Below are 56,587 nucleotides of genomic sequence, written 5' to 3' on the forward strand. Positions count from 1 at the left end.
AGTAATTGTAAGCTGCCGTGAGGCAGTTTCACATGGTTTTAATTAAAAGTATGAATTATTCAGGTAATACTTCTGGCCTTTCAAAGTAAAAAAGTGTTGATAAAGACATCGTTGGTCTCTATCAACGCTAATTATCTTTTAATTATGGGTATAAACGGTTTAATAAGCGTGGGAATGGACTCGCCTCACGGACATGTTCAATTCCTGAAATCCATGTTACTGCACGTTCTAGACCTAATCCAAAGCCAGAATGTGGTACGCTTCCGTATTTACGTAAGTCTAAGTACCATTCGTATTCTTTTTCATCTAAACCGAACTCACGAATTTTTTCTAATACGTATTCGTAATCTGTTGCACGTTCAGATCCGCCAATAATTTCTCCGTATCCTTCAGGTGCAATCATATCCGCACAAATCACAACGTCTTCACGTGTTGGGTGTGGTTTCATATAGAAAGGTTTGATTGCTTTTGGATAGTTTAAGATGAAGACTGGTTGATCAAATGAGTTGGCAATAAATGTTTCATGTGGTGAACCAAAGTCTTCACCCCATGTGATATCATCAAAGCCATTATCATTTAGTAATTTCACAGCGTCATCGTAAGAAATTCTTGGGAACGGTAATTTTGTATATTTCTCAAGAACACTACGGTCACGTCCTAGAACATCTAGCGCATAGTCGCAATTATCTAAAACAGATTGTACTAAGAATGCTACATATTCTTCTTGAACGACTAAACTTTCTTCTTGAGTAGTAAAAGCCATCTCAGGTTCCATCATCCAAAATTCAATTAAGTGACGGCGTGTTTTTGACTTTTCAGCCCGGAAAGTTGGTCCGAATGAGAATACTTTTCCAAAAGCCATTGCTGCGGCTTCTAAATATAATTGACCTGATTGTGATAAGTACGCTTTTTGGTCAAAGTAATCTGTTTCGAATAAATCAGTTGTTCCTTCAGGAGCAGAACCAGTTAAAATCGGTGGATCAATTTTAACGAAATGGCGCTCATTAAAGAATTGGTAAGTTGCACGAATAATCTCGTTACGAATTTGCATGATTGCATGTTGTCTTGAAGAACGTAACCATAAATGGCGGTGGTCCATCAAGAATTCTGTTCCATGCTCTTTTGGTGTAATTGGATACTCATTACTTTCTCCAACAACTTCAATATTTTCAATCCCGATTTCATAGCCAAATTTCGAACGGCTATCTTCACGAATTTCACCTGTAATTAATACCGCTGTTTCTTGGTGTAGATTTTTTGCTGTTTGGAAAATTTCTTCTCCAACTTCATTTTTCACAACAATTCCTTGGAAGTAAGCTGTCCCATCTCTCAATTGTAAGAAAGCAATTTTTCCGCTTGAACGTTTGTTTGCGATCCACGCACCAATTTGGACTGTTTCACCAACATGGTGTTTGGCATCAATAATTTGAATTTGTTTCACTTATGTCTCTCCATTCTATAAATTTAAACATCCTTTAAAAGTGTATTACTTTTGAGACTTTTTTTCAACAAAAGCTTTGATTCTTTTTACAGTTTCCTCTAAAGTCTCCCAATCACTGGCGTAACTGATTCGAATATTCTCTGGCGCACCAAAACCAGCACCTGTTACCAGTGCCACATGAGCCTCATTTAATAAATCCTCGGTAAAAGTTGTGACATCTGTATAACCACACATTTTTAGCGCACCCGCAACATTTGGAAACAGGTAAAAGGCTCCTTGAGGTTTGGCGCAAGTGAAACCCGGAATCTCAACTACTAAGGCATGAAGTTTGTTTAAACGTTCTTCAAATGCTTTTCGCATCACTTCTACTGAATCTTGTGGTCCCGTCAAGGCTTCTAGTGCTGCGTATTGACTCACTGCAGTTGGATTACTTGTCGCTTGCGAAGCAATATCTGTCATTGCTTTAATTAGCTGGATGTCTCCAACAGCAAAACCAATCCGCCAACCTGTCATAGAGTACGTCTTAGAAACGCCATTAATAATCATCGTTTGTTTTTGAATCGCTTCAGAAATCGTAGCAATCGGAGTAAATTCAGCATCTCCATAAATCAGACGACCATAAATATCATCCGCTACAATTAAAATGTCATGATCTACCGCCCACTCACCAATCGATTGTAGTTCATCTTTTGTATAAATCATACCCGTAGGATTCGAAGGTGTATTTAAAACGATCGCTTGCGTTTGAGGAGTACGGGCTTTTTCTAAATCTTCAACCGTCACTTTAAACTGATTTTCTTCAAGACCAAGTACAAAAACCGGTGTTCCTCCTGCTAAACTAACTTGTTCTGCATAACTAACCCAATAAGGTACTGGAATAATGACTTCATCATCTTGGTCTAAAATCACTTGGAACAAAGCATAGAGAGCAAACTTCGCACCATCAGTCACTAATGTTTGTGTAGGCGAATAAGACAAACCATAATATTTTTCAATATAATCCACAATTGCTTGACGTAATTCAGGAATCCCAGCCGTTGGTGTATAAAAACTCGCTTTTCCTGAGCGAATGGCTTCAATTGCAGCGTCTTGAATATTTTTTGGTGTCGGGAAATCAGGTTCACCCAACGTGACACTTAAAATATCTAATCCTTGGGCTTTTAATTCTTTTGCTTTAGCCGAGGCCGCAAGTGTTACTGACGGTTGTAAATTTTGTGCTCGTTTTGATAATTTCATTCCATTTTCATCCTCCTTATATTTCAGTTATTCTATCGTCGGGATACTTTTAATTAAGTTTCCATCGTTAAAATCTAATAAATGATAGCATTCCTCGTCTGAAACTTTTGTCATTACTTCCCAGACAACTTGTTCTTGGTAAACACCCAGTGTCACTTTTTTGACCGTTTCATTTGGAAATGTCTTTTGGATAATTGACTTGGCTTTTTTTTCGGTGATACCCTCGTTTTGATTCAAAATTAAGATTTCTTGACCGCTCTTTGGAATTATAACCACAATTTCTTTTCCTTTTTCATCTTCAGCGATTAAACTAAAATAGGTCTCTTCCCGAGTAAACCAATAAAATCGATCAACTGACTTTAACGAAACATGTTTATTCGCTAATTCAACTGCCTCATCCCTTGCTTGTCGCATCGGACGAGACGCTCGAATATAAAAAAGTGAAAATATTAAAATAATTACTAAGAGTACTACAATACTGATGAACAATCCGACGACTGTCTTTTTTTCTTTCGAATCCATTTGACTCATAATCGCCACTTCCTTACTGGGTCTATTATAACAGACACAACTAATTATTTTTACGTATTTATGAATGCTTAATTACTCTTTATAGAAAAAAGTTCGTAATTCCACTACCATTTCATCTAATGACAATAAATAAATGGGTAAATTTTTGGGTAAACTTCTTTGAATTTGTTTTCCATAAGAAGCATGTGCAAGACGATGGTCCAATACAATCATCACGCCGCGATCTTTTTCTGAACGAATTAAGCGTCCCAGCCCTTGTCGTAACCGCAAAGAAGCCTTAGGTAACGATTCATGTCGAAAATAATCAGTGCCTTGGATTTGGGAATAATTGGTTTTTGCCTCAATTAACGGTCGATCCGGATGTTCAAACGGTAAACGGGTAACGATTAATAACTGCAGTGTATCTCCCGGTAAATCGACCCCTTCCCAGAAACTATCGGCTCCAAATAAAATCGCCCCTTTGGTATGACGAAATCTTTTTAAAATTTTTTCACGACTTCCACCAATTCCTTGGGCTAAAATCTCTCGGCCATTTTCAAGAAAGTCCATTTGTAATTGATAGTAAACTTTTTTTAAAATTTCATGTGATGTGAATAAAACCAAAGTCGAATGTTCAACGGTTTCTAAAATTACTCGTAAATTGTCGGCAATAAACTTAGCATATTCAAAAGTTGAAATTTCTTTTAAATCAACTACCTCGTCTAAAACAAATAAACAAGCTTGTTGTTCGTAATCAAATGGTGTCGGAATAACTTTCAACGTGGTCTCTGGAATACCTAATCGGCTAGCAAAATAGTTCGCTTGACGAGGCACCTTTAATGTTCCACCTAATAAAATGATTTTTTCGTACCGGTGAAACCATGCCGTATTTGGCAAAATAGCTGCTGATAAATCGATTAATTGGAGCCGTGCACTTTGTTGATTACCATACGAATAGACTTTGTGAATAAATTTAGAATTCCAATTTATCAGCCAATCTTTAACCACTTTTGCTTGAACTTCAATCGATTCAAATAATGTTAGGAGTTCGCCATAAACAATTTTATCACGATCCAACCATTGATCTTTTCTTTGCAAACAAAGAGTTGAAATTTGAGTTTGAATATTGAGTGTTTCATCATAGTATAAAAATAATTTTTGACGAACTTTCTTACCTGTCACAGATAATTGGAGTTGGTCTTCTTGTAGAATTATTTCTTGTTTAATTGGAAATTTTAGTAAGATTTCTGCTAAAATCTCTTCTTGTAAATCAATCATGCCTAAGAGTTCTTCTTGGTACAACTCAAATAAATGGCGAATATCGATATCATTGGAAAACATTTCCTCAAGTTGATCGAACAATTGGTTTTCTTCACGTAAGTGGCGAACTTTTCTTTGAAAAACCTCAGTATCAAAAAACTGATTCGTCACTTGTTCCATGATTTCTGGCAAATGATGGGCTTCGTCAATGATCAACAAATGACTTTCCGGTAAAGCAAGTTCTTCTCGTTGCGTTTCCTGTGCTAAGAAGGCATGATTAACGATTAAAAAGTTACTTTGTTCCATCTTTAAATGCAAATGACGCAAGAAATCTTCTTGATAGAATGGTTGATTCAAGGCCAAGTAGCGTACACCACGATGCTTCACTTCTTCAAAGAATAAATGGTTCAGGCTCGTTAAATGAAGTTCACCAAAATCACCCGTTTCCGTTTGAGTCAACCAAACAAGCAATCTCATTTGATACAATCGATATTGTTTTTGTTTCATTGGATTCGATAAAGTAGCGTAAAATCGTTGCAAATCGATATAATGACCTTTGCCTTTGATGACTGTTGGTTGAATCGGATAATCAAGAATCTGGTTTAATTGTGGAATATCTTTACTAATTAATTGATCTTGTAATAAAATCGAAGCGGTACTAATAATTACCGGTTTTTCTGGAGTTGCTAGGTAACTAGCTGGCAATAAATAGCCTATTGTTTTACCTGTACCGGTTGCAGCTTCGACTAACAAAGATTTGTCTTCTCCATTTGTCGCGTGCTGATAAACTAAATTCATTAACTTGCTTTGGGCGCGTCGATAACTCAGAATTTCTTTAAAAAGTTGTTCTTTCCCTTTTTTAGTTGTCGGATAGTCCACAGTATGAAACGGTTGTTGAAAAGTTACAATCTCCTTTTTCTTCAATGCTATTCCTGAGACAATCATCGTATCTGCAGCCATTTGTCTAGGTTCTTTTTTCATTCGCTTCACTAAATCATGCAAATACTGATTTGTTTGATAACTTGTTTCTGAGCCTAATTGTGCAATTTTTTGAAGCGTGACTATCGGTAACTCTTTGGCTCTACGTTCGATTTCAATTAATAATTTTGCTGTTACTTCCGCATCACTTGCTGCTTGATGGGGATTTTCATGTTCAATTCCAAGACTTTCAGCTAAGTCATTCAAACGAAAGCTCGCCTCAGTCGGTAGGAAAATCTGAGCTAACTCAACAGTATCAATTCCGGGAATGCTTAGTGCTGGTAACCCACATCGGAGTAATTCTTGATTTAAAAAATGATAATCAAAATGAATATTATGAGCGACAAAAATTGTTTCTTCTAGTAAGTTGTAAATAGTAGTTGCAATATCTTCAAAGAAAGGCGCTTTCTTCACTTGGCGATTTGAGATTTGAGTCAAGCTTTGGATCTGTTTGGAGATGACTTGGCCGGGATTAATATCTGTCGAAAAACGACCAACAATTTCATTGTCTTCAACTAAGACACAGCCAAATTGGATTATTCGATCAACTTTAGGATTTGTCCCCGTTGTTTCAATATCCACAATCGCATATGTTTCGTTCATGCGTCCTATTCTCCCCCTTCTATGTTCTTTTGGTATTATACTATACTTTCCCTGGCATTTGTATGAAGGTTTACAAAAGCAGAGCATATAAAAAGGCGAAGGAATAAATTCCTTCGCCTTTGTTTCATTCAAATTGAATTATGCTTTGTTAACGTTAGTAGCTTGAGGGCCACGTTGTCCGTCTTCAACGTCGAAAGTCACTGCTTGACCTTCTTCTAAAGTTTTGAATCCTTCGCCTTGGATAGCTGAAAAGTGTACGAATACGTCTTTTCCGTCTTCTGCAGTGATGAATCCGAAGCCTTTATCTGAGTTAAACCATTTTACTGTACCTGTTTCCATGTTTAAAAATCCTCCTTGTGTTTCACACAAATATTTTGCAATTTGTTGTTAAGGTGAAAATTTGGGAGATGTTTTAAAGATGAAACAAACTACCATAATTTACCATTACAAAAACTACATACTTAGTATAGCATACATAACTTAGAAAAACATCTTTTTTCTTAACTTTTTTTAATTATCTTAAATTTAAATAGCTAATAGCGCAAAATTCCTAATAAGGATTTTCCACCAGGTGCGTCTGTTTGTTCTAAAATATAAACGTCACCACCATTACTAATCGTTTCTATAGAAGTTAAGTTTAATTCTTGACGCCAATCATACTCTGTATCCGGATCTTCACCAAATCCTGGGATTAAATTGGCGGTAGTAATAAATAATTTTTCAATTCGTCCTAAACTAGCACTTTGCTTAATATCTGAAAACTGCTCATACGCTTTGTTTTCAATTAATTTTTGATATTCTGCCACTTCTTTACGGCTTAATTCCTCTTGAATTCTTGAAGCGTTTTTTTCTAATTCTGCAACGGATAATTGTGCTGGTGAAGTCGTCACTGAAATTTCCCCCTGCACATTTAGCCCTTTGGCAACCTTTTTAAAGACTGACTGATTATCTGGTAAGCCATATAAGAATAATGGTGCTGGTTCTTCATTTTCTAAAAATGTTTTTAAGAAATTGCTTACAGCATAATAATAATTTCTACGATCAATTTCAACTTCTTCATCCTTAGCAGACGTCCCATGACTCGCATCCCCACTTGAATTACTAGATGAACGGAAGTTAGCTCCACCCCCCGTTAGCTCATCACCTAAGGCAATTTCCTTTGTCACAGGCGCATCTTCCGGCAAATTGATTTTCGATAGCTTTTTATTTTCCATTTTATATAGGGCAAATGAGTCACGATTCAATGCTAGCAAATAATACGGGTAATTAAATTGTGCATTTTTAATAATCGCTAAAATATAAGGAGTATCCCCTACGTAGTATTGATCATCTACCTCTATACTGAGTCGATGAACAAAGGTCTCTTCTGGTGTTAGTATAACTGCTACACTCTTCGTACTTTGACGCCAAAAATCTTGACTTGCCAATAAAACTTCTGCATTTTTTTGAATCACTGACCAATCTTCTGATGGATAGCGCTTTTCAAAACGTTTTTTGGACTCTTTTATAAAGTTTTTAAACTTCAGTTGATCTTTTTCAACTTCTTGATGTGCAACATGAGTGTTTAACATAATTGTGACAAAGGGGCCTTTCACTTGTTCCGATGTGAGTTGATTCAATAATTCCCTACCGATTTTTGCCATAAATGATAACCTCCTACAATTTTTATACTACATTCTAAGTGTATCAGAAGTATGAAATATCGCAAAATAAAACGGTTACAACTTGTAAAGTATTTATCAAAAAGGGCTAGATTAATCTTTATTCTAAATTTTTCAAATAATCTTCGACTAAATAAGAGGTTTCTTCAATTGATTTATCTGTGACATCAATGACATAGGCATCATATTGCGCAAAGACTTGCTTAGCGTATTCTAACTCTCCATAGATTTTTTCTAAATCCGTATATTTTGAAGCATGATTCAATCCTAATGAATCTAAACGACTCGTTCTGATTCTAGAAAGGTTATCTGGATGACAAGTCAAACCAATAATTTTCTTTTTGTCCACTTGAGCTAGTAATTGAGGTAATGGCACTTCTGGAATGAGTGGTAAATTAGAAACCTTATAGCCTTTGTTTGCCAAATACATACTTAACGGTGTCTTTGAAGTACGAGAAACACCGAGTAACACTACATCTGACTCTAAGAAACCATGGGGATTCTTCCCGTCATCGTATTTGACTGCAAATTCAATCGCAGCAATTTTATTAAAATATTCCTTGTCTAGTCGATGAACGATACCAGGTTCTTCAATTGGTTTTTTGCCAGTTCGCGCGCGAATCAAGTCAAAGAATGGATTTAATAAATCTAAGTATTGTAGGCCTGTTCTCTGACTAAAATTACGAGCGGTTTCGGCTAACTCTGCATTCACTAATGTACTAATAACAATCGCTTTATCATTTAATGCATCTTTTAAAATACCTAACAACTCGTCTTCTTTGTTGACAAAGGGGAATCGATAACTGTTATTAAAATCTAAATCGGGGTACTGAACACTCACTGCTGATAATAGTTTTCGTGAAGTGCCCCCTAAAGAATCTGAAATAGTATAAACAATAATTTCGCTTTTCATTTTTCATTCGCTCCTATTGATTTAATTCCGCATCGCGTGCTTGTTGTGTGATGAAATTTAGTATTCTTGTTTTGGTAATTTTTCCTATAACTTTTCGATTATTTGTTGATTCAACAACTGGTAAAGAGTCTACTTCAAAGTCTTGTAAAATCGAGGCTGCTTCTAAAATCGTATTTTCTTCTACACAAGTTTTGATATGAGGAACTCTTGTCATACAAACAGCAACCGGTGTTTTATCAATATCGGAATTCAATGATGCTCGCAATAAGTCTTTTCTTGATAACGTGCCTACCAATAGTTTCTCTTCATCAATCACATATAACGATCCAATATCGTACATGAATAAACTAGTAATTGCTTCTCTTATTGATGTGTCCGATGGAATCATGATTGGGGTCATCATAATTTCTTCTACTTTTGTACTAAACGTCCGATAAAAAAATAATGATTCTAAATTAGCACCAGAATAGGTATATCCAACTTTGGGTGTCGCTTGTAAAATTTCTGCCATCGTTAAAAAGGATAAATCTGAACGTAAAGTTGCTCGTGACACATCTAATAGTTCAGAAATATTTTCACCGCTAACAGGTTGATATTCTTTAACGATTTCTATAATCTTCTTTTGTCGATCACTTAGATTCATTTTCTTCTCCTCTTCTTTATTTATTAAGCACATATATAATCTTTATGCGTATTATTATACACATAATCTCTCGTTTTTCAATTGATTCATATTTTATTTAAGTGTTGACTTTTATATATGACGCATATTAAGATGATTAAGAACTATATATGACTCACATATAATTTTAGGAGGTCCAATATGAATAAATTGATTTATTTTTTTGAAGAAGATAATAATAGTGGAAAAGAATTATTAGGAGGGAAAGGAGCTAATTTAGCTGAAATGACCAAACTCGGTCTGCCCGTTCCCTCTGGTTTTACAATTACGACAGAAAGTTGTATCCGATTTTTAAATGATGAAACTTTTTTTGAAAAAGAATTAAAGGAACATATTATTGCTTCTATTAATAAGTTGGAACAACAAACAAATAAATCATTTACTGAAGAAAATCATTTATTATTAGTTTCCGTTCGAAGTGGCGCAGCATCTTCTATGCCCGGCATGATGGATACTATCTTGAATTTAGGTTTAAATGACAAGCGCGTTCGTTCATTTGCCAAGTTAACAAATGTCGCTTTCGCCTACGATTGCTACAGTCGTTTGCTTCAAATGTTCGGCGACGTCGTTTATAGTATTAATAAGGAAAATTTTAACCGTGTACGACACGATTTAGAAAAACAATTAAATAAAAAACAACAAGATTTTAGTGAAGAACAACAGCAACAACTTATTGAAGCTTTTAAATCTCTCTTCATTACACATGATGTTCGCTTCCCACAAGATCCTATAGAGCAATTATTTGAAGCGACTAAAGCTGTTTTTAAATCTTGGAACAATCAACGAGCCAAGGTCTACCGCGAAATCCACCATATTCCTCATCATTTAGGGACTGCAGTGAATATTCAATCTATGGTCTTTGGAAATAGTGGTAATAATAGTGGAACGGGAGTCGTATTCACAAGAAATCCTTCAACAGGAGAAAATAAACTTTTTGGAGAATTTCTAATTAACGCCCAAGGAGAAGATGTCGTCGCAGGTATCCGCACACCTGAACCGATTGAAACCTTACAAAATCTGCTACCTACCGCTTACAAAGAGTTCGTTCACTATGCCGAGCAACTTGAGAAGCATTATAAAGATATGCAAGACATCGAGTTCACCATTGAGAACGAGAAATTATTTATCTTACAAACGAGAAATGGGAAACGAACAGCCAAAGCTGCATTGCAAATTGCCTTAGATTTAGTAGCGGAACAGCGTCTAACTAAAAAAGAAGCTGTTTTACGTATCTCTCCTGAGGCAATTGATCAATTAATTCATCCTATTTTTGATGAGAAAGAATTGACTAATGCTAAATTATTAGCGACAGGCCTACCCGCTAGTCCCGGTGCTGCAACAGGTGAACTTGTCTTCACGGCCGAAAAAGCCAAAGAATATCATGCGCTTGGTAAAAAAGTGATTTTAGTTCGCCAAGAAACATCGCCTGAAGATATTGAAGGAATGGTTGTCAGTCAAGCCATTGTGACTAGTCGCGGCGGAATGACCTCTCACGCAGCTGTTGTTGCTCGCGGAATGGGAACGTGTTGTGTCACCGGATGTGAGTCACTACATATACAAGAAGAATCAAAAACAATGATGTGTGGGGATATACGGTTAGCAGAAGGTGATCTCGTATCAGTCGATGGTAGTTCAGGTTGCCTATATTTAGGTGATATTCCGACAATTGTTGTCGAAAATAATCAAAACTTACAACAATTACTCGCTTGGGCTGATGAATATGCTTCTTTAAAAGTTCGCGCAAATGCTGAAACCGTCTCTGATTTACAAACCGCTATTGATTTTGGTGCATCAGGCATTGGCTTAGCTCGAACAGAGCATATGTTTTTTGGCGAAAAACGCGTGCTAGAAATGCGTCGAGTGATTTTAGCACAAGATAATCAAGAATTTGAAGCGGCCTTAACTAAATTGCTAGAATTCCAACAAGAAGATTTTTATCAAATGTTTAAAGCCGTACATGACAAACCAATGATTATTCGATTACTTGATCCACCTATGCATGAATTTCTACCACATACAATGAATGAAATAAACACGCTGGCTAAACAATTAAAGCGACGCCCGTCTGAAGTTCAAAATCAAATTGAAAAATTGCAAGAAACCAATCCTATGCTTGGTCATCGTGGATGTCGCTTAGGAATCACTGAACCAAAAATCTATCAAATGCAAGTTCGTGCAATTTTCAATAGTGCCATCAAACTAATGAAAGAAGGATTCCTTGTTCGTCCCGAAGTTATGATTCCCCTCGTTTCAGAAGAAAATGAACTGAGAAATATCAAAGAGTTTCTAACTGAAACCGTCCTTGAGACATTTAAAGAACAACAAGTAGAACCTTTTCCTTATGAAATTGGAACAATGATTGAGTTACCTCGTGCTTGTTTAATTGCCGATCGACTCGCAATGAATTCAGATTTTTTCAGTTTTGGTACCAATGATTTAACACAAATGACCTTTGGTTTCTCACGTGACGATATCGGAAAATTCATTAATAGCTATAAAGAAAAAGAAATTATGGTCCAAGATCCATTCCAGACACTCGATCAAACAGGAGTTGGCGAACTAATTAAACTAGCTGTTGCAAAGGCTCGCCAAACGAAAGAAGGAATGATGATTGGTATTTGCGGTGAGGTCGGTGGCGACCCTTATTCGATTCCATTTTTCCAAAAGATTGGCATTGATTATATTTCATGCTCCCCTTACCGAATCCCGGCAGCTCGTTTAGCTGTTGCTCAAGCGAATTTAATTAACTAATCGCTTGATTTAAACGAAAGAAGTTACGCTCCAGAAATGGTATTTGAAACATTAATGTAAAGCGCGACCGCAAGTTAGACCTATCATCTAACTTACGGTCGCGCATTTTTTATAAAAAAAAAGCCGAAATCTTCGGTTAAAAAGATTTCAGCAACGTCCCCGACTGGAATCGAACCAGCGGCATACCGCTTAGGAGGCGGCCCCTCTATCCTACTGAGGTACGAGGACCTTTTACAGTAATTACACTGAATAAATAGTAAAAGACACCCTCTATTTTAATCCTTTTTAGGGAAAAAATAAAGAATGCTTTTTACTTTATTAGAAATAATCTTCTAAAATAGGTGTTTTCTTCGGTTCAATCGATTCAATTATTGATATTACTTCCTCATCAGCTTCCATAAATTCATGAAAAAGTAATTCTTCGATGGATCGATAACCCAAGAATAGCTGAGCAAATCTCTGAACACTGATTGTTAATTTAGGTAAAATTGTTTGTTGCACTTTTTTTATTGAGACACTTCGCTCATCTGAGACAACAATTTCATATGTTCCTTCATTCCACGAAGCATATCGATCTTCTTCTATCGTAATCGCAAATGATTTTGATAATGTATCAAATGGATAGACATTTAAAAATGCTTCTACATCAACAATTCGCACCATCATCTCCGGTCGGATCGAAACATGAGCCAAAGGTGTTGCCGTTTCAAAAAACGGTGTTACTTTTTTGAAGGACTGCTCATATTTAAATTCTTTAACCGAATCAATATGTGAGGCAATATAGCGGTTTAAAGCTTGTTGGGCATTCTTTGATAAAAATTGCCATTCCACACAAGTAAAAACACCATTGTTAATTTGATAGACCAAATAACCTTGTGCTTCGTTTTGCTCATCGTAATAAATCGCGTAATAATTCGAACGATTTAATTCAAAGCGATAATATGCCCACCAATCTTCTCGAACAAGATAACCTTCTTCTTTAACCATCGATTTAGCATAAATCACTTGTAAAACATCCTTGGCTTCCTCCCAATTTACTCGGCGAACATTCCCAGTTGCTTTTGCTACTGTTTTTAGCCACTTTTCACTTGGAATGTTAAAGGACATTCTTTCAAAAAGTAATTCATAGCCATATCGGCGATAAAAAGGATAGGAAAATGGTGCCAAATAAGAAAACAATATTCCTTGCTCACGGCAGTCATTTAAAAGTTCTTGCATGATTTGATCAATTCGACCGCCACCACGAAAAGATGGATCCGAAGAAACAAAACCAACACCGCCCATTTGATGTTTTTGACCAAAGAAATTCACATGAAACAGGGTCATCATGACTTGACTGGCCAGGTTGTCCCCCTCAAAAGAACCATAGTTAATCGAATGCTTAGCTAAATATTCAAACCGTTCTTGATACGCACCACTTGTTTCAAATTGAAAGGCGTATTGAGCCAAATCAAACATTTTTTGATAATCTTCTTGTTGCATTTTCTTTACTTCAGACAAAAAATCACTCCTTACTAAATCAACAGCTACTTGTCTCGATTATACCGAAAATAAATCAAAAGAAAAAGAGCAATGACACGTTTCGTCACGGCTCTTTTAAAAAATAATTAAGCGTTTTGTTCACGTTTTAATTCTTGCATTACACTAATTTTAACGAATGGAATATAAACTAAGACTGAAATCACTAAGTTTACTGCTGCTAAAATAGCTCCTGAAATACTTTGAGTTGCTAAGAATCCACCTAATATTGGAGGTGTTACCCAAGGTGGCATAAATGTTGCTGCTGGCACAATACCTAATTTCGTTGCCCAGAAAGCTGTTGAAACTAAAATCATTGGCGCTAAGATAAACGGAATAAACATGATTGGATTCAAGACAATTGGTAAACCAAATAACATTGGTTCATTAATATTGAACAGTCCTGGTGCCGCACTCAAGTTATTAACAACATTGAACGCTTTATTTTTACGTCCTACTAAGTAAATCGCAATAATCAAACCAAACGTTGCTCCTGTTCCACCTAAGTTAACAAAGCTATCGATAAAAGGTTTGTTAACGATGTAAGGTGCGACATCACCTGCTGCAAGAGCTGTTACGTTTGCTTCAATCGCAGGTGCATTAATTGTTTGCATGAATGGGTCGATCATGTTCGCACCATGTAGACCAAAGAACCATAAGAATGGTGTAATGAATGCGATTAATAATGCTGATGGATACGTACTTGCAAGCCCCATAAATGGTTCTTGAACCGCTGTATAGAAAGCTCCTACGATATCTGGAATACCAAATGCAGCAAAAATTGCGGCAACTAAACCGAATAAACTAATGATAATCATTGCTGGTAACAAAGCTGCGAATGAACGTGCCACTGCCGGTGGAACACCGTCTGGCATTTTAATAACTAATTTATCATTTCCAATTAAACGAATAAATAATTCTCCTGAAACAATAGCGACAATAATAGCGATAAATAGACCTGTACTTGACATCCCTAAAGCGCCACCTAGAGCAAAGAAAGAACCTAAAGAAATCGCTCCACCTGCTAAACCATCTTTACCTGCTCCTTGAGCTAAGTTATAAGCAACTAGAAAAGCAATAAATACAGATAAAATTGCAAATGTTCCATTCCAAACTGAACCGCCGAAGCCTTTCCAAGCTTCTCCACCAAAAATTGAAGCCATAAAGTTTTGGAAAGCGTCGATTGGTAAGTTATTAAACATTACCGCTAAAGCCCCCAAAATCATCATTGGCATTGTAACCATAAATGCATCACGAATGGCTACAAGGTGTCTCTGAGCACCAATTTTTGATGCTACAGGAACAAATTTTTCTTCCATAAACTGTACAAATCCGTCCATTTTAAATCCTCCTATATATAATAATTTCATTAAACCCGTTAGTCATTTCCCGCCCCTTTCAATAATAAAAAGAGGCTTCCCTAAAACATGTGGTTTTATTCAGATTTAAATCAAAGTTCAAATCACAACGACTGTCTATCTAAACTAAGAATTACTTTTCTTCAATTCGACGATAAACATCAACCAATTCTTTTGCTAAGTCAGTAAAAGCAATAGATGTCATTAAATGGTCTTGTGCATGAACTGTTAATAATGTGACAGTCATATGATCACCTTGTGCTTCTTGTGTTAATAATCCTGTTTGAGCACGGTGCGCTTCTACTAAAGAAGCTTTAGCATCTTCAATTTTTTGATCAGCTAATTTGATATTTCCTTCTTTCGCTGCAGCAATGGCTTCCATTGCATCACTTTTGGCGTTACCGCCGAACATAATTAAGCCCATAATCGATTCTAAGTTTTTTTCTTCCATTTTGATTATATTCCCCCTGAAATTCTATTTCATTAAGCCCTCTGCTTGTTCTAACACTTTTGGTCCATTCATCATGCCATAGTCTTTCATATCGATGACAGCCAATGGAATCCCTTTTGGTTCTAATTTTTTCTCAAATTGTGCTTTCATGAAGCGAACTTGAGGGCCTAATAATAGGACATCAACATTTTTCGTTTCGATTTGTTGATCGGCCTCAGATGCTGAAACGGCAAAAATGTCAGCTTCCATTCCCTTTGCTTCTGCTGCTTTTTGCATTTTAGTAACTAATAAGCTTGTACTCATCCCAGCGGAACAAACTAGCATAATTGTTTTCTTTGACATAATATCCACCTCATCAATTTATTTTGTCCTTACACTTATACTATAAGCAACAAGTGTGCCAAAACAAAAAACCACATCAAACCTTTATATATCAATGGTCTGACGTGGTTTTCACACTATTACACTAACAATTTACACCATACACACTAGATTCCAGTGTGTAATTCAGGTTGTTGTAAATCTAGTTTATTTTCTAAAAACATTTGTGTTAAATAAGCAATTTCATCCTCGCTAATGCGGATTTGATATTTTTTCTCAATTCCCATCAAACCTGTTCGAACAAGATCACTTTCTAAACGATATTGTCTCTGGAACTCGGCTAAATTTTTAAACCCTCTTCGTACTTCTCCTCGTAAAATGCTTTCTACAAGGAACACAAGATGGATGACTAGGCCTGATTCCGCTGCTGGATCAACAATCAGTTGAAGATGATTTTGCATTTGATGAACCAAACGTTGCAGTTCTTCAATTAAATCTTCTAGTGATTGAATGTGTGTAATAGCGCCTTGCAACGATTCAACAATCGTTGAAACTGGTAGGCTATCACTAACTAAGCGTTTCAACATATTTAATTTTTCATCATCGAAGACATCAAAAGCTGAAAAGAATGGAATATTTTGATATTCAATTTCAACCGTTCCAGCAATTGCTTTAATTTCATACTCATGTAAAAGCTCATCAATATGTTTTTTAAATGTTTCCTTCTCAATAAATTGCATTTGAATAACTTCAACTTTTGTCTGGTCAACCACGGGAGCAATTCGTTGATACAAACGTGCTGCCGCTCCCTCTCCAGTAAAGCAAGTCACAACAACCGCCTTTTTCAATTTTGATTCGGCTTGGAAATCTTTAAATTGATCACGAACTGCCGTTTCAAATGAAATTTGAATATTTTGGAAAATATCTTCTAGACTTCGACCAACATCGGCCATTCGTAACGCTTCAAGCACAATCATTGTGCTCGTCATTGAGATTGTCTTCGTCCGAATCCCTGTCTCCTCATAAATTAAATGTGCAAACGAGTTGAGTGAGCCCATATCTGTTAAGAACAAAATACCATTTTCATATTCTTTAGGATTCATTTGAATATGATTTAACAAACGATTATACATCGTCTTTACTTCAATATCTAAAGTCATGTTCATCGCTGTCCCAGTTGTTGAACCAAGTAGTTCTTGCGCTGTTTCTAACATATTAGTGGCAGTTGCTTTTCCATGCATTAAAACGATGATTCCTACTTTTTCAACGGCATGTAGTTCTTCTTGTTGCGCATCTAACGATAAAAACATGCTAATAAAACCGATTTCATCAAATGGAATTTCAATGTTCAATTCTTCTTCAATGATTGAGGATAAATCCATTGCGACTTGAAATTCTAATTTAAGATTTTTTCGTACACTATTTAAATTTGGATGAACAATCATATGGTCTTCTTCTACGCGCTCAATAGTACTATGCAAATGTAAGGCAAAAGCAAATCGCATCTTTTCATTGTACTTACGCTCAAGCTCTTCTTCTGCAATATCATACAGACGATTCGTTAATCGCCAAATATTACTAGGAATTAAATCTTTATGGACGGGCATTTGTCCAAGTTCCTCAACATAAGTCGCAAAAAAGGCATCTACATCGCGAGATATCAACAATTCCAAATCGATATTAGCCACACCAGTTTCACTCAATGTTGCCACTTTTTCCTCAATATCGTTGTAAACTTTCATATTTCGTTCGGGATCTTGGGACCAAACGACCTCATTTGAACCTGGATCAAAGTTTAAATATTCTCCTTTACCATCCAAAAAATAATCTAGGCGATCGCCAAATTCTTTCACTTTGAGCAAACCTTTTTGAACCGTTAAGGAACAGTCCGATTTTCGGACAATTAAATGGGATTGGTCATGAGTACGATAATGTAGGAAAGCTTTAGCACAGACTAATTTCAAATCACGTTTGATTTGACCAATATTTGCTTCAGCGTCATAAAGCATAAAAGCAATAATTGCTTCTTTTTCAACTTGAATATGTTGATTTAACCGATTTGCTTCTTGTTTGATAAACAATGAGATAATCTGATAGCGCTCATCGATAGAACGAGAAGCCAAATTAGGTAATGTGATTGACATTGGAATCCGACGATTAAAAGTTGTCAAAAAGCTGTCTGAATTTTCGGTGGTTGCCCCAATGATCTGAACGGAAGCTTCATGAACGTGGGTACTTTCACCTAGTGGACGATACGTTCCTTTGTCAATAAAGGTAAATAACATTTCTTGACCTTCTGGAGGTAAGCGGTGAATCTCATCTAAAAACAAGATTCCACCATCTGCTGCGGCAATTAACCCTAGGCTATCTTCTTGCGCTCCTGTATAAGCACCTTTACGAATCCCAAAAATATGACCAAACAACAATTGTGGGTTTTGCGCATAATCGGCACAGTTAAAAGAAATAAATGGTGCATCTTTTTTCAATGTCTTTGATGAGACAGCAAAATGATACATGCATTCAGCAAACATCGACTTCCCGGTTCCGGTCTCGCCAAAAATAATGGTATGTAAGCCTTTGGGTGGGTACAAAATTGCAGCTTTGGCTTGTTGAATACTCACTTTTAACGAATCATGGGCACCGACTAAATTATCAAAAGTGACAAAGCTCGATGTATCAACGTGCACTTCCTCAACTGAATTTGAAATCGATTGATAAATAACTGGTCGACCATCACTCTTTTGAATCCGTTCTTCTTTGAAAAGTTCATTTAAATAACGACTAACGTTACTTCGATCAATATTTAATAATTCTGCAACTTCATTTGCTGTCAATCCTTTAGGGTGCTGAATAATAATTTGCAAAATTTCACTTTTTCTAGAATTCATTTTCTCTCCTTGTTTATTTTCTCTCTATGAAAGTGGCACTTTTTTCTTACGTGCACCTTTATTTTTTTGATCTTTTTTCTTCTTTACCTTTTTCTTCTTATTTTCGGGAGGGTTAATGGTTTTACTACGTTTCTCGATTTTTTTTACTGTGGTATCTGTTTTCTTTTCTTTATACTCTTCTTTAATCGGTTTTTCAAGCGTTAGTTCGCCACCATGTAGGAAAACTTCTGATACCGAAATATCCAACTCTTTCGTCATTCGCTTTAGATCACGGACAGTATGCTCTTGTACTAAGGTCACGATTGTTCCCGCTGCTCCCATCCGACCAATTCTTCCACCACGATGCAAATAACTTTCTTTGGTCATTGGGACTTCTACATTAATAACGTAAGGAACTTTTTCAATATCCAATCCTCTAGAAGCAAGGTCTGTCGTCAATAATTGACGAATTTCTTTTTCTCTAAATCGCTCCAAAGCCATTTTACGGACTTCTTTTGATTGATCCGATGCTAATGAAGCAACTGGAACATGATTGTATAATAATTTTTCTTCCGCATTTCCCAGTTCAGATAATTGATTAAAAAAGACAAAGCCTTGGAAATCTGTCATATGTGACAAACGACGTAAAGTATCGACAACTTGGCGTTTTGAAACATTCAAGAAGTAATGCTTAACGCCTTCATTTTTAGGATTTAAATCCGTTACATCAATGATGGTAAGCTCTTTAGTGACGATTTTTTCAATCGCTGGTAGAGCAACGTCTGCAGTCGCTGAAAAAAATGCGTACTGGGCTTTTTCTTGCGTGTTTTTCAAAATACCTTGAACAAACTCAATTGCTCCTGGCTGTAGCAATTGATCGGCTTCATCTAATATGACTCTTTCCAGTAAATGTGCCTTTAGTTTTTTTTGTTTAATCATTTCTAATACACGACCGGGTGTACCCACAATGACTTCTGGTTTTTCTTTTAGTTTTTCAATTTGGCGTTTTGAATTGGCTCCACCGATTAACGGTTGAACTTTCAAACCTAAATCTTTGGCCCATAAGCGAGCAACATCTGTGACTTGAATTCCTAGTTCTTGTGAAGAAGCTAAAATTAACAGTTGATTGCCCGCTCCAGGTTTAACTTGTAATAAAGTTGGCAATAGGTAGGCTAACGTTTTCCCTGATCCAGTTGGTGAAATACCAACAAGATTGACTTGCTCTTGCAACGGTTCAAAAACTTTTTCCTGAATAAGTGATGGCTCTAAAAAACCACTTTCTTGCCATCTTGTTTGCCATACTTCAGGTAACTTACTTTGTATCATATTTTTCCTCTATTCTTTATCTGCAGAAAAAGAAACGCCCACTTGATTTCTTAATTCATAAAGTAACGTGTTAACTTGTTCTGCTAGTTTTACTAATTGTTGATAACGGATTTGATTTTTTTCATCGCTCGGGTTATTAATAATTTCTGCAAAATCATTCGCTTCTTCCACCATTGGATTGTCTTTAACTTCTAATGGCACCTCCACGACCTCATTATCGAGTCTTCGATGGATTGTCATTTGACTAATCGCATTGATACCATCTAATGTAATCGTTTCTGATTTTGTGTAAATTTCTGAAGGTAAAAAGGAATCCCCAATTTTACCATGTAAGATTGTTACGTCAAAATCAATATAGCGTAAAATAATCGTTCCGATACCATCCACTCCGGTAACAATTTTACGTGCAAAATGGTGGACCGATTCTGGCATGCCAAACCAACCAACCGCAGCATATACCGGATAAACACCTAAATCAGCTAATGAACCGCCAGAAAATTTTGGTGAGAAAATATTTGGTTCTTCACCGGCTAATACGGCATCGTATCTTGAAGAATATTTCATATAGCTAAAATTCGCACCAATAATTTGATCCATCGCGGGTAATTCTTGCGCAACTTTCTGGAAATTAGCTTCGTGAATATTACGAGCGGCTTCAAAAAACAAGACCTCTTGTTCTTTTGCTAACTGAATTATTTCGGCCATTTCTTTCGGAGTTGAAAAAGCCGGTTTTTCTACAATAACATTTTTATTTGCTAAAATAGCCGCTTTTGCTTGGCTAAAGTGGAGACTATTTGGTGAAGCGATATACACGGTATTTAACTTGGGTAATGCAAGAAATTCCTCTAAATCGGTCGCGTATTGGACATTTCCATAGCGTTCACCAAAATTTCGTGCTGTTTCCAATTTTCTTGAATAGACGCCCGTCAACTCAAAATTCCCAGTTTCAATTGCTGCAGCTACAAATTGATGGGTAATCCAATTTGTCCCAATTATCCCTAAACCTATCATTTCTTCTCCCACTTTCTTGATTTAATTTATTTACTCAGTAACTTTTGAATAAACAATAATGATTACTTGATATTTACCACGTGTTACCATACACTTCAAGGAACCGATCTTCTTGAAGTGTAACATAAAAACAATATTTAAGCAGAAAAAATCCAACTAAAGTCTCAAGTTATTCATAATAATTATGCTATAATTATTATTGTTAAAACAATTCATTTACGACGAAAGAGGGGTTCCGATGAATAAAAAAATATTATTTGTTTCAGCTTCAATCGTTACTGGAGTCGTTGGCTCTCTTTTACTCAAAAAAAATAAGCAAGCAGCCATCATAGAAAACAAACAAAATTTTATTGGAAACTGGCACTACCTTCGACGAAATAATGATTTTGTTCAAGTAACTGTTACGCCCGATTTCAAACTCCTTATTCAGGGTAAAGAACAAGCTATTCGTGACCATCAATTTAAAGGAAACCGTCTATCCTTTTTAGATCATCTAGGCTATGAAATTTCAATCGAACAACAAGCCGATGCTTTCTATTTTTTTGACGAGACGGAAGATTCTTCATACAAATTAATTAAAAAAGAAAATAACTGATTTTAAACGTAGGAATGCATCATTAGAATGCAATGAATTCCTACGTTTTTTATTGCATTTTTTTACCGTCTTTGTTAAATTTTTACTATTAAATGCGTAAAAAGGAGTAAAAAATGAAATTTAAAAAAAAAATCCAAATTTTTATCCCAATCTTTCTCAGTCTGATTCTTTTATTACCTGGCCAAACATCATCTTTTGCAGCAACCAAAGAAAATAATAATTTTTCAGTCGAAGCAAAAGCAGCTTTAGCCTTTGATTTTGAAACAGGTAAAATTTTATATGAAAAAAATAGTGAGGAAAAGCTCGAAATCGCTTCTCTCACCAAACTTATCAGTTTATATGTGGTACAGACAAAAATCGCTAGTGGAGAATTAGCTTGGGACACACCCGTAACTATTTCTAAAGCCGTCTCTGAACTAAGTCTTAGTCCGGAATTATCAAATATCCCTTTAATTGAAGGTCAAAATTATTCGGTCAAAGAACTATTTGATGCCGCAACCATTGTCTCAGCCAATGCAGCGACTGTTGCTTTAGCTGAAAAAGTTGCTGGAACGGAGTTTGCTTTTGTCGATTTAATGAAAGAGCAATTAATCGCTTGGGGAATTGAAAATCCTCTGATTGTAAACGCTAGCGGTCTAAATAATGAAGATATTCCTGGTGAAATTTATCCTGGCTCTGCAAGAACCGATGAAAACAAATTAACTGCTAAAGAATTAGCCCTTGTTTCACGTAATTTAATACGTGATTTTCCTGAAACACTACAGGTGACTTCACAATCTGTTTTAAATTATACGAACTTAGATAATGAAGAAAGCATCATGTATACCACCAATCTTTTACTCCCAGGTATGCCTTACGCTAAAGCAGGTGTCGACGGGTTAAAAACAGGAACTACCGATCTTGCTGGCCGTTCATTAATTACAACCATGAAAAAAGATAATCAACGAGTCATTACCATCTTATTAAATGCTACTGACCAAGAGGATCCTGATGCGCGCTATACTGAAACAAGCCGCTTGCTCGATTATGCCTTTGGTTCTTGGGAAAGTAAGGCTGTTGTCACAAAAGGACAAATGATTCCGACAGTTGAGCCAATTCCAGTAGAAAAAAGTCTAGAAGGCAGCGTTGATTTAATTGCACAAGATACGATTGAATTGTTTTTGCCTATCAAAGAAGACCTCAACACTGTCGATTTTAAACTTGACTATCTTGATAATCAAGCCCTTTTAATCGCTCCTGTGGAAGCCAATCAAGCAGTGGCTAAACTGACTGTTACTTATCCGCAAGATACACTTGGATACCTGGAACCTGTCGAAGCCCTAACAACGATTTTAGTAACAAAAAGCAGCGTAGAAAAAGCAAATTTTTTCCAATTGACTTGGCAAAAAATCCAACAATTCTTTTCGAAACGCTAAGAAAGGAGAATCTCCCTTGCAAGCTATACTATTTTTGATTGTTCTTTTTAGTGGATTTGTCTTTATTTATTTGCAACAGCGAAAGCAAAATAATCCACAGTATTTTGTTCCCTTAAGTGCTTGGGGTAGTACGGTTCTAATTGTCTATTTATCAATTATTGAACTCCAAAATAAATCCTTCTATCTAGGAATCATTTTAGCGTTACTATTACTAATTTATTTAAACTACAAACGAGATAAAACACAGCTCATCAATGGTTTACTTTTTAATTTCTGGTTTGGTATTTTCGGCATCTATTTAGGATTTCACTTTTTTCAAACTCGTGATTTAATTGTTTTAGGTCTTTTCATTCTCCTATTTATGCTTGTGTTAGCTTTGGCAATCTTCGGGATGATTTCTTTAATTATTTTACTTTACTGGAATAGTTTAATCGTCCTAAAACGTGAAGGCCGTTCATTAGGAAACTTACTCACATTAATTTTAGCCATCGCTTTGAGCATGCTCTTACTTTACAATGCTTTTATCATCAATAAGATACCTGAATATCTAGTTTACTTATTTGCTATTTTACCTTTCTCGCTCGGTTACTTTGCTACAGTATTTTTAAATTTTGCTACGATTTCAATGATTTATCAGCTCAATCGACCAAAACTAAAACAAGATTTTATCATTGTTTTAGGAGCTGGATTACTCAATGGGGAGAAAGTAACCCCTTTACTATCTCGTCGAATCGATACTGCTCTTAACTTTTATCAACGCCAAAAGCAAAAGACTGGGCATCCACTTAAAATTATTTTTTCTGGTGGCCAAGGTCCAGATGAGAAAGTCTCTGAAGCTTTTGCTATGAAACAATACGCTTTAGAACAAGGGATTCCTGAAGAAGATTTATTGTTGGAAGATTTATCGACGTCCACACAAACCAATATGGCTTTTTCTAAACAGATTATCGACAGTTACAATATTGATCACGTGAAAGTCATTTTTTCATCTAATAACTACCATATTTTTCGAGCGGCTATCTTTGCCCGTCAAAATCAATTAAGAGCGGATGGAATTGGTGCAAAAACGGCACTCTATTATTTACCAAATGCCTTCTTACGGGAATTCATCGCAATTGTTGCAGTGCATAAGAAGAGACATTTCTTAATCATCGGGATTGCAGGACTATTTTTACTCTTCATGGCAGTCATTACTTTTTTAATTCCCCAATAAGAAAATAAGCACCATAGACTTATGGAGAAGTCTATGGTGCTTTTATTTATACAACTGATTGTTTTCTTAAAACTAAATGGCGCCAGCGGACTTTAATTTGTCCCATTGCTGGCGAAAGAGCTTCTTTTACCGCGCAATATTTATCCACCATTGTAACGATATAACTTTCTTTATAGCGTGGTAAAGCTAGCGTTGCTCCCCACATATGTTTAATAATAATATCTTTTTCTAACTCAGACAGTTCGGTTAATTTTGCTGCATTTTCTGCTGCAATCCGTGGATGCATATACGCATGAGAACCTTCATCAAATTTCGTCGTACGCCAATCATAATAAAATAAATCATGCAGTAGTCCTGCACGAGCGGTCGCACGGACATCACCGTTCCATTTTTTTGCTAATTTATAACTATTATAAGAAACGCTTATTGAGTGGTCTAAACGTGTCGAATGGTAATGTTGTACAAAATCGGCCAAGCGTTGCACTTCTGTCGTTTCTAATAAGTCTTCTATATAAGATAAATATTCATTGTCTTTTCTCCACTGTTCCGTCATATAGCTTACTTGCACCCTCTTCAATCATTCGATAATTTTCACAATTTTAAGTATAGCATCTTTTTTTCGAAAGTCTAAAAAACGAGGAAGTTTTAGTAAAATGTTAACAGTTTCTTAATTGTTCATTTCGTTCACAAAGTGGTACATTAAAATTCCACCAGCGATTCCAACATTTAATGACTCTGCTTTTCCGTAAATTGGAATGTAGAGATTTTGATTGGTTAAGGATAAAACCGCTTGACTAACACCTTGTCCTTCGTTACCTAATACAATCGCCACATCACGCACAGGTGTAACTTTCTTATAAGGTAGCGCATCTTTGTTCAATTCTGTCCCATAAACCGGTATCCCCGCCGATCTAAAATGTTTGATACGTTCGATCAGATTCCCGCTAATAATCGGTAAATGGAAATTACTTCCCTGCATACTACGTAAAACTTTGGAGCTATATAAATCAGCCGTGCCGTCGCCTAAAATAACGCCAGAAAAACCGGCAGCGTCAGCGGTACGAATTAACGTCCCTACATTTCCAGGATCTTGTACGCCATCTAAAAGCAGCCAAGCCCCTCTATAAGATTCAACAACAACATTTTGCTTATTAACGAGTGCGACAATTCCTTGAGGCGTTGGTAATTCGGATAAGTTTTTTAAAACATCGTGAGAAACGAGGTAAGTATCAATTTCTTGTTCCACTAGCCAGTCATGATACAATTCATAGCCTTTTTGATCGATAAAAACCGTATCGATTATGATTCCGGCTAAAACAGCTTCCTCAACTAAATGATAGCCTTCAAGTAAGTATTTATTTTGTTGATCTCTATGTTTTTTTTGATGGAATTTCTTTACATCTTTAATCGTTTGATTTTTTATTGATTGAATTTCTTTCATCTAATATCACCCAGAATGATTATAGCACGAAGTAAGAAAGATAACTTGTTGAAATGCGTAAAAAACGCTATCATTTATCTAAGGAGGGATTTTCTATGCATAAAGTTCGAATCACAGCCAATGGTCGAGTTCAAGGGGTTGGTTTTCGTTTTTCAACCAAAATATTAGCAGACTCTCTTGGTATCTATGGTTCTGCTGAAAATCAAGACGACGGCTCAGTTAAAATTATCGCCATGAGCGAGGATAAACGGTTATTACAACAATTTGTTGAACAAGTTAAGCGCTCGCCCGCTCCCTTTGGCCGTGTTGATTCCTTTCAACTAGAAAGAGATGAATCAATTACTGAAACCCATCGATTCACTACTAATTGATAATGTTCACAAAATCTTCAACAGCTTTTTTATTTCTTGGATTGAAAACCAACTTTATTTTTAGTATAGTTAATCTTGTGATTATTTAAAAATAGAAAAGGACGAATTCAATGAATAAATTAAAAACTTGGCTTGTAGCATCCGGGCTATTCGGTTTACTTATTACCCTTTCTGGGTGTGTTAAAATGCTCGAAAATGGGACTCCTGATCCAAACGGGATGATTTATCGTTATATGGTTGCGCCACTTGGTCAATTATTAACGTTTATTGCAAAAGAATGGCAATTCGGCTATGGTTGGGCAATTATTGTTATAACCATCATCGTACGTTTTATTATTTTACCACTTGGTATCCATCAATCGCATAAATCGATGATTCAAGCAGAAAAAATGCAATATATTAAACCGCAATTAGACATTGCACAAGCAAATGCTAAAAAAGCAATAACGCGTGAAGAACAAGTGAAAGCACAATTAGAAATGCAAAATGTCTACAAAGAAAATGGTTTGAGCATGTTTGGTGGCATGGGTTGTTTACCACTTCTCTTACAAATGCCCGTCTTTACCGCACTCTTTTATACTGCACGCTACACACCGGGAATTGACCAAGCGACTTTCTATGGCATTTCTTTAGGTGAAAGTAGCTTACTATTAGTTGCAATCGCTGGTGTGGCTTATGTAATCCAAGGTTATGTTTCATTAATTGGTATACCAGAAGAACAAAAGAAAACCATGCGTAGTATGTTGATTGTTTCTCCTGTGATGATTGTGATGATGTCACTTTCTTCACCTGCTGGAGTGACTCTTTACTGGGTAGTCGGTGGTGTAATTGGAGTGATTCAATCCTTTATTACAAACGTCATCATGAAACCTCGTATTAAACGAAAAATTCAAGAAGAGATGAAATTGAATCCACCAAAAGTTGTTGTTAAACCAATTGAAAAAGCAGAACCAAAAAAACAAAGCAGTTCACAACCAAAAGATGTGACACCGCGTAACGCTAGTTCAAATGGCTCTGGTAAAGGCCGTAACGCTGGAAAACAACAAAACAGAAAATGATAAACTGAAATATTAACTGCAACAAGGCCTTCAAGTATTTTACTTGAAGGCCTTGTTGTCTTATTTTGTAATTAAATGGTCCAAACTTGCAATGACTAAGGCCATTTTTGAAATTTGTTTTAATTGGTTTAAACGATTATTACGAATACTTTCATCATCAACCATCACCATTGTGTCAGCAAAATATGCCTCAATTAACGGGCGTAATTGAACGAGTGCTTGGTAATTATCGGCCATTGTATTTTCAGAAAAATGTTCTTCAACTGCTTTAGCTGCTGCATACAAATCATGTTCTGCTTGGTTTTCAAACAACGTAGCATCTATTTTTTCATTGTCTTCAGTTGCTTTTTCTGCCAAATTAATCACCCGCGTCAACGCTTCGATTGAAACTTTAAATTCTGGATCTTTCAAATGATTTTTTAAGATTTGTGCTGCATGAAAAATTTGTGAAAGATCTTGTTGCTCAGATTCAATTACCGCTTCAACAACATCATGACGAATCGCTTGTGTCGCAAAAAATTGTTTTAAACGCGCCTTAATAAATTCACTTACAGCTTTTGATTCAACTGCTAATTGAATCCCATAAATTGAATTTTGATTAATTTCGTCTTCAATTTCTTTTTGTAGTAAAGTTAGTGGGAAATGCCAATTTTTAGCTGAAATAATACGGATAATTCCGTAACTTTGTCGTCTCAATGCGTACGGGTCATTTGAACCGCTTGGTACCATCCCTACAGAGAAGAACGTTAAGACACTATCTAATTTGTCGGCAATCGCTAAAACGGCACCAATATTTGATTCCGGTAGTTCGCCTTCACTTGAAACAGGCATATAATGCTCTTTGATTGCTCGAGCAACAGCTGTGTTTTCACCTTGTAGTAAGGCATATTTTTCACCCATGATCCCCTGTAATTCAGGGAACTCACCTACCATATTGGTAACTAAATCAAATTTATATATAGCACTTGCTCGTTTCAAATCCTTTAATTCTTCTGCCGTTAAGCCTACTTTTTGACCGATAATTTGTGCAATCGCACTTACTCGTTGCATTTTTTCATATAATGAACCAATTTTCTTATGGAAAGTCACATTTTTTAGTTTTTCAATACAGCTATCAATAGTTAATTTTTTATCTTCTTGATAGAAAAACTCTGCATCTTCTAAACGAGCAACTAAGACTTTTTCATTACCTTTGATGACATTTTCAATATGATTGCGATCGCCATTACGGACAGAAATAAAGTGCGGTAATATCTGACCATTTGCATCGCGAACATCAAAATAGCGTTGGTGTTCTTTCATTGAAGTAACTAACACTTCTTCAGGGACAGATAAATATTTTTCAGCATAATTGCCGACAAAAGCTGTTGGATATTCAAGTAAGTTATTAACTTCTTCTAGTAAATCTGCGTCAAGTTCGATTTTCCAACTATTTTTTGTCGCAATTTGTTGGATTTGATCGATAATCATCTCTTCACGACGTTTCGAATCGGCAATGACATAAACTTCTGCTAATTTTTCTAAATACTCATCAGCCGTCGTAAATGTCACGTCATGCCCTAAGAAACGATGACCTCTTGAAGTGCGGCCTGTTTGGATATCTAGGAAGTCAAATGGGATGACTTCATCGCCAAATAGCGCGACAATCCAATGTATCGGACGAATGTATTCCACATCATATTTTCCCCAATGCATCGTTACAGGGAACGTTAAGCTGGTTAATACGTCTTTTAAGCCTGCCAACACTTCAAATGCCGCTTTTCCATCTGTATGTTTTTTTGCGTGAACGTATTCAACACCTTTTATTTCTTGGAAGAAAATATCATCTGTCGTCAAGCCTTGTCCACGAACAAAACCTTGAGCAGCTTTCGACCAATTACCTTCAGCGTCCAAAGCAATTTTTTTTGCCGGACCTTTCACAACTTCTTCTTGATCTGCTTGTCTTTCATCGACGTTTGTGACATAGATTGCTAAACGGCGCGGCGTTGAATAAGCAGCAATCTCGTCATAATTTAAAACATTTTCTTTTAGAAATACCGCTGTTTTTTCTTTTAATTGATTCATGCTTGGCACAACGATATGTGCGGGCATTTCTTCTAATCCAATTTCAAATAGTAGATTTTTCCCCATCTTAGTTTTCCTCCTTTAACCATTTTTGTGCTTCTTCAGGACTTAATAGTGGATAACCAAGTTTTGCACGTTCAGCAACAAAAATCTTGGCTACTTCACGAGATAAATTACGGATTCGTGCCAAATATCCTGCGCGCTCTGTCGAAGAAACCGCTCCTCGTGCATCAAGTAAGTTAAAGTTGTGGCTACATTTCAAAATGTAATCATAAGCCGGATGTACCAAACTTGCTTCAATACAACGTTGTGCTTCAATTTCAAATTTATTAAAATTATCTAATAGCATCTCTTGGTTGCTAATTTCAAATGAATATTTTGAATGTTCATATTCAGGTTGGTTAAAGATTTCTCCGTATTTGACACCATTGGTCCATTCTAAATCATAAACACTTTCCACTTCTTGAATATAAGACGCCAAACGTTCTAATCCATAAGTAATTTCAGAAGTTACTGGTGAACACGGTAAACTTCCAACTTGTTGGAAATAAGTAAATTGCGTAATTTCCATCCCATTTAACCAAACTTCCCAACCAAGACCGGCACACCCCATTGAAGGATTTTCCCAGTTATCTTCTACAAAACGAATGTCATGTTCTAGTGGATCAATCCCTAGTAAACGTAAACTTTCTAAGTACAATTCTTGGATATTATCTGGTGAAGGTTTCATTACAACTTGAAATTGATGATGTTGATACAAACGGTTTGGATTTTCACCATAACGACCATCTGCTGGACGACGGGAAGGCTCCACATAAGCGGCATTCCATGGTTCTGGTCCAATTGCACGTAAAAATGTATATGGACTCATTGTCCCTGCTCCTTTTTCTGTATCATAGGCTTGCATTAACATGCAACCATTGCTTGACCAAAAATTTTGCAATGTGATAATCATTTCTTGCACGGTTTGTTTTTTTGTCATATTTATTCCTCCTGCTTCTTTTCAACTGCATCAAACTCTCGACTGTGGCGAATAAAAAAGTCCCTATACTTATCTTTTTAGACAAGTATAGGGACGAATAAATTCGCGGTTCCACCCTACTTCCGATTGCTCGGCAGCTTCGTTTTAAATGCTCACAATCGCCCAAAATAAAAGGATCACTATCTGGCTTACACTCTCCCAAACTCGCTTAAAGGATTACACTCTTATTTCTTATAATGTTCAACGCATGATTCAGTTGTTTCTATCATAATTCTTTTTGAACAGACTTGTCAATCCTTTTCCCCATTTTCTTCATTTTCATTTATTGGCTTCAATAAATTGCCCCATTCATTCATCTGTTCGATAAATTTTTTACTCTTTAAATGAATACCAACATATTCTTCATACAATTGATCAATCACTTTTTGGATTTGTTTTTTCGTTTCTTCTTTCAAGCAAATCGATTGAATGTTTTGATAAGAAATTTGTGAAAATTGGCGGATAAAATGAATTGCTATCGGATTGGCTTGATATCGATTTTTATCTTCAAAAAAATGACGTTCGCACAACAAGCCATGATATTTTGGGGAGAAATCAAATTTTCCTTGTGTCTGTCCACAAATTTGACACTGTTCCCAATTAAACAGGACACCAAAACGTTGTAGAATTTGGATTTCAAAAATATTTGTGACGATTTCGAAATCTTTACCTTCATCAAGTAAATTCAAAGCTTGTTGTAAAAAGGTGAATAAGTTCGGATCATATACACGATCTTCAATCGCCGCATCTGTCAGAGCTAGTAAATAAGTCGCATAAGCTGCCGGAAAAATATCTTGTTGAATCTTTAAAAAAGGTTGAATATCTTTAGCAGCATTTAAAAAAGACAGTCCTTCTTGATTAAATTTCCCTAAGTAAATGGCCTGAGTATAAGGCATAATTGCAGGTGTTAAAGGATTATTTTTACGATGTGCCCCTTTAACGAAAAACATGAGTTTCCCCGCTGATTCGGTAAAAATTTTAACAAGCTTGTCCTTTTCTTTATAGTCTTTAGTGAACAAGACAATGCCTTTTGATTCTGCAATATGATTCATCGAGTTCCTCCTCCACCAAACTTCATAAAAAAGCAGAGCCATGACGATCGTCACAGCTCTTCCTAATGCTTAGTACTCTTCTTCGCGGTAACCAAAGTCTTTCAAATTGGTTTGTTTATCACGCCAATCTTTCTGAACTTTAACCCAAAGTTCTAAAAAGACTTTATCTCCTAGTAAATGTTCAATATCCAGACGGGCTTTCGTACCAATTAATTTCAACATTTTTCCGCCTTTACCGATAATAATACCTTTTTGGCTATCACGTTCAACAATAACGGTTGCTTGGATTTCAATTTTATTGTTCTCGTTACGTTTCATCGAATCGATCGTTACCGCTACTGAATGCGGTACTTCATCATGCGTAAAGAACAAGACTTTTTCACGAATTAATTCTGAAACAATAAAGTACTCTGGATGATCAGTAATTTGTTCTTCTGGGAAATATTGTGGGCCTTCTGGCATTTGTGCGGTCAACGTTTCCATCAAGCGCTCAAAATTATTTCCTTCAGTAGCAGAAATCGGTACAATTTCTGCAAAATCCATTTGTTTTGAATAATCATCGATAATCGCTAATAAATCGTTCGGATGAATTTTATCGATTTTATTAATAACTAAATAAACGGGTACATGACTTTTTTTCAGACGTTCAATGATTAAGTCATCCCCTTTACCGCGTTTTTGATCCGCACTAATCATAAATAAGACGATATCGACTTCACGCATCGCACTATAAGCTGTTTCAACCATGAAATCACCGAGACGATGACGTGGTTTATGAATCCCTGGCGTATCAATAAAAACAATTTGCGCTTCATCTGTCGTTGAAACACCTTGAATTTTATTACGTGTTGTTTGAGCTTTGTCACTCATAATTGCAATTTTTTGACCAACAATTCGATTTAAAAGTGTTGATTTACCAACATTCGGCCGGCCGACAATTGCGACGAAACCTGATTTATATTCTGACATATTTGTCCCTCTTTCTTAAAAAAACAATTGATAAATTTTAGGTAAAAAAATGAAACAAGCAACAATCAGTGCAAATAATGCGGTAATTAGTACCGCACCTGCTGCCATATCTTTGATTTTTTTTCCAATTGAATGGAAATGAAAATCGGTTATCATATCGACCACATTTTCAAAAGCCGTATTAATAATTTCCATCACAATTACTAAAAAAATACTTAATAGTAGCCAAAGCCATTCCCAACGATTTAATTGGAATAACAAACCTAGCACGATTGCAACTCCCCCAAGAATCGTATGTGCACGCATATTTCGTTCATCATGATAAACGGTTTTGATTCCTGTAACAGCAAACTCGACTGAACGAATAAAATGCTTGTTTTTTCCAATATCTTCTTTCTTACCTTTGTAATCCATAAGCATTCAAAATTTCCTTTTGTAGTCCGAACATTTCTGCTTCATCTTTGGGGTTCATGTGATCATAGCCGTTTAAATGTAAAAAGCCATGTAAAGCTAAAAAACCAAGCTCGCGTTCATAAGTGTGTCCATATTCTTGGGCTTGTTCACGTGCGCGCTCTACAGAAATCATTAAATCACCTAAGGTCTTTGGTAAATCTATCGCCATCTCAAAATCCTCAGAAAAGAAGACGGGTAATTCATCTTCACCCTCTTCTTCAAAAGCAAAACTAATGACATCCGTCGGAACATCTTTGTCACGATAAGTCCGGTTGATAATTTGAATACTGGCATTGTCCATAAACGTCACTGACATTTCAGTATTTTCAGGTAACTCTAAAAAATCAGCAGCAAATTGCAATAAAGAATCGATATCTTTTTGGTCCTTGGTCGGGACTTGATTCGTTTCATCAATAAAGTTAATTTCCATTCTTATCTCTTCTTTCTTGTTCTTGTTTCATTTCAACTGCTTCTGATTCCATCTTCGGATACTTAATTCGAGAATGGAACGTACTACATAAGCCGTTAACTAACGAGTGTTGAATAATTTTAATTTCTTTCATTGTTAAACCAGAATCATCTAATTGACCATCGAGCAAACGATCTTGGATTAAATTCGTCACAAATTCATTAATCTTTTGATTGGTTGGATGATCCATCGCCCGAACTGCCGCTTCACAACTATCCGCAATACTGACAACAGCCGCTTCTCTTGTTTGTGGAATTGGACCAGGATAGCGATACTCAGACTCCGGAATATCGGGATTACGTTCTTTTGCCTTAAAGTAGAAGAATTTCATCAACGTTGTGCCGTGATGTTGGCGGCAAATATCAATAACCATTTGTGGCATCCGATGTTGTTCCAAAATCGCTGCACCATCAATCACATGCCCAAAAATAATTTGTTTACTATCACTCGGTAATAAGAAATTATGAGGATTTTCAGCACCATCAGGTAAATTTTCCACAAAAAAGTTCGCATGTTTTAACTTTCCAATATCATGATAATAACACGCTACACGCGTTAATAATGAGTGTCCACCAATTTCAGCTACCGCATTAGCACTTAGATTAGCAACCATCATACTATGATGATATGTCCCCGGTGCTTCTTCTAGAAGTTGCTTGAGTAGTGGATGATTGGGATTACTCAACTCATTTAAAACAATAATACTATTGTCTGTTACTAACAATTCAATATATGGGTGTAAGCCAATCGTCAAGACCAATGATAATATACTTCCTGAAAAACTGGCAATTAAATTGACCCACGCACGACTATCCGTGAAACTCATTCCTTGATAAATAATCAAGATCATATTCATAATTAATGGGAAAACGACTATCCAAACAAGTGATGACAGACCCTGTTTGGAAATTCGCTTACGATCAAGTAACGTTCCCATTAAACCTGAGAATAAATAGGAGATTAAAATAATCGTTAAAATGTTCGTTCCAATTGAATCGTAGAAAATAAAGCTCGCCATAATGACTTGGAAGAGCGCAGCTAAAACACCGGTTCGACGACTAATAAACACGTTCAAGACTAACGGAATAAAGGCCGCAGGAAAAAATAACGGGATAAACTGTGACGTATTTTCTTGAAAAATCTGAAAGAACTTCATAAAGATCATACTGATGCTCATCATTGTTGTATAAAAAACGATGGCAACCACTCGTCGCTCTTGATTTTTTAATTGTCGAACAAAATAAAGCAAGACACAGACTTCAAGTATATTCGCTAAAACCATTGCAATAAACGGGAATAGACTCGTACTTTGGCTCGTCATCCCTAAAAGATTCAGTTTTTTTATAACATTACTGTCAATTTGTGAGCCTTCTCGTACAATGACCTCACCTTGAAAAATCATCACCGGCTGAACAGCATTTTTGGCTTCTTGTTGAAGTTCTGCTGTTCTTTTTTCATTTAGGACTGAGTTAATGACAATCCCTTGGTTTAGCATGTAGCGAATTGCTTGTGTTTGATCGGTTGATAAGTTCAAATAATCCGCTTCATCATAAGCGTCTTGTCGAACTTCATTAAAGCGATTAATTCGGATTGGGCTTTTCATCTGTTCGATGATAATCCGAATCGATTCATTTTTTATCGTTGCTAATTCTTCGTTATTCATTGAGAAAACAATTTGAAAGAAATTATTAGGAATCCGTTGATAAAAAGATAAGTTATCCGAGTCCACTTGTTCAAATAATTTTTTCAAAGAGGCTACTTCTTCGTCTAACGTCACCAATTGTGGATCGGTTCCTTTTTTCGCTTCTTTTTTTCGTTTCTCATTTTCAAGCGCGGTTTCTTTTTGAACTTGTGTAATCAGTGAAAAAAGATGTTCAACTAATTGACTTTGTCTCGTACCTGCGTCTTCATCAAATGTATATTCTGGCGCAACCGATTCTGCTGCTAATTTCCTTTTTTGTTCGGTTGCTTCAGTATTTTCAATTGTTTTATTTGCTCGAATACTTTTATCAGCTACTTGACCTTCTTTATAATCCGCTTGTCGTTGTTGGACATTCGAATAAAGTAAGGCAGAAGAAAAAATAAAAAAACCGAATAATAATAGTGGTATGAACCATTTTCCAATTTTCTCATGAATCTTCTCTAAAGGTCGGATTAGCATATTTTCTCACCTACTTTTTCTTTATTATATTTGTTCGCTCTGGTCGTACGCACGAATAATTTGCGCAACAACAGGATGACGAACGACATCTCCTGCATCAAAGGAGATAAATTCAATTTGTGGAATATTGGCTAAAGTTGCTTTTGCATGAACCAAGCCACTGACAATGCCTTTATTTTTTGGCAAATCAATTTGACTCACATCACCATTAATCACCATTTTTGAATTAAAACCTAAACGAGTTAAAAACATTTTCATTTGAGCAACCGTTGTATTTTGCGCCTCATCTAAAATAACAAAGGCATCTTCTAATGTACGTCCACGCATATATGCCAACGGCGCAATTTCAATCACACCTCGTTCCATCAGACGATTGGTGTGATCGACACCAAAAATTTGATACAGCGCATCATAAACCGGACGTAAATAAGGATCGACCTTTTCTTTTAGATCCCCTGGTAAGAAACCTAAGTTTTCACCCGCTTCAACGGCTGGGCGAGTTAAAATAATTTTTTGTACTTCGCCTTTTTTTAAAGCCCTTATCGCTAAAACGACTGCCAAGAAAGTTTTTCCTGTTCCTGCTGGTCCAATCCCAAAAACAACGTCTTTTTGTTGTATCGCCTGAATATAACGTTTTTGACCACTATTTTTTGCACGAATGGCTTTCCCATAGCGATCCTTCATAATTTCTTCCTCGTAAAGATCGATAAAATCATTTATATGTTCTTCATCAACTATTTTTAAAGCCGTAATGACGTCTGGACTACTAATTTCAATTCCTCGTTGGATTAATTCTCTGAGTGCATTAAGCACTAAAATAACTTTTTTAGCATTCTTTGGACTACCTTGTACTTGAATGCTTTCTCCTCTTGAATGAATCACGCATTGTGTGGCTTCTTCAATTATCCTTAGATGTTTATCATGCGTACCAAATAAGACGTGGCTGTCTTCATGCGCATCAAGTTTTAATTCAATCGTGATTCGTTCTTCTGTCAAAAAAATCGCTCCTTTATAAACCTAAACATTCACTATATGATACCACAATCTGCTAAAAAGAAAAATTGCTTGTCATGAAAAAGCCTAAGAAAAAGAAAAAGCCGTAGGAATTATCCTACGACTCTAAGTCTTCTTACAAATTGTTCAATTCTTCTTTAACCGTTTCATTGACTAGGTTACCATCCGCTTTGCCTTTTACTTGTGGCATTACGATTCCCATCACTTGCCCAAAAGCAGTGTTGGAAGTTGCACCTACTTTTTGAATCGCCTGCTTCACAATTTGACGAATTTCTTCATCAGTTAATTGTGTAGGTAAGTATTTTTCAACAATTGCAATTTCTTCTTCGATCTTTTCGACCAAATCGTCACGATTGGCTTTTTGAAATTCAACGAGTGAATCGCGACGTTGTTTCATCTCACGAGATAACACCGTCAACTCTTCGTCTGCGTTTAATTCGCGGCCTAGCTTAATTTGATCATTTTGCAACGATGCTTTAATCATGCGAATCACCTGCAAAACGTTTTTTTCTTTTGCCTTCATCGCTAGCTTCATATCATCGTTCAAAGTGCTTAGTAGTGACACACTACCAACCCCAATTCTTTTCTCCTAGAAGAACATTAAAAATTAGAATTTTTTGCGTTTTCTAGCAGCTTCAGATTTTTTCTTACGTTTCACGCTTGGTTTCTCATAAAACTCACGTTTACGTGATTCTTGCAATGTACCTGCTTTTGAAACGGAACGTTTGAAGCGACGAAGAGCATCATCAAGAGACTCGTTTTTGCGAACGACTGTTTTTGACATGTAAAATCCCTCCCTCCGAGCTTAAAAAGTAACCGTTTTTGTAAGGATAAAAAAACATTCCTTACATCACTGTCCTTTGTCAAATTATATCGAAGCCTTGAAATAGTGTCAAGCTGTTCTGTTAAAAACTTCTACTTATTTTTCATATTTATTCGGATAATCCGTTATCATTCAAAAAAATGGTCCCATTTATTTTAGCGAGACACATTTTTCACACTTTCCAAAAATTTCAAAGCGATGATCTTCAATAATACAATTTGGTAATTGTTCTTGATAAAACGTCATTGGACAAAGGTCTAAAGGTTTTGTTGCGCCACAATTAGTACAAATAAAATGATGATGGTGATGTTTTGAACTCGGATGAATACAATTAAAGCGAAAATTCATCTCACCGTTTAACTCTGTTTCCTCTAAAATTCCAAATTCTGCAAATTCACGTAAATTGCGGTAAATCGTATCTTGACTAAGTCCAGGATATTCTTTGGTTAAATTCAAATGAATTTCCTTCGGTGAAACATAACGATTCGAGCGCGCTAAATAATCAATTATGATTTCACGACGCTTTGTTTGCTTTTTACCGTTTTCTTTCAGAATTTTCATCGCACCAGCAACTGATCCTTGATTTTCCATGGGTCTCCCCCCTTTTTCACTCTAACTATAATTCTTAATCGAGTGTATGGTATAATAAGAATGAATAAAATGCAAGTGAGGGATGCTTATGACCGAGACAAATATCAAAGAAACATTAACTTTTTTTATTATTTCTGATTCAGCCGGAGAAACCGCATCAAAATTAGCTCAAGCAACAATGGCCCAATACCCTATGATTAACTTCGAAATCTTCCGACGAACGTTTATCACGACCAAAGATGCCTTAATTAAAGCCCTAGTTGACGCTAAAAGTCATAATGCAATGATTTTACATACAATCATTAGCCAAGATTTAGTACAAGTAGTCGATGATTTTTGTGGTGCAAGTAACTTATTTCATTTTGATGTTCTAACACCGCCTGTGCTTGAAGTGCAACGCAGAACTGGTATTGAACCTACACGTGAACCAGGCGCTCTACATCATTTAAATAAAAACTATTTTAAACGAATTAAAGCGATGGAATTTGCGGTAAAATATGATGATGGGAAAGATCCCCGCGGTTTCTTAGAGGCCGATGTCGTTCTATTGGGTGTCTCGAGGACATCAAAAACACCACTTAGTCTCTTCTTAGCAAATAAAAACTTAAAAGTCGCAAATTTACCAATTGTTCCGCAAGCACATATTCCAAAACAATTATGGGAAATTGATCCTAAAAAAATTGTAGGATTAACGAATGACCCTAAGATTTTAAATACTATTCGTAAAGAGCGGATGATTTCTTATGGTTTAAATCCCGATACCGCTTATTCGCAAATTGATAAAATTATTTCAGAATTAGAATTTGCAACAGAACTATATGAAAAACTTGGCTGTATCGTCATTAACGTTGCCAGTTTGTCAATTGAAGAAACGGCATCGATGATTTTAAATGCCCTTAATCTTGAAGATCACAGTTATTTTATTACTGATGAAAACGGAGACTAAAAAATACTCAACTAATCCGATTGTTAGACGGGCTAGTTGAGTATTTTTAATTAAAACACTTGGATTCCTTCACGATCAATTGTTAACTGTTCAATTCGTGCAGTTGCATCTAAATTTTTTAGTGATTGCATCACTGTAGCAGTTTTTTCCTCTGGTGATAAAATTAATACGGTTGGTCCGGCACCACTCAAGAAGCATCCGTACGCCTCTTGATCTTTACAAATTTGGCGAATCGAGGCTAAATGTGGTACAAATTTTTGACGATAGCGCTCATGCCAGCGATCTTCTTGCATCATTTTAGCTGCTAGGGGTAAATTCCCTTGAATTAATGCTGCAATCATCACATTAGCAATGGCACTAGCTTCAACAGCATCACGATATGAAAACGACTCAGGCAATACTTCACGGCTTTCTACGGTTAATAATTCTTGATTCGGAATGAAAGCAATAATATCACCTTCTGGGAAATAATGCTTAACAAAACTGACATTATCTTTTTTCTTCTCTGAAAAATAACAAGCGACTACAAAATCACCACAGATTGCTGGTGCAACATTGTCAGGATGACCTTCCATTCTTGTCGCAATTTCAACTTTTTCTTGTTGCGATAAATTCAGCTGCCCTAAACGATTGGCTAATTCAATTCCAGCTACGATTACAGATGAACTGCTTCCTAAGCCACGAGCTAAAGGAATGCTAGAACTCATCTTGATTTTTTGTGGTTCTAAATCTGGTGCAAGTATCAATGCTGTTTCAATCATTAAATTGGTTGCATCACTTGGAACTTCGGGTCCTAAATCATGAATAATTTCCCATTGCTCACTTGGCTCGATTACTTCAATGAACAAATACAGCGATAATGCAATCCCGCATGAATCAAATCCAGGTCCTAAATTGGCACTTGTTGCCGGTACTCTAATTTTCATTGAAATCCCCCATTACTCCTAATTGCCCTTGAATCATTCCTTGTGTTGCTAATTTCGTAAGTAACGTTTGATAATCCGTCGGTGTTAAATGATTAACAATTAGGCTCAAACGATTATTCTTCGTATCAATTGCTTTATAAACCACGCGATAACCTTGCTCAACTAAACCTTTCACAAATTCTTCAGTTTCAATAGCTGATGTCACTAGGCTAACACTAATAAAATAATTTTCTTTTACATTTTCACGATTGACTAGTGGAGCGTTTGCTACTTTTCGATTAAATGGCGCAAAATCTTGTTTACCTTGCGTACGATCGGCAATTTCGACTAAGTCGGCTAAGACACTTGTAGCCGTTGGTAATGCACCGGCACCTGGCCCGTAAAGTAACGATTGTCCAATACCTTGGCTTTCAATAAAGACACCATTATATTCATTTTTAATCATTGCTAATGGATGATTTTTAGCAACTAGAACTGGCGACACACTTGCTGTTACGCCTTCACCGACTTGTTTCACTTCACCAATTAACTTCACTTCATAACCAAGTGATTGCGCAACTTTAACATCCGCTGCCTGAACATTGCGAATCCCTTGAATTGCTAAATCTGTTACTTTTAATTCCGCACCAAAAGCAAATGCGCCTAAAATAATCATTTTATAGGCGGCGTCAATGCCATCAACATCGTTCGTTGGGTCTGATTCTGCAAAACCTAAATTCTGCGCTTGCTCAAGCGCTGTTTGATAATCGAGCTGGTCTTCCATCATCTTGGTCAACATATAGTTTGTTGTCCCATTGACAATTCCTTTAACACTCGTAATGGAATCCGCTGCATAACTCGTTGCTAACGGTCGAAGCAACGGTATTCCGCCACCGACACTTGCTTCATAGTAAAAGCCAACATTTTGTGCCTTTGCTACTTCAATTATTTCTTGACCATGCTGTGCGATTAAATCTTTATTCGCAGTGACAACATGCTTACCGTTTTTTAGAGCAGTCAAAATATATTCTTTTGCTGGTGAGATACGGCCAATTAGTTCAATGACAATATCGATTTCAGCGTTCTCAGTAATATCTTCAAGTTTTGTCGTCAATTCAAACCCATGCGTGTTCGCAAATGCCGCTTTTTCTACTGGATCTAAGACAAGTGCTTTAGCAATCGTCAGTTTGACACCTGTTTCTTCTTCGATTTGTTTTTGTTGTGCAGCCAATCGTTCAACAACACCTGTTGCGACAACGCCTAATCCAAGTAACCCAATTTTCATTTCTTTCTTCATACGTTCTCCTATCTAACATTTTTATTAAAAAAATATCACCAAATTTTAATAATCATGTCTAATATATCAAAGATTCAAGCAAAAAAAAAGAGGCTCTGATAACTTCCTCTTTTTTTATCCATTTAATGACGAATATGTTCGAGAGTTTGTTCTAAAATATCAAAAACGTGATCATCATCAAGCTGATAAAAGACTGTTTTTCCTTCTTTTCTAGAACGAACCATCCGATTGTCTTTTAACATTTTTAATTGATGCGAAACAGCTGACTGTTCCATATGGACACTTTCAGCGATTGAAGTTACATTTCGTTCACCTTGTTCAAGCGCTAATAAAATCTTTAATCGTGTTTTATCACTTAACAATTTAAAAATTCGACTAATTTGATCCATTTCTTGAAGTGTCGGTAGATTTTCCATCATGTCCTCCATGGAGAATAAGAGGGATAGCTATCTCTCTTATTCTATTTTTAGTAATTAAAGACTATTCTGCCGCAACAGTGATCTCATTAATCGCTGCTTCTAATGCAACGATTTTGGCATCGGCCTCTTCCTGACTGTCTCCTTTAACCCCAATATAGAATTTAATTTTAGGTTCTGTTCCAGAAGGACGAACAGCAATCCAACTACCATCAGCTAAGACATATTTCAAGACATCAGAAGGTGGTGTCGTCAAGACTTCCATTGTACCATCTGACTTAATTTTAGTTAATTCTTTAAAATCCTCTGTTTCAACAACTGCAACACAAGCAAAATCCGTTGGTTGTTTTTCACGGAACGCTTTCATTAAGCTTCCGATTTTAGCCGAACCTTCTTGACCACTCATTGTTACAGAAATCGTCTTTTCAGCGTAATAGCCATATTGATCAAAGATCATTTGTAATGCATCAAACAATGTCTTGTTTTGTTTTTTGTAGTAAGCTGCGACCTCAGCAAAAATAACTAACGCTTGAATGGCATCTTTATCGCGAACAAATGGTTTTACTAAGTAGCCATAGCTCTCTTCAAAACCAAACATAAAGGTTTGTGATTGGTCTTCTTCAAATTGTTGAATTTTTTCAGCAATGAATTTAAACCCAGTTAAAACGTTAAGCATTTTCACATCATAACTTTCAGCAATTGCTGTTGGTAATTCACTGGAAACAATCGATTTTAAAACTGCAGCATTTTTAGGTAATGTTCCCGCTGAGCGATGTGCTTCTAGAATATAGTGAATTAAGATGGCGCCAATTTGATTCCCACTTAGCACTTGATATTTCCCATCTGGCATCCGAATCGCTGCTCCCAAACGGTCAGCATCTGGATCTGTTGCCAATAATAAATCGGCTCCTTCTGCTTCACCTAAACGAATGGCATACTCAAAAGCCGAAGCCTCTTCTGGATTTGGTGATTTTACGGTGCTAAAATCGGGATCTGGTTGACCTTGACTCGGTTCAATCACGAATTTTTTAAAACCTGCTTGTGTTAATGCGCGTTCACCTAGCATTTTACCTGCACCATGTAAAGGCGTGTAAACAAGCTTTAACTCATCGCCCATTTCATCAATTAATGCTTGATTAATGGTGACTGTTTTTACTTCTTTTAAGTATGCTTGATCGACTTCTTCGCCAATAAATGTAATTAATTCTTTGGCCAACGCTTGGTCTTCTGTTAATACAGGAATTTCTAATGGATTTTCGACACTACGTACAAATGCGGTTACCGCTGCAGCATCGGCAGGAGGCATTTGTCCACCATCTTCACCATAAATTTTATAGCCATTATATTCTGAAGGATTATGCGAAGCGGTAATCATAATTCCAGTAAAAGTTTTTAAATAACGTACGGCAAAAGATAATTCTGGTGTCGGACGTAACGTATCAAAAACAAAAGCTGGAATATCATGATAAGCTAATGTTCGTGCTGCTTCTAAGGCAAATTCACGTGAAAAATGACGTGAATCAAACGCAATGGCCACACCACGTTTTTTTGTTGCCTCATCCTGTGTCTCCATAAAACGAGCTAGCCCTTCTGTTGCTTGACGTACCGTATAAATATTCATACGATTAATGCCTGGTCCTAAAATCCCGCGCATCCCCGCTGTTCCAAATTCTAATGGAGCGTAAAATGCTTCTTCCAGTGCTTTCGGTTGATGAGCTAATAAATTTAGTTGTTCTTTCAAATTTTCCTCTAAGTCAACAAAATTCGCCCATTGTTCATATGTATTCGTCCAAGATGTCATTTGAATCCCCTCTTTCAAAAAAATTTCACTTTGAATAAGTATACCATTATTACCTTTAGACGAAAAGTGCTTGTCTCGTTTCTATTTAGGAAAGATTCACTGATATTTTAAGACAAAAAACGATGAGGACATCATACGCCTCATCGCTTCTTTCAGATTTCTTATTTTTGTTCTTCAATATAAGCAAATGCTTGTTGTCCAGCGATACTACCATCACCGACTGCAGTTGTGATTTGACGTAATGTTTTTTCACGTACATCGCCAACAGCGTAAACCCCTGGAATTGCTGTACGCATTTCATCATCAGTTACAATCCAACCTTCTTGATTGGTAATGCCATTACCTTTAAACGCTTCCGTTAAAGGATCTAATCCCACATAAATGAAAATGCCACCAGCTTTTTCCTCATGAACTTCTTCCGTTTTAACATTACGAATAATCGCACCCGACATCATCATATTATCTCCTACGATTTCTTCAACAACCGAATCCCAAATAAACGAGATTTTGGGATTGGCAAAAGCCCGATCTTGAATTACTTTTTGCGCACGCAATTCATCACGACGGTGAACAATAACGACCTCATCGGCAAATTGTGTTAAGAAGATGGCTTCTTCGACTGCAGAATCGCCACCACCAATCACTAGTAACTTACGATTACGGAAAAATGCCCCATCACAAACCGCACAATAAGAAACACCGCGACCAGCGAATTCATTTTCACCTTTCACACCTAAATGTCGGTGCTCGCATCCTGTAGCAACAATCACTGTTTTAGCTTGGAATGTCTCACTATCGGTTACAACTTCCTTATAATCTCCGAAATCTTTTAACTCTTGAACAATACCATAGGCATGTTGTGTACCAAATTTTTCCAACGGTGCATACATTTTTTCTGCTAAATCAGGCCCCATGATACGATCGAATCCTGGATAATTTTCAACTTCTGCCGTATTATTTAACTGGCCACCAGGTGCGCCTCTTTCAAGTAATAATACTGATAAATTTGAGCGTGAAGCATAAAGCGCAGCAGTCATTCCTGCTGGTCCTGCTCCGATAACAATGACATCTAACATAAAAAATTGACTTCCTTTCCATCCGTCTAACTAACTTACAATCTATGCCATTCTTAAGCATCTGTCTAATTTTCTGCTCAAGGCACTTTTTACCTTCAAAAATGCTTGACTTTCTGAATGAATCTTGTAGAATTGCCAAGACATTACAAATAATAACTATAAGAGAGGGAGTTCATTTTGGCAAGAAAAAAAATACTTACAATTTCCGATCGTGAGTTAATCTTTCTAAGTTGGCCGATTTTTGTCGAATTATTTTTACGAGTTGTAATCGGTAATATCAACGTTTGGATGATTTCACATTATTCAGAGCCGGCAGTTGCTTCTGTTGGTGCGGCAAATCAACTATTAAACTTAATGGTCTTTGTTTATGGCTTTATTACGATTGGAACCCAAATTATCATTGCCCAATATATCGGAGCCAAAAGACAACATGAAATTAAAAACGTCATCAATACTGCACTATTCGGCGCAATTGCCATCGGTCTATTGATTAGTCTATTCTTTTTATTTTACTCTGAGCACTTATTAGCATTTATGAATTTAGACGCCGAATTGATTACAATTGGAAAAGGCTATTTACAAATTTTTGGGGGTAGCTTGATTATTTCAGCAATTACTGCCGTTATCATCGCTGTCTTAAGAACCCATGGACACACGGCACCGGCTTTACTCGTTCCGATGTCAGCCAGTATTTTATCTGTTATCGGAAATTACTTTGTCCTATATCAACCTTTTGGTTTACCTAGTTTTGGTGTGACCGGTTTAGCTTATTCAAGTGTTTTTGGTAATAGTATCGGCTTAATTATTTCTATTTATCTATTGAAACGTTATATTGGTTTTTCGATCTTCTCTTTACGGATCAAGAAAATTTCTATGCCTATTTTAAAATCGATTTTAACTTACGGTTTGCCTTCGTCTGGTGAATCACTGTCTTATCAAGGTGCGCAAGTTGTTGTCACTATGATTGTTGCATCACTTGGTTCGAGTGTTTTGATTGCTAAATCATATATTAGCGCCATTACCCAATTCGTTTACTTAATTGCCTCAGCGATTAGTCAAGGAAACCAAATTATGATTGGTCGTAACGTTGGTGCCGGTGAATTTGACCGCGCATCGAAACGCGGTATGCGAACAACTATTATCGGTGTCGTTGTTACGTTAGTTATTTGTATTTTGACATTTATTTTCATTGAACCAATTATGGGAATCTTCACTTCGAATGAAGACGTCATAAAAATCGCTCGTGAAGTTTTCCTAGTTGAGATTGTATTAGAAACAATGCGCGCAATCAATATGATTTTAGTCGGTTCATTGAATGCTAGTGGTGATGTTAAATTCCCATTGATTTGTAGTATTCTTGTTCTTTGGGTCATTAGTTTACCGTTTTCTTATTCACTTGCTATCTGGGCAGGCATGGGCTTAGTCGGCGTATGGCTTGCATATGCGATTGATGAAGCTTTACGTGCTATTTTAATGTTTAAGCGTTGGCGTTCGGGAGTTTGGAAAAGTAAGTCCGTTATCCATCAGGAGCCTTCAATGGAAGAAATTCCTGCTTAAATTTGACGACTTAGTTAACCGCCAAGTCGTTTTTTTGTCAACTTTTCTAATTATTGCGTATACTTAGTTAAAAGGAGCTGAAGTAAATATGTCAATCTATTCGTTCAATGCCACGTTGGAAAACGGGCAAACGTATTCACTAGAAAAATATCATGGTAAAATCATCATAATTGTTAACACAGCAACAAAATGTGGTTTAGCGCCTCAATTTGAAGGTTTAGAAGCGATTTATCGAGAATACGAGTCACAAGGATTAGTTATTTTAGGATTTCCTTCGAATCAATTTAAGCAAGAACTAGGAACAGGTACTGAAGCTGCTGAAGCTTGTCGTCTGACCCACGGTGTCACCTTCCCAATGCATGAACTCACGGTCGTTAACGGTTCCAACGCTGATCCTTTATACAAATACTTAAAAAAACATGCCCCTGGTTTCTTAAATGATGAAATTAAATGGAACTTCACAAAATTTATCATTAATCAAAATGGTGAGGTCGTTGAACGCTTCGCCCCAAAAGACGAACCAAGTGCCATGATTCCAACGATTAAAAAATTACTGGCGTAAAATAAAAAAATGACACTTAAAGGCAATCCTAATTGTGCCTTAAGTGTCATTTTTATTTTGGAATTAAACTTCACTGCTTTGTAACTTATACATATCCGCGTATAAACCTTCAATTGCTAATAGTTCCTCATGCGTGCCTTTTTCAACGATATTTCCCTTATCAAGCACTAGGATAGTATTAGCATCGCGAATCGTTGACAATCGATGAGCAATCGCAATCGTTGTTCGCCCTTGACGCATATTGGCTAGACCTAACTGAATTAAACTTTCTGTTTCAGTATCAATATTCGCAGTTGCTTCATCTAAAACTAGGATTTTGGGATTGGTAACCATTGTTCGAGCAAATGAAACAAGTTGGCGTTGTCCACTTGAATAACTAGCGCCACGTTCAATTACTTTCGCCTGATACGTTCCGGGTAAACTTTCAATAAAGCGGTCAGCTTGGACAAATTTTGCCGCAGCAACAACTTCCTCATCGCTAATTTTAGTATTTAGCAAACGAATATTATCCGCAATATTTCCATAGAACATAAAGGCATCTTGCAAGACCAGCCCCATTTTTTGACGAAGCTCCTCCAATGAAAAATCACGAATGTCTTGATCATCAATCAAGATTTGACCTTGACCGAATTCGTAAAAACGCATCAAGACGTTGATAATTGAACTTTTCCCACTTCCAGTATGACCAACTAAAGCCACCGTTTCTCCTGGTTTCGCGACAAAAGAAATGTTTTTAAGGACATCTGTTTTGCCATCATAAGAGAATGTTACATTACGAAACTCAATTTTCCCTTTTAAAATTTGTTGGTTAGCTCCGGGGTTTTGTTGTGGCGTGTATTCTGTTTCGTCCATAATTTTTAAAACACGACTTCCAGCCACCACACCATCTGTAAACGTACTTAAAAAATCCATCATTTGGGTCATTGGATTAAAGAATGCTTGAACATACGTCGCAAATGCATAAATTAAACCGACTTCAACCGGCGAGCTCAGTGCATTAATCCCAAAAGCCGTTAAGGCAAACCCTAAAGCAAACGTATAAAGTAAACTAATAATTGGTCCTAACAACAATGAATTCATTTTAATCATCGCATAACGCGTTGCTAAATACTCATCATTTGTTTTTTCAAACTCTTTAACAAAGCGTTTTTCTTGGCGGAATTGTTGAATTATTTGCATTCCTGAAATCGATTCATTTAATTTTGTATTTAACTGACTCAATTTCTCACGCATTTGTCGATAGACCCGTGAACTAAATCGTTGATAGTACCAAATGACAAAACCTAAAATGGGTAGGAAAAATAAAATACCCGTCGCAATTTGTTGGTTAATTTGAAACATGGCAACAAATGATGAAATGACCGCTAATATACCGGTTAAGACCGTTAAAAAGACGTGCCAAAATTCAAAAAGTGTTTCCGTGTCATTTGAAACACGCGAAACAATCGAACCAGCCGGTGTCTGATCAAAATAACGCATCCCTAGTGTGTGTAATTTTTCAAATAGCTTCACTCGAATATTTTGATAGCTACGTAATGAAGCGGATGAATATAAGTACCATTGAAAGAACCAAATGACCGCTTTTAAGATTGTCCCTAGTAAGTACAACATGGCAAAGAATAAAATAATTTGGACGGTCGCTGTTTGATTCGTTAAATAACGGTCAATTAATGTTTGTAAGATTCGCGGTAAAAAAGCATTGATCGTCGCTAAAGCCATAGCAAATAAAATTGCGACAATAAAAGTGTTTCTAAAAGGTTTGGCATAGACAAACAAACGTTTAATTACTTTTAACTGTTCTTTAAAAGTCATTGACTTTGCCCATTCTGATTGTGGCTTTTGCATTATTGGTCGCCTCCTTCTATTTTTGCTTCTAATTGTTGTTTTTCCCACATTTTTTGGTACCAACCCTTAGCTGCCAATAGCTGTTCATGAGTCCCACGTTCAGTAATTCGTCCCTCATCGAGAACTAAAATTTCTTGAGCATGCATCACACTACTTAAACGATGAGCCGTAATGATCGTTGTTTTATTTTGGCGATGCTGTTTTAATTTTGACAAAATTCCCTCTTCTGTTTTTGCATCAACAGCAGATAAAGCATCATCTAAAATAAGCAACTCCGGATTTGTAATCAAAGCTCTAGCGATCGAAATCCGTTGCTTTTGACCGCCTGATAAGGAAACGCCACGCTCGCCAACCATCGTTTCATAACCTTCTGTAAACTGCTCAATGTCTTGATGAATTGCAGCTAAATCGGCTGCTTCTTCAACTTTTTCTTGTGATAACATTGGATCGGAAAAACGAATATTATCAGCAATATTCATTGAGAATAAGAAATGATCTTGTGGAACATAGCCAATCGATTGCAGTAAGGCATCAAGTGTATAATGCTTTATATCATCTTTATCGAAGGTAATATTGCCTTCATAATTGTCATATTCACGCATTAATAATTTCAACAAGGTTGTCTTACCTGCACCGGTTTTTCCAACAATTCCTAAAACATCGCCTTCATTAATTGTGACATTGATATTTTTTAGTGCTGCAACTTCAGCATTTGGATAAATAAATGCTTCAATATCAATTGAAATCGAACCTTTTGCGGGTGATTTACGCGCATTAAAGGTCTCCACAATATGAGTTTTTTCTCTTAGTAAATCGGAAACTCGGTCGTAACTAGCATTTCCACGTTCAAGTACGTTAAATAAACGTCCAATCGCAAACATCGGCCAGACAAGCATACCAATATAGCTAACAAAAGTAACTAGTTGTCCAACAGTCACAACGTCTTTCAGAATAAATTGTCCTCCGACAATCATAGTTAAGACGTAAGACAGACCGATAATTATTGTAATCGTTGGATCAAACAATGCTTCTAAAAAGTTTACTCGGCCATTTTTTTTAATCGCTTGATTCACTTTTGTATTAAATTCTGCAATATCTTCTTTTTCTTGACCAAAGGTTTTAATCACTTTCATCCCAGTAATACTCTCTTGAGCTTTATCATTAATATCTGAAAAGGCCGCTTGTGAACTTCTGAAAGCATTGTGTAATTTAGAACCTAACACACGCGAAGCAACCGCTAATAATGGTAACGGAATCAGGGCAATCAATGTTAAACGCCAGTCAACAAAAATAATCATCGCAATGATTGTCATTCCACCGGTAATAATCGAATCAGCGAAAGTTAGAATTCCCGCCCCCGCAACGTTTTGAATGGCTGACAAGTCATTGGTCGCATGAGCCATCAAATCGCCTGTACGAAACTTTTGATAAAACAAGTGATCCATTTGTGTAAAATGTTGAAATAGTTGGCGACGTAAGCTGCGCTCTAAACGAGCCGCACTTCCCCAGATATTCGTGCGCCAAATAAAACGAAAGGTATACTGAGCAACAGCTGATAATAATAATAAACCAACCCATAATAAAACCGAGTTTAAATCGACACGATCTTCTGCAATTTTATCAATAATAATACCAATTACTTTAGGTGGTACAAGTTGAACAATAGCAACAACCATTAATGAAAGAACTCCAATGATATAGTGCTTTTTTTCTTCTTTAAAAAACCAACCTAATTTCCTAAAAATAGACATATTTCTCCTCCTTATTTTCTTAATAAGTCTCGGTGATAAGGCACCTCCCAAGAATGAAAGTACCATTCTTTGGGTGGTTTTTTCTTATCACTCGATTCAAAACGTAAAAAATAATAACCTTTGCACAAAAAAACGGGCTCTCTTAGCCCGTTCATTTAAAAATCTTTAGTTTTGATTTTTCATTTGTTGTAGCATTTGACGAATCTTTTTCTCAGATGGTTTTTGACCCATTGACATCATCATAGTGCGTAACATATCTTCATTGATTGGTGGATTTTTCTTTAAGTAATCTTTCATGTATTTACGTGCTAAGAAGAATCCTCCAATTGCACCCAATGCTGCTCCAATTACTAAAAATAAAATAGCTAATCCTACGTTCATAGTAACACTCCTTCCTTAAAGGTACCCTCAAGGAAACATTTTACTAGAAATCAAATCAAAAGAAAAGTCCTTCCCAAGACTTTTCCAAAAGAAACGGAATTATTCAGTTGTTTATGATGATTTTACGTTCATTAATCTTGCATTTCAATTTTTTCTAACAAATTCCCATCGAAAACACCACTTTGAAGCATCGCAATTTCGAATTTATATGGTGCCTTTTTATTTTTCTTATCTTCACCAACATAAGGTGTTTCTAATATTTTAGGAATCGTTACAAGTTGTGGATGATGAACGACTTTATTTAGCGCCTCAAAACCAATCTCACCAAAGCCAATATTGGCATGGCGGTCCTTTTTAGCCCCTTGAATATTTTTCGAATCATTAACATGAACCACTTTCAAACGATCCAAGCCAATAATTTTATCAAATTCATTTAAGATACCGTCAAAGTCTTCACGAACATTGTAGCCAGCATCATGGATATGACACGTGTCTAAAGTCACGGACAATTTATCATTCAACGTAACACCTTCAATTATCTGAGCTAATTCTTCAAATGAACGACCCACTTCAGTCCCTTTTCCTGCCATTGTTTCTAGCGCAATTTGCGGAATTTGATCATTCGTTAAGACCTCATTTAACCCTTTAATAATTTGAGTAATCCCAGCATCAGCTCCTGCTCCAACGTGCGCACCTGGATGCATTGTGATTTGTGTCGCACCAAGTGCTTGTGCACGCATAATTTCTTCTCTTAAAAATTGTGTTGCAAAACCAAAATTCTCTGGTTTAATTGTATTGCCTAAATTAATAATATAAGGTGCATGAACGACCATATTACTCATGCCGTGGGCTTTCATAAATTCAAGACCGGCTTCAATATTCATTTCTTCCACAGCCTTGCGACGCGTATTTTGCGGTGCTCCTGTATAAATCATAAAAGTAGTCGCTTGATAGCTAGCCGCTTCTTCGGCCGCTCCTAACAACATTTTTTTCCCACTCATCGATACGTGTGATCCAATTAACATCTATTTTCCTCCTAAAAATAATCCTAATTCTGAGTATGAAGGATTGCTACAAAAATAACAATTCTTTTGCTTGTCTTATCAATGGAAAATAAGTAAAACTAAAGTCATCAAAGGCAAACTGACTAAAAAACTGATTGAAGCAGCAAAACCCAAGACCTCTTCTTTCACACCTGAAACAACCGCCAACATAATACTAAACAATGGAATCGGTGTTAATGCCAGTAAACTGAGCATTGATTTTGTTAAATTATCAAGTGGAGAAAAAGCAATTAATGTGATCATGATCGCTCCTAATCCGTAACGTAATAATAATACTTCAACGACTTCCTTAATAGAATCCTTTGGTAAACGAAACTCTAAATATAAACCAATCATAAACATCGATAAAAAAACGTTGGAAGCAGCCGCTGGTTGAGCTAAAGTTAAAACAAATTCCGGCAAGCTCCATTCAAAATAGCGAATAATAAACATAATTAAGTAGCTCATAAATGGTACTGATTTGGCCAATTTAATCAAACTGCTTTTAATTTTAATTTTTTTTGAATCCCCAATCATTCGGTCGACAATAATTTTATTTGCTCCTGATAAAAGCAAATTATTTCCGACATCAAACATTGAAACGAGCGGAATACCTAATGGAGCGACACTTTGAACAAAAGGTAACGTGAAATTGCCAATATTAAACCCGGATGTCCCAAATAAAAATAAAACTTTTGATGTTCGCTCACGATGACGCGTGTAGCAAAAAGCAATCGTTAATTGCAACACAAACCACAAAAAACCCCCAATCGTAAATAAGAGCAACGTTTTTTCAATCGTGATTGTAGCAAAATTGACAATAATCACCGCTGGCAACGTGACATTCATAATGATTTGTGCAATCATCGTACCATCCGATTTGGTTAAAAATCCAATTCGTTTCATTATAAAACCTAAAAAAATCATAAAAAATAAACTAACAGACTGCCAAATAATTGCTGACATAAATTTCCTCTTCCTCTTTTTTCATCCTCTAAGTGAAAGAGAGGCAATGTCTTGGTGACAGTGCCTCAACTTTTATTAATTCCACTTTTTAATTAAAACTGTAATAAGTAATATTTTTTCTTACCGCGACGAATCACTGTAGAGTGTCCATCGATTTTATCACTGTCGCTAATCTCATATGTCAAATCTTGAACACGTTCACCATTAATATAAATGGCCCCATTTTGAATATCTTCGCGCGCTTGGCGTTTTGATGTTACAACTTTTGCGCTAATCAAGACTTCAACTAGATTTAACGAATCGTCTGCTTGAAACGTGTACGTTGGGACCCCTTTAAATCCTTGCTTGATTTCTTCGCCAGACAAGCCTTTGATTTCACCACTAAATAGTGCTTCTGAAATACGTAAAGCTTGTTCGTAAGCTTCGCTACCATGGACAAGTGTTGTTACTTCTTGAGCTAATGCTTTTTGAGCCACACGTTTTTCTGGTGCTGCAATAAATTCTGCTTCAATCGCTGCAATCTCATCTAAAGATAAGAAAGTAAAATATTTCAAGAATTTAATGGCATCACGATCATCAGTGTTAATCCAGAATTGGTAGAATTCGTATGGTGTCGTTTTCGTTGCATCTAACCAAACCGCATTTCCTTCTGTTTTACCGAATTTGGTACCGTCAGCTTTTGTAATTAAAGGCATTGTTAAGCCAAAACCTTGAACTTCTTTTTCACGACGTAACAATTCGATTCCTGAAGTAATATTCCCCCACTGATCGCTTCCGCCAAGTTGTAGTAAACAACCATGTGCTTCGTATAATTTTACAAAATCGTAAGCTTGTAGTAATTGATAAGCAAATTCTGTATATGAAATACCAGACTCAATTCGACGTTTGACACTTTCTTTACTCATCATATAGTTAATAGTAAAGTTTTTTCCGACATCACGTAAAAAATCGATTAAAAGCGTACTACCTAACCAATCGTAGTTATTAGCAATAATAGCCGGATTTTGTGCATCATCAAAATCAATAAAACGTGACAATTGATTTTTAATACTTTCAGACCAGTTTTTCACTGTATCCAATGTATTTAACTGACGCTCTTGATCTTTGAATGATGGATCTCCAATCATTCCTGTTCCACCGCCGACCAAGGCAATTGGCACATGACCATTTTGTTGAAAACGACGTAACATTAAAACAGGTAATAAATGTCCTATGTGTAAACTATCGGCTGTCGGATCAAATCCCACATACAGTTTAACTGACTCGTCATTTAATTGTTTCTCTAGTGCGACTTCATCGGTTGTTTGATGAATCAGTCCACGATCTTTTAATTCTTGAAAAAAACCTGATTGCATTTTTTTTCCTCCCAACAATTGATGTTCATTGATAATAGTAACTGAAAACATCTTGAAAGAAAAGGCTCTTTCGTAAATTTGGCACAATTATATCTATTCGATTTATTTTTTGTTATAATAGTAGGGATTCAAATTTTAAAAACTGAGGTGACAAATTTGCCGAAACCAACAAAAAAATTCAAAAGTTCTTCCCCTGGATGGTTTTATTTAAACGTTGGACTCCGGGTCGTTTACTCTGTTCTTCTAGTCGGTGTGTCTTTACTATTATTTGCTGGTGCATTAGGCGCTGGAATTGGTATTGGATATTTCACCTATCTCGTTGAAGATATTAAGCTACCTAATAAAAAAGAATTTCAACAAGATTTAGGCGATTTAACACAAACATCGAAAATCGTTTATGCTGATAATAGTCTTGTTTCAACAATTCAATCCGATTTATTACGAACCAATGTTAAGCATGAAGAAATTTCACCACTAATCATGACAGCCATCGTAGCAACCGAAGATGAATATTTCTATGAGCATAATGGTATTGTGCCAAAAGCAGTTTTACGGGCGCTTGCTTCTGAGGTAACGGGTTTTGGGAGTAGTGGTGGTTCAACCCTAACGCAACAACTTGTTAAACAACAAATCTTAACAAACGAAACCACTTTTGAACGAAAAGCCAATGAATTAATTTTGGCAACTGAAATTGAAAAACATTTTTCTAAAGAAGAGATTATTACGATGTATCTAAATGTCTCTCCTTTCGGGCGTAATAACCGTGGGCAAAATATTGCTGGTGTCAAAGAAGCCACTTTAGGTATCTTTGGATTGCAACCCGATAAAGTGAATTTACCGCAAGCGGCCTTTATTGCGGGATTACCACAGAGTCCCATTGTTTACAGTCCTTTTACAAATACCGGAGCATTAAAAGAAGAATCTGACCTATCATATGGCTTAAAACGAAAAGATTTTATCCTTTTTAGTATGTATCGTAATCATGATATTTCTAAAAAAGAATACGAAGAGGCACTTGCCTATGACCTAGTAGCTGATTTTAGAAAACAAGAATCTGCCACTAAAAATACACAAGACTATCTCTACCAAGCAATTATGGCTGAGGCTTCTAAAATTGTTTCAAAAAAACTAGCTGATGAGGATAAGATAACCGCTGAAAAATTTGCCGAAGAAGAAACAAATTTACTTTATATGGACAAAGCCCTTACTAAATTGGCCAATGGCGGTTATATAATCAAATCAACGATTGATAAAACTGTTTACAATGCAATGCAAAAAGCTGTGGCCGACTATGGTTCTTATCTAGATAATTGGTCTGGTGCAAGAATCGAAGTCGGAAACGTCCTAATGGATAACAAAACTGGGAAAGTTATTGGCTTTGTCGGCGGTCGTGAATACAAAAATAACCCTTATAACCATGCTTTTAGTTCCCATCGTCAAGCTGGTTCTGCGATTAAACCCGCTTTAGTTTACGCTCCGGCTATTGATCAAGGCATTATCGGTTCTGAGACACGTGTTTCTGACTACCCAACCAATTGGAAAAATGGCGCAGATGCTGGAAAACCAATCGTAAACGCAATAAATACTGGTTCAAAAACGTTCCGGACAGTTCGTGAAGCACTCGATCAATCTGATAACATTCCAGCTTATCATATTTATCAAGCGCTTTGGGATTTCATGGGTTCTCCCTCTGCTGTATATGACCAATATTTATCAAAAATGAATTATCCAAATGTATCAACATGGCAATATGAATCGGCTCCTTTAGGTGTTGCTGAAGTTACCACTTTACAACAAACCAATGGCTTCCAAACGATTGCCAATAATGGTGTCTATCACGAAGGCTACGTCATTGAATCGATTGTCGATTCTGAAGGTAAAGCATATTACCAACATGAAGCCCAGCCTGTTAAAGTCTTTTCAAAAACTGCAGCTTCTATTACAACTGATTTATTACGGACTGCATTAAATCGTGGGTTAACGACGAATTTTACCAGTCAATTAAGTAACCTTGATTGGAATCTAGGAAATTTAGATTGGATTGGCAAAACCGGAACAACCGATTTTAACGTTGACTCTTGGCTCGTCGCTTCTACCCCGACCATTACGTTAAGTAGCTGGTCTGGTCGTGAAGACAGCAAACCCTCTGATGAAGGAGCTGGACAACGAACCGCGACTTATATGGCTTACTTAGCCAATGCGATTTATCAAGCGAAACCAGATATTATGGGTGCAGGTCAAAGCTTTAAGATCGATCCTAGCGTTCGTCAAGATACTGTTTCTAAATTTACTGGAGTCAAACCAGGTGGAACGATGACCATTGATAATATTACATTTAATTCCCCTAGTGAAACCGTTACTTCTTATTGGGCTAAAAATGGTCCAGCTGATTTAAGTTTCCGTTTTGGAATTGGTGGTACAGATGCTAACTACGCTGATTACTGGCGTAAAGTTGTTCCTAAACCGAAACCTAAGCCAAAACCAGAAACGCCGAAAAAAGAAGAAAACAAAGACGATAAAAAAGAGGAAGAAAAAGAAAACGAAAAAGAAGAGACGAAACCTGAAGATAAAGAAGATGAGAAAGAAACGCCCTAGCTTATCTTAAAGAAAAGGCTCTGTGTCAAATGATGTGGATGACTAATATTTTGTTAAAATGAACTGTTATCTAGGCAGCGAAAACCATGGCGTTTTCGTTGCCTATTTTTTTATCCGAAAAACTTAATAGAATACGATCGCGATAATTATAAAAATTTCTGTAACCATAAGCAATTCGTTTAATCAGCTTGATTTTATTAATTGAACCTTCCAAAGAACCGTTGCTTAAGGTAGATTGGAAAGTATTTTTAATTCGTGGTAGGTGTTTCTTTAAGGTAAGAATGGACGTCTCCATACTAGGTGAAAGCTCGTGTTTTTTCGTCATCAAAATAAGGTCTTTAAACCCTTCATAATCGTTTTTCTTCGAACAATAAAGTAAGTCTTGATAAAGTTGATAGGTCTCTTTTAATTGAGAATTAAGGCTCAATCCTGAATAATTCATACTTTTAATTAAAACCATGTGAAACTGCCTCACGGCAGCTTACAATTACTTT

Annotated in this window: 50 protein-coding genes and 1 tRNA gene; 10 read left to right on the forward strand and 41 right to left on the reverse strand. The window is 36.4% G+C overall.

All coding sequences use genetic code 11. From position 1 onward, the window contains the following. Positions 1-142: 142 nt before the first annotated feature. From asnS to ACFO3L_RS08125, 8 genes are all read right to left on the reverse strand, one after another. Positions 143-1,441 (reverse strand): asparagine--tRNA ligase, encoded by a 1,299-nt coding sequence (gene asnS, locus ACFO3L_RS08090; RefSeq protein WP_379965745.1) that lies wholly within the window; start codon positions 1,439-1,441, stop codon positions 143-145. Positions 1,442-1,486: 45 nt separating this feature from the next. Next, a complete protein-coding gene (locus ACFO3L_RS08095) occupies positions 1,487-2,677 on the reverse strand; it encodes a pyridoxal phosphate-dependent aminotransferase (RefSeq protein ID WP_379965748.1) in 1,191 nt (396 codons plus the stop codon). A gap of 27 nt (positions 2,678-2,704) precedes the next feature. After that, the gene (locus ACFO3L_RS08100; protein WP_379965751.1) at positions 2,705-3,208 is read right to left on the reverse strand and encodes a cell wall elongation regulator TseB-like domain-containing protein; all 504 of its coding nucleotides are present in this window, start codon (positions 3,206-3,208) and stop codon (positions 2,705-2,707) included. Between the two features lie 72 nt (positions 3,209-3,280). Further along, positions 3,281-6,028: a helicase C-terminal domain-containing protein gene (locus ACFO3L_RS08105; protein WP_379965754.1), complete on the reverse strand. Its 2,748-nt coding sequence runs from the start codon at positions 6,026-6,028 to the stop codon at positions 3,281-3,283. 138 nt (positions 6,029-6,166) lie between these two features. Continuing rightward, positions 6,167-6,367, reverse strand: coding sequence for a cold-shock protein (locus ACFO3L_RS08110; protein WP_071874153.1), 201 nt, complete (start codon positions 6,365-6,367; stop codon positions 6,167-6,169). Between the two features lie 194 nt (positions 6,368-6,561). After that, positions 6,562-7,671: a baeRF6 domain-containing protein gene (locus ACFO3L_RS08115; RefSeq protein WP_379965757.1), complete on the reverse strand. Its 1,110-nt coding sequence runs from the start codon at positions 7,669-7,671 to the stop codon at positions 6,562-6,564. 118 nt (positions 7,672-7,789) lie between these two features. Then, on the reverse strand, positions 7,790-8,602 hold the full coding sequence (locus tag ACFO3L_RS08120; RefSeq protein ID WP_379965760.1) for a pyruvate, water dikinase regulatory protein: 813 nt from the start codon (positions 8,600-8,602) through the stop codon (positions 7,790-7,792). Between the two features lie 13 nt (positions 8,603-8,615). Next, on the reverse strand, positions 8,616-9,245 hold the full coding sequence (locus tag ACFO3L_RS08125) for a CBS domain-containing protein (RefSeq protein WP_379965763.1): 630 nt from the start codon (positions 9,243-9,245) through the stop codon (positions 8,616-8,618). Between the two features lie 180 nt (positions 9,246-9,425). Here ACFO3L_RS08125 and ppdK point away from each other — a divergent pair, with 180 nt between their 5' ends. Continuing rightward, entirely contained in the window at positions 9,426-12,035 is a 2,610-nt protein-coding gene (gene ppdK, locus ACFO3L_RS08130) for a pyruvate, phosphate dikinase (RefSeq protein ID WP_379965766.1), read from the forward strand. A 154-nt stretch (positions 12,036-12,189) separates the two neighbouring features. Here ppdK and ACFO3L_RS08135 read toward each other — a convergent pair. The 8 genes from ACFO3L_RS08135 to ACFO3L_RS08170 form a co-directional block, all read right to left on the reverse strand. Beyond that, a tRNA-Arg gene (locus ACFO3L_RS08135) sits at positions 12,190-12,263 on the reverse strand. A 90-nt stretch (positions 12,264-12,353) separates the two neighbouring features. Next, positions 12,354-13,535, reverse strand: coding sequence for a GNAT family N-acetyltransferase (locus ACFO3L_RS08140; RefSeq protein ID WP_379965769.1), 1,182 nt, complete (start codon positions 13,533-13,535; stop codon positions 12,354-12,356). A 107-nt stretch (positions 13,536-13,642) separates the two neighbouring features. After that, entirely contained in the window at positions 13,643-14,893 is a 1,251-nt protein-coding gene (locus ACFO3L_RS08145; RefSeq protein ID WP_379965772.1) for a PTS sugar transporter subunit IIC, read from the reverse strand. Between the two features lie 151 nt (positions 14,894-15,044). Next, complete coding sequence (locus ACFO3L_RS08150; protein ID WP_379965775.1) at positions 15,045-15,362, reverse strand: PTS lactose/cellobiose transporter subunit IIA; 318 nt, start codon at positions 15,360-15,362, stop codon at positions 15,045-15,047. 24 nt (positions 15,363-15,386) lie between these two features. Further along, a complete protein-coding gene (locus ACFO3L_RS08155; RefSeq protein ID WP_379965778.1) occupies positions 15,387-15,704 on the reverse strand; it encodes a PTS sugar transporter subunit IIB in 318 nt (105 codons plus the stop codon). A gap of 146 nt (positions 15,705-15,850) precedes the next feature. Next, on the reverse strand, positions 15,851-18,571 hold the full coding sequence (locus ACFO3L_RS08160; RefSeq protein ID WP_379965781.1) for a sigma 54-interacting transcriptional regulator: 2,721 nt from the start codon (positions 18,569-18,571) through the stop codon (positions 15,851-15,853). Positions 18,572-18,595: 24 nt separating this feature from the next. Then, positions 18,596-19,876, reverse strand: coding sequence for a DEAD/DEAH box helicase (locus ACFO3L_RS08165; protein WP_379965784.1), 1,281 nt, complete (start codon positions 19,874-19,876; stop codon positions 18,596-18,598). Between the two features lie 9 nt (positions 19,877-19,885). Further along, the gene (locus ACFO3L_RS08170) at positions 19,886-20,887 is read right to left on the reverse strand and encodes a Gfo/Idh/MocA family protein (RefSeq protein ID WP_379965787.1); all 1,002 of its coding nucleotides are present in this window, start codon (positions 20,885-20,887) and stop codon (positions 19,886-19,888) included. A gap of 238 nt (positions 20,888-21,125) precedes the next feature. Here ACFO3L_RS08170 and ACFO3L_RS08175 point away from each other — a divergent pair, with 238 nt between their 5' ends. The 3 genes from ACFO3L_RS08175 (at position 21,126) to ACFO3L_RS08185 (ending at position 24,110) form a co-directional block, all read left to right on the forward strand. After that, entirely contained in the window at positions 21,126-21,482 is a 357-nt protein-coding gene (locus ACFO3L_RS08175) for a DUF4828 domain-containing protein (protein ID WP_379965790.1), read from the forward strand. A gap of 113 nt (positions 21,483-21,595) precedes the next feature. Then, positions 21,596-22,897, forward strand: a complete 1,302-nt coding sequence (locus ACFO3L_RS08180) for a serine hydrolase (protein ID WP_379965793.1) — start codon at positions 21,596-21,598, stop codon at positions 22,895-22,897. Positions 22,898-22,913: 16 nt separating this feature from the next. Continuing rightward, positions 22,914-24,110: a YdcF family protein gene (locus ACFO3L_RS08185; protein WP_379965796.1), complete on the forward strand. Its 1,197-nt coding sequence runs from the start codon at positions 22,914-22,916 to the stop codon at positions 24,108-24,110. Between the two features lie 46 nt (positions 24,111-24,156). On the opposite strand, the gene ACFO3L_RS08190 is transcribed toward ACFO3L_RS08185, so the two are convergent. Next, positions 24,157-24,663, reverse strand: a complete 507-nt coding sequence (locus ACFO3L_RS08190; RefSeq protein ID WP_379965880.1) for an HD domain-containing protein — start codon at positions 24,661-24,663, stop codon at positions 24,157-24,159. A 114-nt stretch (positions 24,664-24,777) separates the two neighbouring features. Continuing rightward, positions 24,778-25,551, reverse strand: coding sequence for a TrmH family RNA methyltransferase (locus ACFO3L_RS08195; RefSeq protein ID WP_379965799.1), 774 nt, complete (start codon positions 25,549-25,551; stop codon positions 24,778-24,780). Positions 25,552-25,646: 95 nt separating this feature from the next. Between ACFO3L_RS08195 and ACFO3L_RS08200 the strand changes: the two genes are divergently transcribed. Together ACFO3L_RS08200 and yidC are read left to right on the forward strand one after the other, a co-directional pair. Beyond that, complete coding sequence (locus ACFO3L_RS08200) at positions 25,647-25,922, forward strand: acylphosphatase (RefSeq protein WP_379965802.1); 276 nt, start codon at positions 25,647-25,649, stop codon at positions 25,920-25,922. Positions 25,923-26,032: 110 nt separating this feature from the next. Next, positions 26,033-26,980: a membrane protein insertase YidC gene (gene yidC / locus ACFO3L_RS08205; RefSeq protein ID WP_379965805.1), complete on the forward strand. Its 948-nt coding sequence runs from the start codon at positions 26,033-26,035 to the stop codon at positions 26,978-26,980. 60 nt (positions 26,981-27,040) lie between these two features. On the opposite strand, the gene glyS is transcribed toward yidC, so the two are convergent. From glyS to ACFO3L_RS08260, 11 genes are all read right to left on the reverse strand, one after another. Continuing rightward, positions 27,041-29,110 (reverse strand): glycine--tRNA ligase subunit beta, encoded by a 2,070-nt coding sequence (glyS, locus tag ACFO3L_RS08210; RefSeq protein WP_379965808.1) that lies wholly within the window; start codon positions 29,108-29,110, stop codon positions 27,041-27,043. Between the two features lies 1 nt (position 29,111). Further along, positions 29,112-30,026 carry a glycine--tRNA ligase subunit alpha gene (gene glyQ, locus ACFO3L_RS08215; protein WP_379965811.1) on the reverse strand — a complete coding sequence of 305 codons (915 nt, stop codon included), beginning with the start codon at positions 30,024-30,026 and terminating at the stop codon, positions 29,112-29,114. 290 nt (positions 30,027-30,316) lie between these two features. Then, entirely contained in the window at positions 30,317-31,117 is an 801-nt protein-coding gene (gene recO, locus ACFO3L_RS08220) for a DNA repair protein RecO (RefSeq protein ID WP_379965814.1), read from the reverse strand. A gap of 69 nt (positions 31,118-31,186) precedes the next feature. Then, complete coding sequence (gene era / locus ACFO3L_RS08225) at positions 31,187-32,086, reverse strand: GTPase Era (protein ID WP_379965817.1); 900 nt, start codon at positions 32,084-32,086, stop codon at positions 31,187-31,189. A gap of 15 nt (positions 32,087-32,101) precedes the next feature. After that, positions 32,102-32,500 (reverse strand): diacylglycerol kinase family protein, encoded by a 399-nt coding sequence (locus ACFO3L_RS08230; RefSeq protein ID WP_379965820.1) that lies wholly within the window; start codon positions 32,498-32,500, stop codon positions 32,102-32,104. Further along, positions 32,484-32,969 (reverse strand): rRNA maturation RNase YbeY, encoded by a 486-nt coding sequence (ybeY, locus tag ACFO3L_RS08235; protein ID WP_379965823.1) that lies wholly within the window; start codon positions 32,967-32,969, stop codon positions 32,484-32,486. The genes ACFO3L_RS08230 and ybeY overlap by 17 nt, the downstream gene beginning before the upstream one ends. Next, complete coding sequence (locus ACFO3L_RS08240; RefSeq protein WP_379965826.1) at positions 32,959-35,169, reverse strand: HD family phosphohydrolase; 2,211 nt, start codon at positions 35,167-35,169, stop codon at positions 32,959-32,961. The genes ybeY and ACFO3L_RS08240 overlap by 11 nt, the downstream gene beginning before the upstream one ends. Positions 35,170-35,193: 24 nt before the next feature. Next, positions 35,194-36,165, reverse strand: a complete 972-nt coding sequence (locus tag ACFO3L_RS08245; protein WP_379965829.1) for a PhoH family protein — start codon at positions 36,163-36,165, stop codon at positions 35,194-35,196. A 133-nt stretch (positions 36,166-36,298) separates the two neighbouring features. Next, entirely contained in the window at positions 36,299-36,748 is a 450-nt protein-coding gene (locus tag ACFO3L_RS08250; protein ID WP_379965832.1) for a GatB/YqeY domain-containing protein, read from the reverse strand. Between the two features lie 42 nt (positions 36,749-36,790). Continuing rightward, entirely contained in the window at positions 36,791-36,967 is a 177-nt protein-coding gene (gene rpsU / locus ACFO3L_RS08255; protein ID WP_002356740.1) for a 30S ribosomal protein S21, read from the reverse strand. A gap of 189 nt (positions 36,968-37,156) precedes the next feature. Then, a complete protein-coding gene (locus ACFO3L_RS08260; protein ID WP_379965835.1) occupies positions 37,157-37,597 on the reverse strand; it encodes a Fur family transcriptional regulator in 441 nt (146 codons plus the stop codon). Between the two features lie 88 nt (positions 37,598-37,685). On the opposite strand from ACFO3L_RS08260, the gene ACFO3L_RS08265 reads away from it, so the two are divergent. After that, the gene (locus ACFO3L_RS08265; RefSeq protein WP_379965838.1) at positions 37,686-38,543 is read left to right on the forward strand and encodes a pyruvate, water dikinase regulatory protein; all 858 of its coding nucleotides are present in this window, start codon (positions 37,686-37,688) and stop codon (positions 38,541-38,543) included. A gap of 50 nt (positions 38,544-38,593) precedes the next feature. On the opposite strand, the gene thrB is transcribed toward ACFO3L_RS08265, so the two are convergent. The 5 genes from thrB to trxB all read right to left on the reverse strand — a co-directional run bounded on the left by thrB (position 38,594) and on the right by trxB (position 44,038). After that, positions 38,594-39,469, reverse strand: coding sequence for a homoserine kinase (gene thrB, locus ACFO3L_RS08270; protein WP_379965841.1), 876 nt, complete (start codon positions 39,467-39,469; stop codon positions 38,594-38,596). Continuing rightward, positions 39,459-40,745: a homoserine dehydrogenase gene (locus ACFO3L_RS08275; RefSeq protein WP_379965844.1), complete on the reverse strand. Its 1,287-nt coding sequence runs from the start codon at positions 40,743-40,745 to the stop codon at positions 39,459-39,461. The genes thrB and ACFO3L_RS08275 overlap by 11 nt, the downstream gene beginning before the upstream one ends. Before the next feature lie 122 nt (positions 40,746-40,867). Beyond that, positions 40,868-41,161 carry an ArsR/SmtB family transcription factor gene (locus tag ACFO3L_RS08280; protein WP_379965847.1) on the reverse strand — a complete coding sequence of 98 codons (294 nt, stop codon included), beginning with the start codon at positions 41,159-41,161 and terminating at the stop codon, positions 40,868-40,870. A gap of 64 nt (positions 41,162-41,225) precedes the next feature. Then, positions 41,226-42,962 carry a phospho-sugar mutase gene (locus tag ACFO3L_RS08285; protein WP_379965850.1) on the reverse strand — a complete coding sequence of 579 codons (1,737 nt, stop codon included), beginning with the start codon at positions 42,960-42,962 and terminating at the stop codon, positions 41,226-41,228. A gap of 161 nt (positions 42,963-43,123) precedes the next feature. Further along, entirely contained in the window at positions 43,124-44,038 is a 915-nt protein-coding gene (trxB, locus tag ACFO3L_RS08290; RefSeq protein WP_379965853.1) for a thioredoxin-disulfide reductase, read from the reverse strand. A gap of 177 nt (positions 44,039-44,215) precedes the next feature. Between trxB and ACFO3L_RS08295 the strand changes: the two genes are divergently transcribed. Together ACFO3L_RS08295 and ACFO3L_RS08300 are read left to right on the forward strand one after the other, a co-directional pair. Then, positions 44,216-45,595, forward strand: coding sequence for an MATE family efflux transporter (locus tag ACFO3L_RS08295; RefSeq protein ID WP_379965856.1), 1,380 nt, complete (start codon positions 44,216-44,218; stop codon positions 45,593-45,595). A gap of 88 nt (positions 45,596-45,683) precedes the next feature. Beyond that, a complete protein-coding gene (locus tag ACFO3L_RS08300) occupies positions 45,684-46,157 on the forward strand; it encodes a glutathione peroxidase (RefSeq protein ID WP_379965859.1) in 474 nt (157 codons plus the stop codon). Positions 46,158-46,220: 63 nt separating this feature from the next. Here ACFO3L_RS08300 and ACFO3L_RS08305 read toward each other — a convergent pair whose 3' ends face one another. The 6 genes from ACFO3L_RS08305 to tyrS form a co-directional block, all read right to left on the reverse strand. After that, entirely contained in the window at positions 46,221-48,005 is a 1,785-nt protein-coding gene (locus ACFO3L_RS08305; protein WP_379965883.1) for an ABC transporter ATP-binding protein, read from the reverse strand. Continuing rightward, positions 48,002-49,753 (reverse strand): ABC transporter ATP-binding protein, encoded by a 1,752-nt coding sequence (locus ACFO3L_RS08310; protein WP_379965862.1) that lies wholly within the window; start codon positions 49,751-49,753, stop codon positions 48,002-48,004. The genes ACFO3L_RS08305 and ACFO3L_RS08310 overlap by 4 nt, the downstream gene beginning before the upstream one ends. Before the next feature lie 165 nt (positions 49,754-49,918). Beyond that, on the reverse strand, positions 49,919-50,134 hold the full coding sequence (locus ACFO3L_RS08315) for a YneF family protein (protein WP_379965865.1): 216 nt from the start codon (positions 50,132-50,134) through the stop codon (positions 49,919-49,921). 131 nt (positions 50,135-50,265) lie between these two features. Further along, positions 50,266-51,159: a deoxyribonuclease IV gene (locus ACFO3L_RS08320; protein ID WP_379965868.1), complete on the reverse strand. Its 894-nt coding sequence runs from the start codon at positions 51,157-51,159 to the stop codon at positions 50,266-50,268. Between the two features lie 78 nt (positions 51,160-51,237). Then, positions 51,238-52,143 (reverse strand): AEC family transporter, encoded by a 906-nt coding sequence (locus ACFO3L_RS08325; RefSeq protein ID WP_379965871.1) that lies wholly within the window; start codon positions 52,141-52,143, stop codon positions 51,238-51,240. 92 nt (positions 52,144-52,235) lie between these two features. Then, a complete protein-coding gene (gene tyrS, locus ACFO3L_RS08330) occupies positions 52,236-53,498 on the reverse strand; it encodes a tyrosine--tRNA ligase (protein WP_379965874.1) in 1,263 nt (420 codons plus the stop codon). Positions 53,499-53,645: 147 nt separating this feature from the next. Here tyrS and ACFO3L_RS08335 point away from each other — a divergent pair, with 147 nt between their 5' ends. Beyond that, a complete protein-coding gene (locus tag ACFO3L_RS08335; RefSeq protein ID WP_379965886.1) occupies positions 53,646-56,093 on the forward strand; it encodes a transglycosylase domain-containing protein in 2,448 nt (815 codons plus the stop codon). Between the two features lie 70 nt (positions 56,094-56,163). On the opposite strand, the gene ACFO3L_RS08340 is transcribed toward ACFO3L_RS08335, so the two are convergent. Beyond that, the gene (locus ACFO3L_RS08340) at positions 56,164-56,553 is read right to left on the reverse strand and encodes a transposase (protein ID WP_379965877.1); all 390 of its coding nucleotides are present in this window, start codon (positions 56,551-56,553) and stop codon (positions 56,164-56,166) included. Positions 56,554-56,587 lie beyond the last annotated feature (34 nt).

It is taken from the genome of Enterococcus eurekensis, from assembly GCF_042654605.1.
In the GTDB taxonomy this organism is placed as follows: Bacteria; Bacillota; Bacilli; order Lactobacillales; family Enterococcaceae; genus Enterococcus_I; species Enterococcus_I eurekensis.

Excerpts from the sequence above, each read along its gene's own strand:
- ACFO3L_RS08325 (WP_379965871.1), bottom strand. The coding sequence starts at position 52,143 with ATGTCAGCAATTATTTGGCAGTCTGTTAGTTTATTTTTTATGATTTTT.
- recO (WP_379965814.1), bottom strand. The coding sequence starts at position 31,117 with ATGAATCATATTGCAGAATCAAAAGGCATTGTCTTGTTCACTAAAGAC.
- ACFO3L_RS08115 (WP_379965757.1), bottom strand. The coding sequence starts at position 7,671 with ATGGCAAAAATCGGTAGGGAATTATTGAATCAACTCACATCGGAACAA.
- glyS (WP_379965808.1), bottom strand. The coding sequence starts at position 29,110 with ATGGGGAAAAATCTACTATTTGAAATTGGATTAGAAGAAATGCCCGCA.
- era (WP_379965817.1), bottom strand. The coding sequence starts at position 32,086 with ATGTCAGAATATAAATCAGGTTTCGTCGCAATTGTCGGCCGGCCGAAT.
- ACFO3L_RS08240 (WP_379965826.1), bottom strand. The coding sequence starts at position 35,169 with ATGCTAATCCGACCTTTAGAGAAGATTCATGAGAAAATTGGAAAATGG.
- ppdK (WP_379965766.1), top strand. The coding sequence starts at position 9,426 with ATGAATAAATTGATTTATTTTTTTGAAGAAGATAATAATAGTGGAAAA.
- ACFO3L_RS08200 (WP_379965802.1), top strand. The coding sequence starts at position 25,647 with ATGCATAAAGTTCGAATCACAGCCAATGGTCGAGTTCAAGGGGTTGGT.
- ACFO3L_RS08260 (WP_379965835.1), bottom strand. The coding sequence starts at position 37,597 with ATGGAAAATCAAGGATCAGTTGCTGGTGCGATGAAAATTCTGAAAGAA.
- ACFO3L_RS08170 (WP_379965787.1), bottom strand. The coding sequence starts at position 20,887 with ATGATAGGTTTAGGGATAATTGGGACAAATTGGATTACCCATCAATTT.
- ACFO3L_RS08285 (WP_379965850.1), bottom strand. The coding sequence starts at position 42,962 with ATGACATCTTGGACGAATACATATGAACAATGGGCGAATTTTGTTGAC.
- ACFO3L_RS08275 (WP_379965844.1), bottom strand. The coding sequence starts at position 40,745 with ATGAAGAAAGAAATGAAAATTGGGTTACTTGGATTAGGCGTTGTCGCA.
- ACFO3L_RS08280 (WP_379965847.1), bottom strand. The coding sequence starts at position 41,161 with ATGGAAAATCTACCGACACTTCAAGAAATGGATCAAATTAGTCGAATT.
- ACFO3L_RS08190 (WP_379965880.1), bottom strand. The coding sequence starts at position 24,663 with ATGACGGAACAGTGGAGAAAAGACAATGAATATTTATCTTATATAGAA.
- ACFO3L_RS08300 (WP_379965859.1), top strand. The coding sequence starts at position 45,684 with ATGTCAATCTATTCGTTCAATGCCACGTTGGAAAACGGGCAAACGTAT.
- ACFO3L_RS08320 (WP_379965868.1), bottom strand. The coding sequence starts at position 51,159 with ATGTTAATTGGATCACACGTATCGATGAGTGGGAAAAAAATGTTGTTA.
- ACFO3L_RS08145 (WP_379965772.1), bottom strand. The coding sequence starts at position 14,893 with ATGGACGGATTTGTACAGTTTATGGAAGAAAAATTTGTTCCTGTAGCA.
- ACFO3L_RS08100 (WP_379965751.1), bottom strand. The coding sequence starts at position 3,208 with ATGAGTCAAATGGATTCGAAAGAAAAAAAGACAGTCGTCGGATTGTTC.
- ACFO3L_RS08110 (WP_071874153.1), bottom strand. The coding sequence starts at position 6,367 with ATGGAAACAGGTACAGTAAAATGGTTTAACTCAGATAAAGGCTTCGGA.
- ACFO3L_RS08125 (WP_379965763.1), bottom strand. The coding sequence starts at position 9,245 with ATGAATCTAAGTGATCGACAAAAGAAGATTATAGAAATCGTTAAAGAA.
- ACFO3L_RS08105 (WP_379965754.1), bottom strand. The coding sequence starts at position 6,028 with ATGAACGAAACATATGCGATTGTGGATATTGAAACAACGGGGACAAAT.
- ACFO3L_RS08180 (WP_379965793.1), top strand. The coding sequence starts at position 21,596 with ATGAAATTTAAAAAAAAAATCCAAATTTTTATCCCAATCTTTCTCAGT.
- ACFO3L_RS08175 (WP_379965790.1), top strand. The coding sequence starts at position 21,126 with ATGAATAAAAAAATATTATTTGTTTCAGCTTCAATCGTTACTGGAGTC.
- ACFO3L_RS08195 (WP_379965799.1), bottom strand. The coding sequence starts at position 25,551 with ATGAAAGAAATTCAATCAATAAAAAATCAAACGATTAAAGATGTAAAG.
- ACFO3L_RS08340 (WP_379965877.1), bottom strand. The coding sequence starts at position 56,553 with ATGGTTTTAATTAAAAGTATGAATTATTCAGGATTGAGCCTTAATTCT.
- ACFO3L_RS08155 (WP_379965778.1), bottom strand. The coding sequence starts at position 15,704 with ATGTCAAAGAAAACAATTATGCTAGTTTGTTCCGCTGGGATGAGTACA.
- glyQ (WP_379965811.1), bottom strand. The coding sequence starts at position 30,026 with ATGACAAAAAAACAAACCGTGCAAGAAATGATTATCACATTGCAAAAT.
- ACFO3L_RS08265 (WP_379965838.1), top strand. The coding sequence starts at position 37,686 with ATGACCGAGACAAATATCAAAGAAACATTAACTTTTTTTATTATTTCT.
- ACFO3L_RS08315 (WP_379965865.1), bottom strand. The coding sequence starts at position 50,134 with ATGAACGTAGGATTAGCTATTTTATTTTTAGTAATTGGAGCAGCATTG.
- ACFO3L_RS08095 (WP_379965748.1), bottom strand. The coding sequence starts at position 2,677 with ATGAAATTATCAAAACGAGCACAAAATTTACAACCGTCAGTAACACTT.
- trxB (WP_379965853.1), bottom strand. The coding sequence starts at position 44,038 with ATGTTAGATGTCATTGTTATCGGAGCAGGACCAGCAGGAATGACTGCT.
- thrB (WP_379965841.1), bottom strand. The coding sequence starts at position 39,469 with ATGAAAATTAGAGTACCGGCAACAAGTGCCAATTTAGGACCTGGATTT.
- ACFO3L_RS08160 (WP_379965781.1), bottom strand. The coding sequence starts at position 18,571 with ATGAATTCTAGAAAAAGTGAAATTTTGCAAATTATTATTCAGCACCCT.
- rpsU (WP_002356740.1), bottom strand. The coding sequence starts at position 36,967 with ATGTCAAAAACAGTCGTTCGCAAAAACGAGTCTCTTGATGATGCTCTT.
- ACFO3L_RS08230 (WP_379965820.1), bottom strand. The coding sequence starts at position 32,500 with ATGGATTACAAAGGTAAGAAAGAAGATATTGGAAAAAACAAGCATTTT.
- ACFO3L_RS08120 (WP_379965760.1), bottom strand. The coding sequence starts at position 8,602 with ATGAAAAGCGAAATTATTGTTTATACTATTTCAGATTCTTTAGGGGGC.
- tyrS (WP_379965874.1), bottom strand. The coding sequence starts at position 53,498 with ATGCAATCAGGTTTTTTTCAAGAATTAAAAGATCGTGGACTGATTCAT.
- ACFO3L_RS08150 (WP_379965775.1), bottom strand. The coding sequence starts at position 15,362 with ATGGAAGAAAAAAACTTAGAATCGATTATGGGCTTAATTATGTTCGGC.
- ACFO3L_RS08310 (WP_379965862.1), bottom strand. The coding sequence starts at position 49,753 with ATGTCTATTTTTAGGAAATTAGGTTGGTTTTTTAAAGAAGAAAAAAAG.
- yidC (WP_379965805.1), top strand. The coding sequence starts at position 26,033 with ATGAATAAATTAAAAACTTGGCTTGTAGCATCCGGGCTATTCGGTTTA.
- ybeY (WP_379965823.1), bottom strand. The coding sequence starts at position 32,969 with ATGGAAATTAACTTTATTGATGAAACGAATCAAGTCCCGACCAAGGAC.
- ACFO3L_RS08165 (WP_379965784.1), bottom strand. The coding sequence starts at position 19,876 with ATGATACAAAGTAAGTTACCTGAAGTATGGCAAACAAGATGGCAAGAA.